Genomic DNA, 57,671 nt, shown 5'->3' on the forward strand with positions numbered 1-57,671 from the left:
AGTTCACTGATAAAATCTTTTTGACTGTATCATTGTCGAGTGCCCACACAGATTGCATGGTCAAATTGTTAAAGAACTTTTTCCAGATTCGCATTTCGCTCATCGTGGACAGGGCGGCCATTCTATCGAAATGAAAAACTGTGTCAAACACTTTTTTCAATCAATTTCGGAACAACTTTCCTGTGAACCTCTGGTTTTCAGCTTTCTTCGCCGTAATCCCGTTCAGTGAGGCGGCATTATAGGGACTTTCTTTCAGGGCGCAAGCGCATTTTTGAGAAATTTTCGTTTTTTTTGTTTTTCGGATAAAAGTTAATCAAAAGCAGCTAATTTTGCCCACTATAGTTGTTTAAAAGCTTGAGAAAAGGCGGATACACGCTTCCAGTCCGTATATTCTACTTCTTTTGTGGTGTCGGTTTCCCCGCCAGTCATACGCATGATGAACTGAATCATGGTGCGATCGAACCAGTTGTATCGCGGATACCGCAATGCCCCGGCAAAAACTTCCAGCAATTCAGGCTGCCAGGATGACTTTTTCAGAAACGTCTGCATATAGACGCTGGTTTCCGGTGTGTCTTTACCCGGTTTACGGGCTGTCAGGTTCACGCAATAAAAAGCAGCTTTTTGTGCGGCCAGCGATGCATGGTGACGTTCAATAAACTGATAGAGCTTTTTATTCAGATGTCCGTAACGTACGGAAGCACCAATCAGCACTTTATCGTATTCACTGAAGTTAATGTCTGGCAGCTGATGAATATCCTGCATCTCACATTGATATTCCGCGCCCAGGTCCTGGACGATATGTTTGAGGATCTTGATGGTCTGCCCTTCACAGCTTGAGTGCAGCATCAGTACCTTTTCCATAGTCTTCTCCTTAATTGCGCCAGAATGTCGGGGTGAACAGAACCAGCAAGGTAAATACTTCAAGTCGGCCAAACAGCATCGCGACAACCAGCGTCCACTTCGCGGCATCATTGACCTCACCAAAGTGTACGGCAACCTGTCCGAGACCCGGCCCGAGGTTATTCAGCGTTGCAGCCACCGCAGAGAATGCGGTCAGCTCATCCATTCCAGTCCCCACCAGAACCAGCATGCAAACGACGAACACCAGCGCGTACGCTGAGAAAAAACCCCAGACGGCATCCACGACGCGTTGTGGTAATGCCTTGTTCCCGACTTTGATGGTGTAGACCGCCCGCGGGTGCACCAGTCGTTTCAGTTCACGCACTCCTTGCAGGAACAGCAACAAGACGCGGATCACTTTGATGCCCCCCCCTGTCGACCCGGCGCATCCTCCAATAAAGGAAGAGAACAGCAAAAGCACAGGAAGAAAGAGTGGCCACTCTGAAAAACTGGTGGTGGTAAAACCTGCCGTTGTTGAAATCGACACGGTCTGAAAAAGCGCCTGGTCCAGGGTTGACCACCAGCTCTCATAAGTCTGGTGCTTCATCAGCAAGCTGTAACAAATCACCAGCAGGATCAGCTGCACCACCAGGAAGGCTTTAAACTCAGGATCTCTTAGATAGGTACGCAGATGCACTCCCCGATTAGAGAAGGCCGCAAAATGCAGTGAGAAGTTACAGGCTGAAATCAGCAGGAACAGCACCGTCACCATATTGATCGCGGTGCTGTTGTAGTGGCCGATACTGGCATCATGCGTCGAGAAACCGCCGATGGCGACCGTCGAGAAACTGTGGGCAATGGCATTGAACAGATCCATCCCTGCCATCCAGAAGGCAGCCGCACATGCAACCGTCAGCGCCAGATAGATAAACCACAGGGTTTTCGCCGTCTCAGCAATCCGTGGTGTCATTTTACTGTCTTTCACAGGCCCCGGGATCTCAGCCCGGTACAACTGCATCCCACCGATACCCAGAACCGGCAAAATCGCCACGGCCAGGACGATGATTCCCATCCCGCCGAACCATTGCAGCATCTGGCGATAAAACAGAATCGCTTTCGGCAACTGATCCAACCCGACAATCACGGTCGCCCCCGTTGTAGTCAGGGCAGAAAAAGACTCAAAAAAGGAATCGGTCAGCGACAGGTCCGGGGTTTTGGACAGAATAAAAGGCACTGCACCGGCGCTGCCAATCACCGTCCAGAACAGCACCACAATCAGGAAGCCATCACGCGCTTTCAGTTCGCGCCGATGGTGCCGGTTGGGCAGCCACAATGCAGCGCCCCCGGCGAGCAAGATAAAAAATGTTACGACAAAGGGAAAACCCGCACCATCACGATACAGTAACGCGATCAGAGCTGGCACCAGCATGGTAAAACTAAACAATGCCAGCAGCAGGCCAACAATACGGATAATCGAACGAATTTGCATAATATCTAGCGGGCGCTCTTCATTTTGTTCTTTTAAGAAGTTTCATCTGCGTCCTGAATGCGAATCTGGCCGCTACTGCGATTGATCAACATGACTTTGAAGTTATCGACCAGACGGCAGTCGAGTTCAAGCGTCATACGGACGTCAGCACCGTATTCAGCATGAACGACCTCGGCACCATGCTCGGCTATCACAGCCTCCAGCAATGGCACCTGATTATACGCACAGCTGATATAAAGTGGTGAAGTAATCACCTTTTCTTTGGTGGTGAGCACAGCAAGCGCCTGCTGTACCCCGCCGCCATAAGCTTTCACCAAACCGCCGGTGCCCAGTCGGATCCCGCCATAATACCGGGTGACGACCGCTGTGATTTCCCCGACACCCGAGCCACTCAGCTGGGCCAGGATGGGTTTGCCTGCCGTTCCCGAAGGCTCTCCGTCATCGCTGAATCCCCACAGCATGGAATCGTTGGGACGTCCCGCCACAAAAGCCCAGCAGTTATGACGGGCATCGGCGTGGCGCGTTTTGATTTCCTGAACAAAGGCTTTGGCGGCATCCAGACCCGGCGTATGTGCCAGATACGTGATAAACCGGCTCTTTTTGATTTCTTCTTCAGCAATCACCGGTGCTGCCGGGATGGGATATGGAGCCTGTGCCATGTCATTTGTCCGTTTACATCATCGAAAGGCGCAAGAATAACATAACCCTGCGTACAGATTCACAACACAAAAAAAGGAGCCGAAGCTCCTTATATTCTGAACGGCAGCACCTGGTTTATTGAGGCTGGTTCTGCTGACGGTTCAGCTCCAGCGTCACCTGCTCCACCTGATAACTGTGCTCCAGCGACTGTAAGACAGGCAGCAGGTTGCGGCCATCTTTTGCCTTCAGCAGGGCAATACCGCCACGGGCATAAACCAGTTCCAGCTGATGCTGCGCCGCAAAACCGGCCGCATCCTTGTCTTGCCCAAGGCGGATCAGAAAGCTGCCGGTCACCTCAACAGTGTCGCCGACACTGTCCAGTGCCCGCAGCTTATCTCCCTTATATAGTGCAGAGGTTTCTGCCGATGCCAGAGGCGCCGACAGTGAGCGTTTCTGGCGAGTTTGAGGTTGGTTATCCGTCAAACGCTGATAGGCCACACCGTTCAGGATCAACGTACCGGCGCTCGCTTCTGCTTCAGTTACTAGTTTAACTGCAGGCAAGGCGGCCAGTGCCGGGGTAACAAACAGCAATGACGCGAACATTCCAATGGTTTTCATGTTGACTTACCCCTCGTGTCCGAAGAATCGAATATCCCAGGATTTCAGTACGCCATCCTGAGTGTTATTGGCCTGCCGGACCGTGATCCGCTCTCCTTCAGCCGGTTGTGCAATCCAGCTGGATTCATCCCGATTGGTATCGCGCACCACCAACTGCCAGCGTCCCTGAGAAGACTCACCATAGAAATGATGCGACAGCAGCAATTGCTGTTCAAAACCGGCCACCTGATTGCTGATCGACTGGCCGACCATGCCTGTGCGAGGCGACATAATGACACTGCGGGTACCGGACGGAGCAATCAGCTCAATCGCCAGGTCATGGACACGCTGGTGATCGATGTCGACCTTCACCTGAACCGCTTCCACAACAAAGTCCTGCAGCTGGTTGAAATCACTGACAGCCCCCTGCAACGTCGCATCCGGGATCTGTGACTGTGCCGTCACACGCTGCCAGGTCGTCACCGACAAAGGCGGCAAAGGTGTCTCATAGTCCTGTGCCATCGCCACAGCACCATCAACATTCACCCGGCCAAAGCCATAGAAGTTATGGAATTCATACCCCGCAGCATTGGTCTGCCAGCCGGGAATTGCCTGATACGTGCTGGTTTCATTGGCGAGGTTACGAAATGTCAGGCTGACCCCGGTGTTGTTCGGATCGACTTTGGTCGCCGTGGACGCCAGAATATGCTTCACATCACGCCAGCTCAGGTCCGGATTGGCCGACATCACCATGGCTACAGTCCCCGATGCATTCGGAGCCGCTGATGATGTACCGTTCATGGTACCGTTATACTCACAGCGCGGGTCCAGCGCCGTGCCTCCGTGCAGCGCATTCGTCGTACGCGTCAGGGTGTTGTACCCGGCATCGCAGCCGCTCACATCTGTGGTGATCATTGCCGGAGAATCCGTGCCATACTCACCGCCCGGTGCAGCAACAAATACGTTCGCACCGACGGACGAATAAGAGGAACGTTGACCCTCAGCATTGACCGCCGACACCACCATATTCCAGTAGTTGGCATTGTCCGGGGTAATATTGCTGTCCTGCATAGGCAGGCCATTGTTCGGCGGGCCAACCCGATTCGGATCGTAATAGTCACCCGGCAGAATCCGCGTTCGACCCAAAGAGGTAAAATTCATCGTGAAGCGGTGATAGCTGTTACCTGCTGATTTCACGAACAGGCTGCCAAGTCCCTGGTGGGATTCACGTGTTACGTGTTCGTAGACCTGCTCTCTGAGGGCAACATCCAGATCATTAAGGTCATACTTGCGGGGAAATAAAGAGGACGAACCATAGCTCTGGTTAAACACTCGCACATCAGCCGTGTTTTCCGCTTCCCCATGTGACAGCAGCCAGGCTTCCATCGACTGATTGTTCAGCCAGTTGAACCCCTTCAGACCCGCTTCCGGTGCGACACCGCGGCCACCGATACCGTTCCAGCCCGCGGCAGCTGCGATTCCGGCGACCGCCGTTCCGTGTCCGTCGGTCGGATCATCCGGCGAGGGGTCATCATCGTGATTCACAACATCCCGCGAGCCCGGACGGATATTCGGTGCCAGATCCGGGTGACCTATCTCCAGACCATCATCCACAACCGCAATAGTAACGCCCTGACCACGCACGCCAGTCGTATGGCTCACGTACAGGTTCATGTCCTGCCCGGCAATGCCGGCTGAACGGGAAAATGCCGTCTGGCCATGATTTTGCAGATGCCACTGGTGCGGATAAAGCGGGTCTGAGGTGAAGTCATCCTGTACTCCGGCCCAACCGGTACCCGGCTCCGGAACCACAGCCGCTTGTGCCAGAGTCGCCGCATGGGCCATCCCCGGCACCAGAGCCGCCGTAACCAGTACAGGCAATAATTTCAGCGCTGTCTTCATGCATACATCCTTCATATGATTCATTCCATTAATATTCCAGTGATGGAATAGAGTCAGGATGTATACTGACAACAGTCATCATTGCTACACGAAGCGGTGAAAAAAGATAAGCAGAATGAAATGCCTCGCAAAAGCAAAAGATTGCACTCAATAAATCAGCCACGAATAACCCAACGAAGCTTCGGTGCATATCACCTTTTGCAACACACTCACATCAAGGTTTAAACAATTGTTTAAAATAGGTGTTGAAATCCATTTACAACAAGTCCAGACTAATCTTTAACCTGGTTGCAGGTCAAACCAGTCAAAATCAAGCCGGCAAGTGAACCGGTATTCACGGAGATAGAACATGATTTACCAAGGTGAAACCCTGTCCGTAAGCTATCTGGAGGATGGCATTGCGGAAATCAACTTCAATGCGCCAGGCAGCGTGAATAAGCTGGATCGCAAGACCCTGGAAAACCTCAGTGAAGCTATCAACGCGCTGTATCAACAAACCGAACTGAAAGGTGTACTCCTGACGTCCGGCAAACCTGCTTTTATTGTTGGTGCAGATGTGACCGAGTTCCCTGACATCATGACGCAGGAAGCTGAGACCCTGTCCAGCTGGCTGGCTGACGCCAACGCCATTTTTAACCGCCTAGAAGACATTTCTGTCCCGACCGTTTCAGCGATTAACGGTTTTGCGCTGGGCGGCGGCTGCGAATGTATTCTGGCAACAGACATTCGTGTTGCCGACACAACCGCACTGGTCGGCCTGCCAGAAACCAAACTGGGTATCATGCCTGGCTGGGGTGGCTCCGTACGCCTGCCACGCCTGATCGGTGCCGATCCGGCGATGGACATCATCGCCGCAGGTAAAGCAAAGAAAGCTCCGGAAGCCCTGAAGCTTGGCCTGGTTGATGCCGTTGTTGCACCTGAAGCCCTGCACGACGCGGCGCTGACCATGCTGAAAGATGCGATCGCCGGTAAACTGGACTGGCAATCTCGCCGTGCCCAAAAACAGGCTCCGCTGAAACTGAACAAAATTGAAGCCACCATGAGTTTCACCATGGCCAAAGGCATGGTGATGCAAGTTGCAGGTCCGCACTATCCTGCTCCGATCACGGCGGTCAAATGTATTGAAGAAGCCGCGCGCATGAGCCGCGACGAAGCACTGAAAGTTGAAAACAAAGGCTTTGTTGCGCTGGCGAAAAGCCAAGTGGCTCCGGCACTGGTTGGTATCTTCCTGAATGACCAGTACATCAAAGGCAAAGCGAAGCAAGCAGCCAAAGAAGGCAAAGACACCCAACGTGCAGCCGTACTGGGTGCCGGTATCATGGGTGGCGGTATTGCTTATCAGTCTGCACTGAAAGGCGTACCGGTGATGATGAAAGACATCGCTCAGCCATCGCTGGATCTGGGGATGACCGAAGCTTCCAAGCTGCTGAACAAGCAACTGGAGCGCGGCAAGCTCAATGGCCTGAAAATGGCAAAAATCCTGGCGTCTATCCAGCCGACCTTGCATTACGCCGGTATTGAAGATGCTAATGTGATTGTTGAGGCTGTGGTTGAAAACCCGAAGGTAAAAGCCGCGGTTCTGGCCGAAGTTGAAGAACGTGTGAGTGAAGACACTGTGATCACGTCAAATACCTCGACCATTCCAATCAACGTGCTGGCAAAATCACTCAAGCGCCCGGAAAAATTCTGTGGCATGCACTTCTTCAACCCGGTACACCGCATGCCGCTGGTTGAAATCATCCGGGGTGAGCACACTTCGGAAGAGACCATTTCCCGCGTGGTGGCATACGCTGCCAAGATGGGTAAATCCCCGATTGTGGTCAATGACTGCCCTGGATTCTTCGTCAACCGGGTTCTGTTCCCTTACTTTGCCGGTTTTAGCCTGCTGCTGCGTGACGGCGCCGATTTCACCAAGATCGATAAAGTAATGGAGAAAAAATTCGGCTGGCCGATGGGCCCTGCTTATCTGCTGGATGTGGTTGGTATTGATACCGCGCACCACGCGCAGGCCGTCATGGCTGAAGGTTTCCCTGAGCGCATGAGCAAAGACTACAAAGATGCTGTTGACGTGATGTTCGAGAACCAGCGTCTGGGCCAGAAGAACGGCAAAGGTTTTTATGCCTATTCCATCGACAAGAAAGGCAAGCCGAAGAAAGATCTGGCACCGGAAGTGGCTGAACTGCTGGCGCCTGTGGTCAGCCGTACCGCTGATTTCAGTGACGAAGACATCATTGCCCGCACCATGGTTCCGATGATCAACGAAGTCGTTCGCTGTCTGGAAGAAGGCATTGTTGCGACCCCGGCAGAAGCAGATATGGCACTGGTGTATGGTGTGGGCTTCCCTCCGTTCCGTGGTGGCGTTTTCCGTTACCTGGATACCATCGGCCTGGCGAACTATGTGGCAATGGCTGATCAATTCGCTCATCTTGGCGCGGTTTACGAAGTTCCTGCCGGTCTTCGTGAGAAGGCAGAGAAAGGCGAAAGCTATTACAACGCACCCGTAAACGCTTAAGGACGAGGATAAACACATGAATAACGTCGTAATTGTTGATTGCATCCGCACCCCGATGGGGCGTTCTAAAGGCGGTGCATTCCGGAATAAACGTGCTGAAGATCTGTCAGCACACCTGATGAAAGGTCTGCTGGAGCGTAATCCTCAGGTCGAACCAACAGCGATTGAAGACATCTACTGGGGCTGTGTGCAGCAAACCCTGGAACAAGGCTTTAACGTTGCCCGTAACGCCGCACTGCTGGCCGGTATTCCGCATACCGTAGGTGCAACCACAGTCAACCGTCTGTGCGGTTCATCCATGGATGCCCTGCACTGTGCCGCCCGCTCCATCATGGTCGGTGATGCAGAGATTTGTCTGGTTGGTGGTGTCGAGCACATGGGCCATGTGCCGATGAATCACGGTGTCGACTTCCACCCGGGCCTGTCCAAATCTGTGGCACAAGCCGCTGGCATGATGGGTCTGACCGCAGAAATGCTGGGCCGTATGCATGGCATCAGCCGTGAGCAGCAGGACGCCTTTGCCGCCCGCTCGCACCAGCGTGCCCATGCTGCAACGATTGAAGGCCGTTTCAAAAAAGAAATCCTGCCGACTGAAGGTCACGATGAAAACGGTATCCTGAAAGTATATGATTTCGACGAAGTCATCCGTCCTGAAACCACAGTGGAAACCCTGTCCGGCCTGCGTCCGGTCTTTGATCCGGCCAACGGTACTGTAACTGCAGGTACGTCATCAGCCCTGTCTGACGGTGCTTCTGCCATGCTGATCATGAGCGAAAGCAAAGCGAAGGAACTGGGTCTGAAGATCCGTGCCCGTATCAAGTCCATGGCGATTGCCGGCTGCGATCCGTCCATCATGGGATACGGCCCGGTACCGGCAACCCAGAAAGCACTGAAGCGTGCCGGTCTGACAATTGACGATATCGGCATGGTTGAGCTGAACGAGGCCTTCGCAGCGCAATCCCTGCCATGCGCCAAAGACCTGGGTCTGCTGGACTTGGTCGACGAGAAAGTGAACCTCAACGGCGGCGCCATTGCACTGGGTCACCCGCTGGGCTGCTCCGGTACCCGTATTTCGACCACGCTGATTAACCTGATGGAACATCACGACGTCAAATACGGCCTGGCGACCATGTGTATCGGCCTGGGTCAGGGGATTGCCACCATTTTTGAACGAGTGGATAGTTAATTCTTCCCTGACAAACACGAAGCCCGCACCGGTTGCGGGCTTTTTTTCGGTTAAATTTCAGGAAAATTTGTCTGAGATTCAGATTTCAGACAAGCTGACTCACTACACTCATGCTTTACCGCTTTTACTTCGCACGGAGAAAAACCATGTTTAAGGCACTGATCCTCAACCAGCAAGATAATAAAACACTGGCGCAAGTCGGCGATGTGGAAGACAGTCAATTACCGGACGGAGATGTGACAGTTGCAGTGGACTATTCCTCCCTCAACTACAAAGACGGCCTGGCGATCTCCGGTGCAGGAAAGATCATCCGCCAGTTTCCGATGGTACCGGGCATCGATTTTGCCGGGACGGTCAAGTCATCCAGCGACAGCCGCTACCAGCCAGGCAATCAGGTCGTCCTGACCGGCTGGGGCGTCGGTGAAAATCATTGGGGCGGCATGGCTGAACTGGCCCGGGTCAAAGCCGACTGGCTGGTTCCCTTACCGGCGAACCTAACCTGTGAGCAAACCATGGTGATCGGAACCGCTGGGCTGACCGCCATGCTTTGTGTGCAAGCCCTGGAAGATGCCGGCCTGACGCCGGAGTCCGGCGAGATACTGGTCACCGGTGCCAGCGGTGGTGTCGGCTCCGTCGCGGTCACTTTGCTGGCCAGACTGGGCTATCGCGTTACAGCCGTCACCGGCCGTGCTTCGCAAAATGGTGCGCTGCTCAAACAACTTGGTGCCACCACCATCCTTGAGCGCAGCGAACTGGAAGAACCAGCCAAACCGCTGGAAAAACAACGCTGGGCAGGTGCCATTGATACCGTCGGCAGCAAGGTTCTCGCGAAAGTGCTGAGCCAGCTCGACTACAATGGCGTCGTGGCAGCATGCGGACTGGCCGGCGGCTTTGATTTACCGACCACCGTCATGCCTTTTATTCTTAGGAATGTACGCCTGCAAGGGATCGACTCGGTTTACTGCCCTTATGACAAACGCGTAAAGGCTTGGCAACGGCTGAGTGAATTGCTGCCGGACAGCTTTTACCAGCAAGCTGGCCAGACCGTCAAACTGGAACAGGTGCCGGAACTAGCTCAGGCAATTATTCAGGGCCAGGTCACCGGCCGTACACTGGTGAAGCTGTCCTGAACCATCGCTTTTTCACAGACATTTACCAAAACTTCATCCGGTTTGACCGGGTGAGGTTTTTTTCCACGATCAACAGGTAAAAAAAATCCCGCCATAATAGCGGGGAAGCCCAAGAAAACTGGGGAGTGTAGTAGATGTGAAAGTTAGCTTTCCTCTTCCTCAAGCTCCGGAGAATGTGAGAGCTCGAGCCAGAGTCCAATCGCTGCGGCAACCAGGCCCGCCAGCGAGAAGACAGTTAATTCATCAACGTTGCGCAGTACAATCGAGCAGAAAGCGATAAAGCACAGCACACAGTAAATAGTCAGTCTATCCATCTGAGTAATCATCTCCGCCTCCCTGCGATGACAACTTAGTTAACAACTTGTTAACTAAGTTACACATAATTGTTACCTTTGCCAACCCCTGGTTGATTATTTATTATCCATGAGTATGATCTGGCTCTCATTTACGATATGGCACGACTATGACCACGAATTTTGATTCCGCCACTCACAGCCTGGAGGCACAAGGACTGCGTTGCCCGGAACCGGTAATGATGGTGCGTAAAACTGTCCGCAAGATGGCCGACGGCGAAACCCTGCTGGTGCTGGCCGATGATCCGTCGACCACCCGCGATATTCCCAGTTTCTGCCGTTTTATGGATCACACCCTGCTGGCTGCGGATACCGAATCCCTGCCTTATCGCTTTCTTATCCGGAAAGGCAAGGCATAAATGAGTCAGGCAGCCTAGCGCTGCCTGATGACATTTTGATTACACCGGCGCACTGAGCCCCAGTGCACCCATTCTGTCTGAATTACAGACCCACCGCCGCAGCCACAGCCAACATCGCAAATAACGCAGCGGTCACTTTGCGGATCAGTCCCAACGGCATTTTATCAGCCGATAACTTCCCGAGCAGCACCACAGGCACATTTGCCAGCAGCATACCAATGGTCGTTCCCAATACAACCAGCATCAGACCGTCATGATACTTTGCGCCCAACATCGTGGTCGCAACCTGCGTTTTATCACCGATTTCAGCAATGAAAAAAGCAATAAAACTGGCAATAAATGGCCCGCGGCTGGAAATCGACTCGTCGTCATCCAGTTTATCCGGGATCAGAATCCAGCCCGCCATCGCCACGAAACTCACCACAAGTACCCATTTCAGAACTTCCGGCGACAGATAATCCGCCACCACAACGCCCAACCAGGCTGCCAGGGCATGATTCAAAATCGTCGCTAAAAAGATCGCTAAAATAATCGGGACTGGTTTGCGGTATCGGCTGGCTAACAGCAATGACAACAGCTGGGTTTTATCCCCGATTTCGGCCAATGCGACGGTAGTAATAGAAACAGCTAAAATGCTCACGACATGCTCTTTGGGGCGAGGATAATTATTTTAAACCAAAGACAAACAGACATGCCCCACCCCGGTTCATATCGATTTGCCTATGGTCTCGCCAAACCGACCGGAGATATGGTCAGTCACAATCACCATGAAGATTTTGCTTCAATTATGTTGATGATTGTTCCGTCAGAACGGAAGGCTACTCCCCAAAGGAACCGGCATGATAGCCAGAACCCTGCCGGGATTCAAGTGATCAAAAAGGGAAGCCGAAGCTTCCCTTTGAAAAGTGTGACTAGCCGAAACGTCATTAAGATTCGAGCGGACTCAGCACAATCTCAACACGTCGGTTTTGTGCACGACCCTGCTGGTTGGCATTCGACGCAATCGGATGGGCTTCACCCATGCCTTTCGCCAGAACGCGCTGTGCCGCGACGCCATTGCGGACCAGATAGTTACTGACTTCGCTGGCACGAACCTGAGACAGACGCAGGTTGTACGAATCAGAACCTGAACTGTCAGTGAAACCGTAAACGTTCAGCTGAGTTTTATCGTATTCATTGACTACCATCGCGACACTTTGCAGTGCATCCATCGCCTGCTGGCTCAGATTCGACTGATCAACACCAAAGGTAATGGCATTCGGCATGTTCAGGACAATCTGATCACCGTTACGGGTGACACTGATACCGGTGGATTCCAGTTGCTGACGCAGCTTGGTTTCCTGCACATCCATGTAATAACCGATACCGCCGCCCAGTGCCGCGCCGGAAGCCGCGCCAATCAAAGCGCCTTTTCCACGGTCTTTTTTACTGGATGAAGCGACACCGATCGCCGCACCGGCCACAGCACCAATTAATGCGCCGCTGGTTGATTTCGCGGTCTGATCTTCACGAGTGTAAGGATTCACAGTCGTACAACCTGTCGCCACCATTGAAGTAACACCAGCGAAAAGGATAGCGCGTACCCACTTACGTGAAGCCGCAGAAGTGTGTTGTTGCATGCTTGTTCCCCATTTATTGTTCGTCAGCTCAGCGAGACGCCCGTTTCAACTGAGCACTATCTTGCTGCATTGTAGACAAGAGTGTCCATCGGATATCAAAAATCTGTCAATTTTTTACCCTGTTTCTGCTTATGGCGGAAGTCTGATGACAAAAATTTACACAAGCTGTCATTATGAGCAAAAAACGTGCGCGGCCCCTACTCCCGCAAAGCCAGCCAAGGTATACTGGATTGTTATCTTTTCTACTTATATCAACGGATCTCGTGAAGCTGACAATGCAAAAATACGACATTAAGACCTTTCAGGGCATGATCCTGACGCTTCAGGAATACTGGGGCAAGCAAGGTTGTACTATCGTGCAGCCGCTGGATATGGAAGTGGGCGCCGGAACCTCGCACCCAATGACCTGCCTGCGTGCTCTGGGACCAGAGCCAATCGCTGCTGCCTACGTGCAGCCATCACGCCGCCCGACTGACGGTCGTTACGGGGAAAACCCGAACCGTCTGCAGCACTACTACCAGTTCCAGGTCATCATCAAGCCATCACCGGACAACATTCAGGAACTGTATCTGGGCTCTCTGGAAGCCTTGGGCGTAGATACGCAGGTTCACGACATTCGCTTTGTAGAAGACAACTGGGAAAACCCAACGCTGGGTGCCTGGGGCCTGGGCTGGGAAGTGTGGCTGAACGGCATGGAAGTGACTCAGTTCACTTACTTCCAGCAAGTGGGCGGTCTGGAATGTAAACCGGTGACCGGTGAAATCACTTACGGTATCGAGCGTCTGGCCATGTACATCCAGGGCGTTGATTCTGTATATGATCTGGTCTGGACTGACGGCCCGCTGGGGAAAGTTACCTACGGCGACATCTTCCATCAGAACGAAGTAGAACAGTCGACCTACAACTTTGAATACGCCGATGTCGACTTCCTGTTTACTTTCTTTGATCAGTGCGAGAAAGAATGTAAATCACTGCTGGAACTGGAACAGCCCCTGCCGCTGCCAGCCTATGAGCGTATCCTGAAAGCCGGCCATGCCTTCAACCTGCTGGATGCCCGTAAAGCAATCTCTGTGACGGAGCGTCAGCGCTACATCCTGCGTATTCGCAACCTGACCAAGCAGGTCGCTGAAGCCTACTATGCCTCTCGTGAAGCGCTGGGCTTCCCGATGTGTAAAAAAGACAAGTAAGGATCCCGCATGGCTGACAAGAATTTTCTGATTGAACTGGGTACCGAAGAGCTGCCACCAAAAGCTCTGCGTACGCTGGCGGAAGCGTTCGCCGATAACTTTGCTGCCGAACTGAATGCAGCGGAACTGGCCTTCGGGAACATTGAATGGTTTGCGGCTCCCCGCCGTCTGGCTCTGAAAGTGACGGCGCTGGCTGAAGGTCAGGCCGACAAAGTCGTAGAGAAACGCGGACCGGCCGTGAGCGTTGCGTTCGATGCAGACGGAAACCCAACCAAAGCGGCTGAAGGCTGGGCACGCGGGAACGGCATTACCGTTGATCAGGCTGAACGTCTGAAAACCGACAAAGGTGAATGGCTGCTGTTCAAAGAAGCCGTCAAAGGCAAGCCGGCAACCGAACTGCTATGTGAGCTGGCTGCAGCTGCACTGGCAAAACTGCCGATTCCGAAACCAATGCGCTGGGGCGATAAAGAAACTCAGTTTATCCGTCCGGTGAAAACCCTGGTCATGCTGCTGAACGACGAGCTGATCCCGGGCACCATTCTGGGTGTGGAATCTGCGCGCACAGTTCGTGGTCACCGCTTCATGGGTGAGCCAGAATTCAGCATCGAGCATGCCGATCAGTACCCGGCTATTCTGGAAGAACGCGGCAAGGTCATTGCAGATTACGAAACCCGTAAAGCGCATATCATTGCCGGTGCCAAAGAAGCAGCCATTGCTGTTGGCGGTATCGCCGATCTGGAAGACGAGCTGGTTGAAGAAGTCACCTCGCTGGTTGAGTGGCCGGTAGTGCTGACTGCATCGTTCGAGGAAGAGTTCCTGAATGTTCCGGCCGAAGCGCTGGTTTACACCATGAAAGGTGACCAGAAATACTTCCCGGTTTATGACGCAAACGGCAAACTGCTGCCGAAGTTCATCTTCGTTTCCAACATCGAATCGAAAGAACCGCGTCATATTATCGAAGGGAACGAGAAGGTGGTCCGCCCTCGCCTGGCCGACGCCGAGTTCTTCTTCAACACCGACCGCAAGCGTCCGCTGGTTGACCGTCTGCACGAACTGGACAGCGTCCTGTTCCAGAAACAACTGGGCACACTGCGTGACAAAACCGACCGCATCACTTCCATGTCTGGCTACATTGCCCAGCAGATTGGTGCCAACGTTGAACACGCAGAGCGCGCTGGCCTGCTGTCGAAGTGTGACCTGATGACCTCAATGGTTTTCGAGTTTACCGATACACAGGGTGTCATGGGCATGCACTACGCACGTCTGGATGGCGAACATGAAGATGTTGCCGTTGCCCTGAACGAGCAGTACATGCCGCGCTTTGCCGGCGATGAGCTGCCAGGTTCAGACGTTGCGGCGGCAGTCGCACTGGCCGATAAAATGGATACCCTGGTTGGTATCTTCGGCATTGGTCAGCATCCGAAAGGTGCCAACGACCCGTTCGCACTTCGCCGTGCAGCACTGGGTGCCCTGCGCATCATGGTCGAGAAAGGATATCAGCTGGATCTGGTTGACCTGATCCGCAAAGCCAAAGAACTGTTTGGTCACAAGCTGACAAACCACGATGTTGAAGCTGACGTGATTGATTTCATGCTCGGCCGTTTCCGCGCCTGGTATCAGGACGAAGGCCACACAGTCGATGTGATTCAGGCCGTGCTGGCACGTCGCCCGACCTCACCTTCTGACTTCGACAAACGCGTGAAAGCCGTCAGCCATTTCCGTTCGCTGGATGCAGCTGAATCTCTGGCTGCAGCCAACAAACGTGTCGGTAACATTCTGGCGAAGTTTGATGGTCAGCTGTCTGCCTCCATTGACAGCAGCCTGCTGGTCGAAGACGCCGAAAAAGCACTAGCGAACGATGTTGAATCTGTAACCGCGAAGCTGGCACCTGTTTTTGCAGCCGGTGACTACCAGCAAGCCCTGTCTGAGCTGGCAACCCTGCGTGAAACTGTGGATGCTTTCTTTGATAACGTGATGGTCATGGCCGATGACGAAGCACTGAAAGTGAACCGTCTGACCATGCTGAACCAACTGCGTAATGAGTTCCTGAAAGTTGCAGATATCTCTCTGCTGCAAAACTAAACGCAGTTTGTTTTCAGAGAAACAAGCATGACATTAAAAGCCCGCACTCGCGGGCTTTTTTCGAACTGAAGTTCCGTCACATTCAGTGCAGCATCCGATGTTTCACGTGAAACATTCTTGCCCTTCTTATATTGCTCATCAATCCTGTCCTTCAGGCTCTTACCCTGCACTCTGCAGCGAATGACGACAACCAGACCGAATTTATCCAGCACGCTCAATTTCAACCGCAACAACAGATGAACATTCCGACAGTTTTGTTCCACGTGAAACACAAACCAATCTGTCCCCGCTTACTTTCTGCCATCGATAAAACGCAATGAATTCAGCGACTGATGATCCCAGCACCAGCATTGTTCAGGTCGAATCACCATTCCGCCGACCCAACTCACAGGTAACTCAGCTCTCACCTGCTGTGCCAGACAGCGACGGCCCTGATCTGTCATTACCAGCCTTTGATTGAACCAGCTTTCTGATTTTTCATCAGACTCAACAATCATCAACGGAGCGGTTCCCAAAGTCAGCGATTTGATCAGTACCCAGAACATCAGGTCACCCAAAAACGGCAGCGGTTCCGTTGCCTGATAAGCTGAAAACAAATCCGGAAAAGCCAGTGGCTTGTCAGCCTGCTGCAAGACCTTAAGCGCCAGTATTTGTGTCAGACTCAAACCCGAACCACAGTGCGGCAACTCCTGCAAATGTCTGATGATAACGTTCTTGAGATTCGGAAATCTGGCTAGCTGAGCAGCGTGCAACAAAGCCACGAGTGGCTGCGGCGTCGACGCACAGAACGCCTGCCAGATCTGACGCGCCTGATGCAACTTGGCCAGACTGAGATTCTGGCGTTGTTGCCAGAGTAACCGCAGCCCTTCCGCTGGAAGCTGTCCGAGACCAATAAACCGCTCTCGCCCCGGAAAGCGATCAACTTCTATCAGTTCAATCTGACGTCGTGTTGAAGACGGTAAATCGGCCAGAAATGCCAACAGCCGAACCAGCATGAGCTGATCATAATTGTCATGTTCAACCCAGAAGACCAAACGCTGATAATGCTCGTTGCGGATCTGATCCAGCTTCGACTGTGTATCGGCCATCAACAGCTCAACCGACCGGGTCTCACCCGTCTCACTCAATAACGTACGTTGAATAAAGTCAGCACGCCGCATCTCAAATTCAGCGCTTGAGGTTAATGGACCGATACAATACGGATCGATAAATGGCAGGAAATCCCCGGCAAAACCAGCGTCCCTGAGTTTGTGTTGAATGTCATGACCACACCGTACATGAAGGGTACACATTTCACGATCCAGCGGTTCACTCCCCCGCTCAATCAATTGTCTGTGCTCTCCGAGCGATTCCACATGCAGCTTCAGGCGGCTCCAACTGGAAAGGCCAAATTCCCTCGCCATCCCGAGTTGGACATCAGACAGACGAATTGTCTCGGAGCTGAGTAAATGCGGTTTGGGATGATGGCGCTGAATCGAAAGAAGCGCTTCGGCATTGCCTTGACGGATAGCTTTAAGTCGTTGCTTGGCCTGAGATTTGAGAACGCTCAGATTAAGCGAGAAAGAATTTTGTAGAGGCATCATTTCACCATTCTCAATGATTCCTGCGCCCGCCAGACAGAAGAGAAGGTAAAAAATCTTGTCCGCTGCAAAGGCAGCAATTTTGTTAACCCTGGATTGAATCCTTTCCGCGAGCAGGTGGCGCGGGCAACGCATCACAAGGTTACAACAGGATCCAGAGAACACAAGGGAAATTCAAGGTCCTGAACGCCCTGCCCGAAAGTTTGCGATGCAACCGAGAAACATCAAATGCCACTGCAATCAAGACAGTGTGCTTCATCTAAACTTAGAGGTAACAGGGATGGTTTCTTCGATGTTTCACGTGAAACCTAACTGAAAGACATCGTGAATTTTGGGTCGGTAAAGTCACTTTCACTGTTCGTATCATTGATGTATGTTGTTTGACTCACCCACAATAAATAATCACAAACAAGACACACGCTGAGGTCGAAGCAAGATGGAGTTTTCTACATTCGGTAACAAGTTTGCCCGCTACTCAGGCATTACCCAATTAATGGACGATTTGAATGATGGCCTGCGCAACCCGGACGCCATTATGTTAGGCGGTGGTAACCCGGCTCAAATTCCGGCGATGGTAGACTATTTTACCCAGCTCAACCATCACCTGAACGAAAGTGGCGAACTGGCGGCAGCCATGACAAACTACGATGGCCCGCAAGGCAAGAATACTTTTATCAATGCCCTTGCCGACCTGCTGCGTGAACGTTATGGCTGGGAAATCAGCAGCCGAAATATCAGTCTGACCAACGGGAGCCAGAGTGCTTTCTTCAGTCTGTTCAATCTGCTTGCCGGAGATTTCCCGGATGGCAGCCACAAAAAAATCCTGTTGCCGCTTGCCCCTGAGTACATCGGTTATGCCGATGCCGGCGTCAGCCCGGATATGTTTATCTCCTATAAACCGGAGATCACCCTGCTCGATAACGGACTGTTCAAATACAACGTCGACTTTAAAGCGCTGAAAGTCGATGACAACGTCGGTGCAATTTGCGCTTCCCGGCCAACTAACCCAACCGGGAATGTGCTGACAGACGAAGAAATCCGCCATCTGGATCAGCTGGCCCAGCAACATGGCATTCCACTGATCATCGACAATGCGTATGGTATGCCCTTCCCGGATATCATCTTTGAAGACGTGACTCCTTTCTGGAACCACAACACGATTCTGTGTATGAGCCTGTCGAAACTCGGTTTGCCGGGCGTGCGTTGCGGCATTGTCATCGCCAGTGAAGAAATTACCACAGCGCTTGCCAATATGAATGGTGTCCTTAGTCTGGCGCCAGGGAGTGTCGGCCCGGCGATTGCCAATAAGATGATTGAACGCGGAGACTTATTACGACTGAGTGAAGACGTCATCAAACCTTTCTATCAGGCCAAATCTCAGCAAGCAGTAAAATGGCTGCAGGAAGCGATCCCGGATCCACGCTTCCGGGTCCATAAACCTGAAGGAGCCATGTTCCTGTGGCTGTGGCTGAAAGATTTGCCGATAACCACCATGGAACTCTACTCACGCTTGAAAGCCCGCGGAGTCTTAATCGTCCCCGGAGAGTACTTCTTTATCGGACTGGAAGAAGACTGGAGCCATGGCCACGAATGTCTGCGCATGAACTATGTTCAGGAAGATGAAAAGATGCAACGAGGCATTCGCATCATTGCTGAAGAAGTTGCAAAGGCTTACCAAGAAGCTTAAACAGCATCAGCGCGGCTAAACGTTCAGACGAAAACAGGGCCAATCTCCGCCCTGTTTTTTATTTGGTTCTCACAGTGCCCTATTTCTGAAACCTCAGCCCATCATATTTTCAAAGGCTGCAAATCTTTCACTGGCGTACACAGGCGGACGAGTCATGGTGACAAACTGGCTGTCCTGAGCAAGCACCCTAAAACCAAAGCGATGGTACAGTGCCGCGACCGGATTCCCCTGCAAGTACTGAAGATGGCAGTCCAGCTTGAATCGATCGGCCAGCATTGTGATACCGGCCAGGACCGCACTGCCAATTCCACTTCCCTGCCATTCAGGCATCAAAAAGAAACGGCTCAAATGCAAAAAACGTTCGACGGTTTTACCATCCTCAGAAACGACTGCAATACTTTCCAGCAGCACACTGCCGATCACTTTGCCTTCGAACAGCATTAAATTGGGTTTACAGGCTTGCCACTCCGCCTGATGCAACCTGTACTGCAAGTCGTCATCCCAACCAAATACACGCGTCACAGCATTCCGCTCAGCAGCCTTCTTCAGAGCAAAGATGAATGCTTCATGTTGTTCATCCGCTTCACTGAAGACAATTCCCCTCTGGCGACATCTGCTGAAACACACGTGATCCGACGATAAGTCGATTCGTGTTCTGGCCGTCTTTTGCGCTGGCAGTGTCTTGCTATCCATGATGATGTTTTCCTATCCGTGAAATCCCCAATTGCCCCTGCAAGATTAGTCTTTATAGCCACAAACTCAGCCGCAGTGTTTCACGTGAAACCAACCAAGCGAACAACACAGCGTGATGTCCTGTTCCATCTTGATGTTTCACGTGAAACATTTCATTTGAATATCCCTGTTCAGCGCCAATAAAAAAGGCCAGCCCTAAGGCTGACCTTCCATACACACTGAAACAATCACTTAAATGTTGTCGCTGACCACAGTCTCATCACTGCCAATCAGGCGCTGTCCATTGATTGCAATCTTGCGCGGTTTCTCTTCTTCCGGAACTTCACGCTCCAGTTCAATATGCAGCAGTCCATTTTCCATGGCAGCACCAATCACTTTCACATGATCGGCCAGCTGGAACTTACGTTCGAAATCTCGCTCAGCAATGCCCTGATACAGGTAATGACGCTTTTCATCTGCACTGGCATCTGCACGCTTTCCTGTCACAATCAATCGATTCTGATGCTGACTGATTTCCATCTGCTCTTCGGCAAAACCAGCAACCGCCATTGTAATGCGGTAATGATTTTCATCTTGCTGTTCAATGTTGTACGGAGGATATCCGCCATTACTGTTATTCAGATTCTGTTCCATCTGATTGAACAGACGGTCAAAACCAATGGCAGAACGGTACAAGGGAGAAAAATCTAAGGTACGCATAATCATTATCCTTCTGTGAAGCAATACCATTACGGTGAAAAAAACTGAAGCGGGTTTTCCTCTTGGACAAACCATTGAAGGCCCATGCTTATGGCACCTCCTGCTTCACAGATAGATATAAGGCCGGAAAAATAACAATCAAGGGGACAACAAAAAAAATTTCAGCGTCTCCAAAACTTTCCATAAGGCTTGTGATTCCGAATACTCCGGATCATCACTCCTGCCCTTGCAGACTCCGTCGGTATTGTCCGGGGGACTTGCCGGTCCAGCGCTTGAATGCGCGATGGAAATTCGATTCGCTGGCAAAGCCAACCAGATAGCTGATCTCACCCAATGCCAGATCCTGACGCTGCACATAATGCAAAGCCAGACGCTTTCGGCTGTTTTCCAGGAGGGTTTTATAACAGGTACCCAGTTCGCTGAGTTTCCGCTGCAAATTACGCAGACTCATCCCCAGCGCTTCAGCCACATCACGCTGAGCCGGAGTACCCAACGACAAGCGCTCGAGAATTTTACATTTCACCTGATGAATCAGGTCATGGCGATCAATGCGCGCCAGGAACTCATTGAGAATTTTTTCGTGCCCCTGCCGGATAACGGCATTCCCGGTGAGCAGTTTCTGTCTGGCACTTCGCTTGTCGAAAGCAAGATGGTTCCGTGGCTGATCAAACAAAACCGGACAACGGAAGAATTCATTGAGATACCCTGCCCCTTGCGACGGCGACAAATTCTGAAACGCTACAGAAGCCGGTCTGTATTCAGCGGCCACAACATCCCGCGCAAAACTTACCACCATCGCGAGAAACGCCTCCAGCTCTTGCGGCCGTAATAACCATTGCGGATCTTCCCCCGCAGTCCGCAGACTGACATCAAGTATCAGCAAATCATCGGTTTCAACCAGGCGCAGGTCACTGATATCGCACACCACACTGTTATATTCCACCAGCTGTAACAGTGCATCTTCCAGCGTATCAGCCGACATCATGGCATACCCCAGAATATGAAATACGCCAGGATGGAAAAAACGGGCCATCTGAACGGTAAAATCCTGTGCCGGAAAGTGCTGATTACAGTAATCAATCAATGCAGATAACTTTCGGATTGGCACCCGGACGTCCTGATGTTGCAACTGTCGGAGATCGAGCTCGCACGCCGACAGTGCCTTTTCAATATCCAGTCCCTGATGCTGCATCGCCCGGGTCATGGGGATCATCCAGCTGCTGAGCGTTGAGTAATAGCCTTCCATTGATGCCCACTCCACCTAACTGTTGGGGCTCACGCCCGGTTCCGTTCTCTGGCAGCTGCTTTGCGCGATTGAACAACAAATTGGCATGGGCAGCGATAGAAAAATATCTTAAGCCAGTTAAAGTCTGTTGTTAATGCAATGTAACTGCCCGGCATCACAATTAACGGCCGCAATCATGACACAAGGGAGAAAACCATGACTGATAAGCCGACCGCACCATTCAATCTGGACACCCATGTTGTCTGCAACCAGCCTGCACCGCTGGAGAACTACAATGCCTTTGAAACTGATGCTGTGCTGAACTACTGGGTCACCCAGTTCTCCGGCCAGTGGGCCAATGACCTGCTGTCAGACTTTGGCCAGCATATTGGCCATGAACTTCTGGAAGCAGGTTTCCTCGCCAATCGACATCTGCCAGAGTTTCAGTCTCACAACCGCTTTGGTGAACGTATCGATCAAGTCGACTACCATCCGGCCTATCATCAGCTGATGGCGCATGCCGTCAAAGCCGGGCACACCAGTCTGCCATGGACCCGACCACAACCCGGCGCCCATGTTGCCCGTGCGGCGATGGCATTTCTTCACAATCAGGCCGATCCCGGCTCAGGTTGCCCGCTGACCATGACGTTTGCCGCTGTGCCTGCCCTCAGACACCAGCCCGATGTCGCCGACAAGTGGCTTCCGAAAATTTTCGCGGCCAAATACGATGGCAGCAACAAACCCTACTTCGAAAAAGACGGGGCCACCATCGGCATGGCCATGACAGAAAAACAAGGGGGCTCCGATGTCCGGGCCAACAGCACGATCGCCGTCCCCATCGAGGAACCCGGACCGGGCCAGCAATACAGCCTGCTTGGCCATAAATGGTTCTGCTCGGCACCGATGTGCGATGCGTTCCTGGTGCTGGCCAAAACCGGCGAGCAACTCTCTTGTTTTCTGGTTCCCCGCTGGCGGGAAGACGGCAGCAAAAATCCAATCCATATTCAGCGTCTGAAAAACAAACTGGGCAACCGCTCCAATGCCAGTTCTGAGATTGAATTTTATGGTGCCCACGGCTGGCTTCTGGGCGAAGAAGGCCGGGGGATCCGCACCATCATCGACATGGTCGCCCTGACCCGCTATGACTGCATGATTGGTTCCAGTGCCCTGATGGCCCAAGCGGTAAAAGAAGCCATCTGGCATACGTCGGGGCGCAGCGTTTTCGGCAAAAATCTCCATGACCAGCCGCTGATGATCAATGTGCTGGCCGATCTGGCGCTGGAAGCCGAAGCCGCACTGGCCATTACGATGCGAATCGCTCATGCACTGGATCATCACGAAGACCACCAGCAAGCGGCGCTGATCCGCAGTGCAACGGCCATCGGAAAATACTGGATCTGTAAACGCGCCATTCAGCAGACGGCTGAGGCAATGGAATGTATTGGCGGTGTGGGTTACGTCGAAGAGAATATTGCCAGCCGCCTGTACCGGGAAGCGCCAGTCAACTCGATCTGGGAGGGTTCAGGCAATGTGCAGTGTCTCGACCTGCTGCGCGTCCTGCGTCGTGAGCCGGAAACCTTCAATACATTATTTAGTGAATTCGAAAAAGCTAAAGGAAAGCACCCGCTTTATGATCAAAAACTGGCCGCACTGAAGGCTGAGTTCACCGACCCGCAGGATATTGAAGTGCGGGCAAGAAGACTGATGGAGCAACTCGCTGTGATCTGGCAGGCCGCCACCCTCTTCACCTATGGCGAACCACAGATTGCCGAAGCCTTTGCACTGGCACGTCTTTCCAATCAACCATCTCACCAGTTCGGGACGTTGCCCCCGGCTGTCGATGCAAAATTCATTGTCGAACGTGCATTGGTCAAACTCTGACACCTCGGCCAAACCAGAGTATGACGCAATCACTGCGCCAACTCCCTTAACAGAAGCGATAAAAAAACGCCGCTCATTGAGCGGCGTTTGGTGTTCCGTTACCGGGAAAAATTACACATCCAGATTTGCGTTCAGGGCATTTTCTTCAATGAACTGACGACGCGGTTCTACATGATCACCCATCAGGGTGGTAAACAGCTCATCCGCTGCCACCGCATCATTGATCGTAACCTGCATCATCCGGCGTGATTCCGGATCCATGGTGGTTTCCCACAGCTGATCCGGGTTCATCTCACCCAGTCCTTTATAACGCTGGCGGCTCAGACCACGGGTCGATTCTTTGATCAGCCAATCCAGTGCATCCTTGAAGCTGGATACCGGCTGCTTGCGCTCACCACGCTGGATATACGCAGATTCTTCCAGCAAATCACACAAGGCTTCCGACAGATCCGCCAGCTTCGCGTACTCTTTCGAGTGCAGCAGATCGTAGCTCAGCGGATACTGGTAATCGACACCATGGGTGCGCACAACAATCTTCGGCAACCAGGCATCATGCTCGCTGTCCTGGAACAGCTCGTAACCGTAATGACTCTCACCTGATTGCTTGGCATTCAGTGCATCGACCACACCTTTCGCCCAGGCTTCCACCTGTGCCTGATCAGACAGTTGCGCTTCGCCCAGACGCGGCTGGTAAGTCAGCTCGTTCAGCAGCAGCGTCGGATAACGACGGCTCATCCGCTCGATCAGTTTCACGACACCATTGTACTGCTTCACCAGGTTTTCTAGCGCCAGACCGGTAATCGCCGGAGTGCTGTCACTGGTAAACAGTGAGGCATTTTCCAGCGCCAGCGCAATCTGGAACTGGTTCATGTCCTCATCATCTTTGATGTACTGCTCCTGTTTGCCTTTCTTCACTTTGTACAGAGGCGGCTGAGCAATATAGATATGACCACGCTCAATCAGCTCCGGCATCTGACGGTAGAAGAACGTCAGCAGCAGCGTACGGATGTGCGAACCATCGACGTCGGCATCGGTCATGATGATGATGCTGTGATAGCGCAGTTTATCCGGGTTGTATTCATCACGGCCAATCCCGCAACCCATCGCAGTGATCAGCGTTGCGACTTCCTGAGACGACAGCATTTTGTCGAAACGGGCTTTCTCAACGTTCAGGATCTTACCTTTCAGCGGCAGGATAGCCTGATTCTTACGGTTTCGGCCTTGCTTGGCGGAACCACCGGCCGAGTCACCCTCCACAATGTAGAGTTCAGACAGTGCCGGGTCTTTTTCCTGACAGTCCGCCAGCTTGCCCGGCAGACCTGCCAGATCCAGCGCGCCTTTACGGCGAGTCATTTCACGGGCACGACGGGCCGCTTCACGGGCACGGGATGCATCAATGATTTTGGTACAGACAATCTTGGCGTCGCTCGGGTTTTCCAACAGGAACTCACTCAGCTTCTCGCCCATCGCCGACTCAACGGCAGGTTTCACTTCACTGGAAACCAGCTTGTCTTTGGTCTGGCTGGAGAATTTCGGATCCGGCACCTTCACGGAAACCACAGCCGTCAGACCTTCACGGGCATCATCGCCCGACGTCGCAACTTTAGCTTTCTTGGAATAGCCTTCCGCATCCATGAAGTTATTCAGGGTCCGGGTCAGTGCCGCACGGAAACCAGCCAGGTGCGTACCGCCATCGCGCTGCGGAATGTTGTTGGTAAAACAGTAAATGTTTTCCTGGAAGCTGTCGTTCCACTGCATCGCCACTTCAACGGAAATTCCGTCTTCGCGTTCAAACGCAAAGTGAAACGCTTTCGGATGGATCGGGGTCTTGTTCCGGTTCAGGTGCTCAACGAACGCGCGGATCCCGCCTTCATACATGAAGTGGTCCTGCTTGTTGTCGCGCTCATCAATCAGCTTAATTGACACACCTGAGTTCAGGAACGACAGTTCGCGCAGTCGCTTGGCCAGAATCTCATAATGGAAGGTGGTGTCAGTAAAAATGGTGTCACTCGGCCAGAAACGGATCCGGGTACCGGTCCGATCCGAATCACCAATCACACCCAGTGGTGCCTGAGGTTCACCCAGATGGTAAACCTGCTGGTGAACATGGCCGTGGCGATGAATTGTCAGCTCCAGTTTGTCAGACAGGGCGTTGACCACAGAAACACCCACGCCGTGCAGACCCCCGGAAACTTTGTAGGAGTTATCGTCAAACTTACCGCCGGCATGCAGGACGGTCATGATCACTTCCGCCGCAGACACCCCTTCTTCCGGGTGCATGTCTGTCGGGATCCCCCGACCGTCATCGCTGACTGAAACCGAACCATCTTCGTGGATCGTCACCACGATATCTTCACAGTGACCAGCAAGAGCTTCATCGATAGAGTTATCGACGACCTCAAAAACCATGTGGTGCAAACCTGTACCGTCATCCGTATCGCCGATGTACATCCCCGGACGCTTACGTACCGCATCAAGACCCTTTAATACCTTGATACTTGATGAATCGTAATTGTTGGACATTGAGTTACTCTCGCTTTATTTATCCTGCGGTTATTTTACCCTGTTCGACATGAAACATCTTGCCCTTTTCGTCCTTCATGTCGCCCAGCTGTTCCTCGCTGATGGCACTGATGACCACCTGAGCCTGCGTATCGCGTAATCCTTTGGCCAGCAAAGCCCGCTTGCCACTGTCGAGCTCGGAAGCAAAATCATCGATCAGGTAAAGACATTGTTTGCCTGTGGCCTGTCGTAACTGCTGACCCTGTGCCAGCCTGAGGGCACACATCAGCAGCTTCAGCTGCCCCCGGGACAGCACATCATCGACCGGCATTGCCGCCACCTTCAGCCGGAGATCGGCTTTGTGCGGTCCGCTGACGGTATACCCCAGCTGCACATCACGCTCAAAGCTGGCTGCCAGAAGTTCTCCGTAAGGAGTCGATTTTTCCCAGCCGCGGTAGTATCCGAGCTGAATCTCATATTCCGGCAGAAAGTCGGCACAAAAAGCCGAAGTCTGCGCCCGCAGTGCCGTCACATAGTCACTGCGCCAGCCGTCAATCATTTCGGCCAGCTGCGCCAGTTCCTGATCCCAGTAGCTGAGTTCGCGGTAGCTGCGTGCGGTTTTCAGCAGCGCATTCCGCTGTTTGGTCAGCCGTTTTACCCGGCTCCAGGCCTGATAAAAACGGGGTTCCACGTGGAACACGCCCCAGTCGATGAAGGCACGGCGGAATTTCGGCCCGCCAACCATCAGTTCGAACCCTTCCGGCGTGATCAATTGCAGTGGCAGAATCTGTGCCAGTTGTGCAACTTTCTGGCCTGTCTGGCCGGCTATTTTAACCTGTGTCGTCCCGTCGCGCTGCTTCTGGATGCCCAGCGGCCGCTCCAGATCACTTTCCGTCTGTACCCGGCCGTGTAATACCAGCTCATCCTGACCATGACGGATAATCCGGCTGGTCAGGTGGCTGCGAAAGGAACGGCCGTGGCCAAGGAAATAAATGGCTTCCAGCAAACTGGTTTTACCGCTGCCATTGGCACCGACCAGAAAGTTAAAGCCATCAGACAAGGTGAGATCACAGGCTTCCAGATTTCGGAAGTCTTTGACAATAAATCGCGTCAGCGCCATGGTTACAGCCGGATTGGCATCACCACGTACAGGGCGTCACTGTCCGCCACATCTTCAATCAGCGTACTGGCGGTGGCATCGGACATCGAAATCCGGACCTGATCGCACTTCAGGGTATTGAGTACATCCAGGATATAACTGACGTTGAAGCCAATCTCCAGCTCACCGCCCTGGTAATTCACATCCAGCACTTCTTCCGCTTCTTCCTGTTCCGGGTTGTTGGCGGTGATGCGCATTTCGTTGTCGGCCAGATTCACCCGTACACCGCGGAATTTCTCGTTCGACAAAATGGCCGCCCGCGAAAACGCCTGACGCAGTTCATCACAGCCCGCCTGCAGGATCTTGCTGCTGTTTTGCGGCAATACCCGGCGATAGTCCGGAAAACGGCCATCCACCAGCTTGGAAGTGAAAATGAAATTGTTGACCACGGCACGCAGGTTCGACTCACCGATCTGAAGCACGACTTCAGCATCCGGACTGTCGAGCAAACGCACGAGCTCCATCACCCCTTTACGCGGCAGGATGATCTGTTTACCTGGCAGCTCGCCTTCGGTATCGACGGTGCACACCGCCATCCGGTGACCGTCGGTCGCCACAGAGCGCAGCTGTTTCCCGTCGGTTTCCAGCAGCATGCCGTTCAGATAGTAACGGACATCCTGATGAGCCATTGAGAACTGGGTACTTTCGATCAGCTGACGGACCTGACCCTGAGCCAGATGCAGTTCCACTTCACTCTGCCAGTCTTCAATATTCGGGAAATCATTGGCCGGCAAGGTGGTCAGTGAGTAACGGCTCCGGCCGGAACGCAGCAGCAGCCGGTCGCCCTGCAGCTCAATCTTCAGCTGAGCGCTGTCAGGCAGGCCGCGGCAGATATCCAGAAACTTCCGGGCCGGCACGGTCACTGCACCGGGTTCCCACTCACCATCCAGCGCCAGTTTCGCCACCAGCTCCACTTCCAGATCGGTGGCCGTCAGGGACAGGCTGCCGGCTTCAACCTTCAGCAGCAGGTTACCGAGAATCGGCAGCGACGGACGGCCGCCCAGTGCCCCGTTGACCTGTTGCAGCGGTTTAATGAGATGTTCACGTTCAACGGTAAATTTCATATTACGACGACAGTGTCCTGATCAGGTTGGAGTAATCTTCTTTAATATCGTGGCTTTCTTCACGCAGCTGCTCAATTTTCCGGCAGGCGTGCAGCACTGTAGTATGGTCGCGGCCACCAAAAGCATCGCCGATTTCCGGCAGACTGTGGTTGGTCAGCTCCTTGGCCAGTGCCATCGCCATCTGGCGCGGACGGGCAACGGAACGTGACCGGCGCTTGGACAGCATATCCGCCATCTTGATTTTGTAGTACTCAGCCACGGTCTTCTGAATGTTATCAATCGTCACCAGCTTTTCCTGCAGCGCCAGCAGATCTCGCAGCGCTTCGCGGACAAAGTCGATGGTGATCGCCCGACCGGTAAAGTTCGCGTTGGCAATCACCCGGTTCAGCGCCCCTTCCAGCTCCCGCACATTCGAGCGCAGACGCTTGGCAATAAAGAAGGCCACTTCGTCAGCCAGACGAATATGGTGGTCCTCGGCTTTTTTCATCAGGATCGCCACCCGGGTTTCAAGTTCGGGCGGTTCAATCGCAACCGTCAGACCCCAGCCAAACCGGGATTTGAGGCGGTCTTCCACCCCGCTGATTTCCCTCGGGTAGCGGTCGGAGGTCAGAATAATTTGCTGGTTGCCTTCCAGCAGCGCATTAAAAGTATGGAAGAACTCTTCCTGTGAACGCTCTTTATTGGCAAAAAACTGAATATCATCGATCAGCAGCGCATCGACACTGCGGTAGTAGCGTTTGAACTCTTCAATCGCGTTGTTCTGGAGCGCTTTAACCATGTCCTGCACAAACCGCTCGGAGTGCATGTACACCACTTTGGCGTTCGGCTTACGGTCTGCAATCGCATTGCCCACCGCATGCAGCAAGTGCGTTTTACCCAGACCCGTTCCGCCGTATAAGAAGAGCGGGTTGTAAGCAGCGCCCGGGTTATCCGCAACCTGACGACAAGCCGCCAAACCCAGCTGGTTCGACTTACCTTCAACGAAGTTGTTGAAGTTGTGCTTCGGATTCACATTCGAGCGGTAGCCTTTGGCAGACTCCGGCTGCACCGGAGAAGGTGCCGGTTCCCAGGTCGGTGACGGCGGATCGATTCTGTCGTCTGCAGCCACCGCGGCCACGGCAGCGATGGGTTGGGGAGGCGGCACTGTCACCGGCTTACTCCCGACTTCAAATCGCAGCATCGGGGCATCCGCCCCGCAGAATTCATTCAGCAGACGATTGATACTGTTGAGGTACTTGTCCCGCACCCAGTCCAGAACAAAACGGTTAGGGGCGAACAAGGTCAAGGTGTTGTCGTTTAACTCGGCCTGTAGCGGACGAACCCACATGCTGAATTCCGTGGCAGGGAGTTCTTCCTGAAGGCGTTGAAGGCACTGCAGCCAAAGCGAAGATGACAAGTTCGACTCCACACTGAATAACCAAAAAACGAAAAGGGACGCAATTTTATACCTGCTGGCCGCGGATCTCCAGCAAAGAGATCCCAGATCCAGTGAATAAGATCTAAGTTATTCACACGGATCCCACAATGATGGCTCAGATCACCACAGTTTAGCCTACCCTTACCCACAGTTGTTTACACATTGTGCAGGATCCTGGGGATGAACGGCACAATCTTTTCTCAACGCCCCAAAAAACTGACTCTATAGTTATTAGAAATAACTTTTGGTTATTTAAGCATTGTTCTTATTGACAAGTAGGATGATAAAAACCGCCCTACAAAAACAACATCATCTTAGGAGTAGACAGATGAAAAACTGGGTAAAAGCTTCCTTTACCGCACTGGCACTGGGCCTGACCGTCAGCCAGACAGCATTTGCCGCTACCGACGTGAAAGTTGGCATGTCTGGCCGCTACTTCCCGTTCACTTTCGTGAAGCAGGACCAGCTGCAGGGTTTCGAGGTCGATGTCTGGAATGAAATCGGTAAACGTAATGATTATAAAGTGGAATTCGTGACGGCGAACTTCTCCGGGCTGTTCGGCCTGCTGGAAACCGGCCGCATCGATACCATCTCGAATCAGATCACCATCACCGACGAACGTAAAGCCAAATACCTGTTCAGCGACCCTTACGTGATTGACGGCGCGCAGCTGGTGGTCCGTAAAGGAAACGACAGCATTCAAGGCACGGACGATCTGAGCGGTAAAACCGTCGGCGTGAATCTGGGCTCCAACTACGAGCAGCTGCTGCGTGGCCTGGACAATGCAGAGCAGATCAACATCAAAACCTACGAAACCGGCATCGAGCACGACGTTGCGCTGGGCCGGACCGACGCCTTCGTGATGGATCGCCTGTCTTCTGTTGAGCTGATCAAAAAAGCCGGTCTGCCGCTGCAACTGGCCGGCTCGACCTTTGAGCGCATTGAGAATGCCTGGCCGTTCCTGAACAACGACAGAGGCCAGAAGCTGCGTGATGAGGTCAACAAAGCCCTGAACGCGATGCGCGAAGACGGCACACTGACCGAAATCTCACAAAAATGGTTCGATGCTGACATTACCCGCTAACGGGCCGGAATGAATCCTGTCATTTCAGGTCACCATCCTTATACTAATAAGTAATATCAAGACTCACCCTTGTGGTGGGTCTTGTCACTTTTATTCTTTAACTCCACGGAACACGCATCCATATGGGCTTCGATTTTGATTACATGCTGTCGCTCATGCCGATTCTGCTCAAATACCTGGGCACAACCATGGGCATGGCGGTCTGGGGACTGGTCTTTGCACTGGTAATCGCGGTAACGCTGGCTTTGGTGCGGGTTTACCGTTTACCGGTGCTGGATCAGATCAGCCAGGTTTACATCAGCTTCTTCCGCGGCACCCCGCTGCTGGTTCAGCTCTTTCTGCTGTACTACGGCCTGCCTCAGGTCTTTCCGGCTCTGGTCGGGCTGGACGCCTTCAGTGCCGCCGTCATCGGCCTGAGTCTGCACTTTGCCGCCTACATGGCCGAAAGTATCCGGGCTGCCATTATCGGCGTCGACAACAGCCAGCGTGAGGCCAGTCTGTCGATCGGGATGACGGAAATGCAGGCCATGCGCCGCATCATCCTGCCGCAGGCGACTCGCGTCGCGCTGCCGTCCCTGATGAACTACTTTATCGACATGATCAAATCCACCTCACTGGCGTTTACCCTGGGTGTGGCCGAAATCATGGCCAAAGCGCAGATGGAAGCGTCTTCCAGCTTCAAGTTCTTCGAAGCCTTCCTGGCCGTCGCCCTGATTTACTGGGGCATTGTGGTGGTACTGACCCGGATTCAGAACTGGGCGGAAGTGAAACTTAACAGGGCGTATGTACGATGATTCAGTTGCATAACTTCAGCAAACGCTTCGGTGACAATACCATTTTCTCCGGTATTGACCTTCAGATTGACCAGGGTGAGATTGTGGTGATCATCGGCCCGTCCGGCACCGGCAAGTCTACCCTGCTGCGCTGCATTAATTTCCTGGAAACCGCGAACAGCGGCCATCTGACCATTGACAAGATCCACGTGGATACACCGGTGGCCACTCCCAAAGAGATCCTGTCAATTCGGCGCAAAACCGGCTTCGTCTTTCAGAACTACGCCCTGTTTGCCCATATGACGGCCCGTCAGAACATTGCCGAAGGCCTGATCACCGTGAAAGGGTGGAAAAAGCAAGCCGCCTACGACAGAGCCCAGCAAATCCTCGACGATATCGGGCTGGGCGACAAAGGCGACAGCTACCCGACCGCCCTGTCCGGCGGTCAGCAACAGCGGGTCGGTATCGGCCGCGCGATGGCGCTGGAAGCCGAACTGCTGCTGTTTGATGAGCCGACGTCTGCACTGGATCCGGAATGGGTCGGTGAAGTACTGAACCTGATGAAAATGCTGGCAACCCGCAACCAGACCATGCTGGTGGTCACGCATGAAATGCAGTTTGCCCGCGAAGTGGCCGATCGGGTGATCTTTATGGCCGACGGCGAGTTCGTGGAACAGGGATCTCCGCAGGAGATCTTCAGCAACGCCAAAGATCCACGGTTGCAAAAATTCCTGCGTCAGGTGGGGATCCGCTAAGGATCCTTGCACTCAGCAAAACAAAACGTATAATTCAGCGCCCGGGTTTCTCGGACGAAAACGGCGCAAAAACCATCGCCGGAAAGAGGGGAATGATTGACTCGAAGCGGGTCAGTGATTACAATTCCGCCTCTTTGTGGACGTAATGGGTTTCTTTTTGAGCCCTGCCGGGTAACCGGAAACACAAAAACTTAAAACTGATCAGTAATTTTAAGGTAAAACCATGAAACGCACTTTTCAACCTTCAGTTCTAAAGCGCAAGCGTACTCACGGCTTCCGTGCTCGCATGGCAACTAAGAACGGTCGCGCTGTAATCAATGCACGTCGCGCCAAAGGCCGTAAGCGTCTGTCTAAGTAATCATTGCGATTATTTTGAGTAAGTTCGCTTTTTCTCGGGAGTTACGTCTGTTAACTCCCGAAGATTATAAACATGTCTTCCAGCAAGCTCACAGTGCTGGCTCCCCTCACTTAACCATTCTGGCCCGCAATAACGACCTGAACCAACCACGGCTCGGTCTGGCAGTCCCTAAAAAACAAATCAAAACCGCAGTCGGCCGCAATCGCTTTAAACGCCTGGTTCGGGAACGTTTCCGTCTCAAGCAACACGATCTGCCTGCGAAAGATTTTGTCGTGATCGCCAAAAAAAGTGCCAGTGAAATGAGCAACGCCGACCTGTGTAAACTGCTGGATAAGCTATGGCATCGCCTGTCTCGCCCATCGCGTGGCTAGTCGTCGGACTAGTCCGCTTTTACCAACTGGCAATCAGCCCGCTGATCGGGCCACGTTGTCGTTTCACCCCCACCTGCTCTCAATACGCGATCGAAGCGGTAAAAACCCATGGAGCAATAAAAGGTTGTTGGTTCGCGGCGAAACGTCTATTAAGATGTCACCCTTTGAACAACGGTGGCTATGACCCCGTTCCGCCAACCCAGGATAACGACAGAGAACATTAACGATGGATTCCCAACGCAATATTCTGTTAATTGCCCTGCTGTTTGTGTCTTTCCTGCTGTTCCAGCAGTGGAATGCAGACAACAGCCCGCAACCTCAGAACCAGACAGCTGCGCAAAGCGCGACGACCCAGGGCGATGTGCCGTCACATTCCGGTGACAGCGCGACGATTCCGGGGCCAAGCAGTTCCGACAAGCTGATCCACATCCGCACCGATGTGCTGGATCTGACTGTTGATACCCTGGGTGGTGATATTATTGAAGCCAAACTGCTGGCTTACGACAATGAGCTGGATTCCAGCGATCCGTTCGTGCTGCTGAAAAACGAGCCCGCACATCAGTTTATTGCTCAGTCCGGTCTGATTGGTGCCAACGGCATCGACTCAACTGCCGGCCGTGCCCAGCTGAACGCAGAAGCCAAAGATTACGTACTGGCCGATGGCCAGGATGAACTGCGCGTCCCGCTGACTTACAGCAAAGACGGCATTGAATATATCAAGACGTTCACGCTGCACCGTGACAGCTATGCGCTGGAAGTGTCTTATACCATCAACAACAAGTCTGAAAAGCCGGCCACTGTACAAATGTACGCCCAGCTGAAACAGACTCTGATGGATGACGGCGGCAGCCTGACCATGCCGACCTACCGTGGCGGCGCCTACTCTGCTGACGATGAGAAGTACAAAAAGTACAGCTTTGACGACATGGCAGACAAGAACCTGAACCTGTCCATGTATCAAGGCTGGGCTGCGATGATGCAGCACTACTTCGTCTCTGCCTGGATTCCAACACCGATTGCCGTCCCTGCAGATAAGAGTGTGCAAACCCCAAGCCATAACCTGTTCTCCCGTACCAGCCAGGGCCAGGGCTACATTGGCGTGCGTATGCCAACTGAAATCGTAGCACCAGACAGCGGCCTGACCACCTCAGCAAAACTGTGGGTTGGTCCGAAACTGCAGGACAAGATGGAAGCAACGGCCGACAACCTGAACCTGACCGCTGACTACGGCTGGCTGTGGTTCATCGCCAGCCCGCTGCATAAGTTCCTGTCCTGGATCCAAAGCTTTGTCGGGAACTGGGGTATCGCGATCATCATCCTGACGATCATTGTGCGTGGCGGCCTGTATCCGTTTACCAAAGCGCAGTATACCTCCATGGCGAAGATGCGCATGCTGCAGCCAAAACTGCAGGCAATGCGTGAGCGTTTCGGCGATGACCGTCAGCGCATGAGCCAGGAAATGATGGAGCTGTACAAGAAAGAGAAAGTGAACCCGCTGGGTGGCTGTCTGCCGCTGCTGCTGCAGATGCCGATTTTCATTGCTCTGTACTGGGCTCTGATGGAATCGGTCGAACTGCGTCACGCACCTTTCTTCGGCTGGATCCACGACCTGTCGGCACAAGACCCGTACTATGTACTGCCGATTCTGATGGGTGTGACCATGTTCCTGATCCAGAAGATGAGCCCAAGCACAGTGACCGACCCGATGCAGCAGAAGATCATGACTTTCATGCCTGTGCTGTTCACCGGTTTCTTCCTGTTCTTCCCATCCGGTCTGGTCCTGTACTGGCTGGTGTCGAACATCGTGACGCTGACTCAGCAGTCCATCATCTTCAAGCAACTGGAGAAGAAAGGCCTGCACAGCAAGTAAGCCTGATCTCACAAGAAGATGACAAGGCGGCCGGAAATGGCCGCCTTTTTGTTTCCAGCGCCATCGCCGGCTCCCGGAGTTGGCTATCCTGTAAACACTGATTACAATGGCGCCCACGCCAAATTACGAAGCAATCATGATGACACAGACTACGGACACTATTGTTGCTCAGGCCACACCTCCCGGTCGTGGCGGAGTCGGCATTATCCGCGTTTCCGGTCCGCTGGCCGGCCAGGTGGCCGAAGCCGTCACCGGACGCACGCTCAAACCACGCTACGCAGAATACCTGCCTTTCCGGGCAGAAGAAGGCACGGCACTCGATCAGGGGATTGCCCTGTTCTTCCCGAACCCGAACTCCTTCACCGGCGAAGACGTTCTTGAACTGCAGGGTCATGGCGGTCCGGTTCTGATGGACATGCTGATCAAACGCATCCTGCAAATCGAGGGCGTGCGCCCGGCTCGCCCGGGCGAATTCTCCGAGCGTGCCTTCATGAATGACAAACTGGATCTGGCCCAGGCCGAAGCCATTGCCGATCTGATTGATGCCAGCAGTGAGGAAGCGGCCAAGAGTGCCTTCCAGTCACTGCAGGGCGCCTTCTCCAACCGGGTCAACGCCCTGGTGGAAGCTCTGATTCACCTGCGTATCTACGTTGAGGCCGCGATTGATTTTCCGGAAGAAGAAATCGACTTTCTCAGTGACGGTAAGGTCAGCACCGATCTGGATACCGTGATTGCACAGCTCAATGCCGTACGCCGCGAGGCCAATCAGGGCGCCATCATGCGTGAAGGCATGAAAGTGGTGATTGCCGGTCGTCCGAACGCCGGTAAATCCAGCCTGCTCAATGCCCTGTCTGGCAAAGACAGTGCCATCGTGACCGACATTGCCGGGACCACCCGCGACGTGCTGCGTGAACATATCCATATTGATGGCATGCCGCTGCATATCATTGATACCGCCGGTCTGCGCGATGCCAGTGACGAAGTGGAACGGATTGGTATCGAGCGTGCCTGGGATGAAATCCGTCAGGCTGACCGCGTGCTCTTCATGGTTGATGCCACCACCACAGACGCCACCGATCCGGCAGACATCTGGCCGGACTTTATCGAACGCCTGCCGGACGGGATGGGACTGACCGTCATCCGGAACAAAGCGGAGCTGACCGGAGAAACGACCGGGATCTGCCATATCAGCCAGCCAACCCTGATCCGCCTGTCGGCGCGAACCGGTGACGGCGTCGATGCCCTGCGCGACCACCTCAAGTCCTGTATGGGCTTTTCCGGCACCACAGAAGGCGGGTTCATGGCCCGCCGCCGCCATCTGGATGCGCTGGAGCGTGCAGCCACACACCTCGACACAGGCAAGGCGCAGTTGGAAGGCTACATGGCCGGTGAAATCCTGGCCGAAGAGCTGCGTCTGGCCCAGCAGCACCTGAGCGAAATCACCGGGGAATTCACCTCGGACGATCTGCTGGGACGCATCTTTACGTCGTTCTGTATCGGGAAGTAACTCTGCACCGATACCGGCAACTGATCACAAAGCCCCGCCATTCCGGCGGGGCTTTGACTTTTCCGCTTTACAACACGGAAACCGAGACAGCAATGTCACCGTGATCGGTCCGGAAGACCTCGGCTTCACTGCACATACCATCCATCTCAGGGGCAACGACCAGCTCCCGGGCCAGCGTTTCCTGCATCAGATATTCCTGATGCTGTGTGACCCAGCCCGCCAGCGCCGCCGGCGCCTGCAGCTCAATCCGGATCCGGTCGCTGACCCGGAAGCCGCTGTCTTTGCGCAGCTTCTGGATCCGGCTGATCACCTCCCGGACCGCCCCTTCCCCGATCAGTGCATCAGACAATTGAGGATCCACATCCAGTGAGATAAACCGGTTCGACACGGCATGGGTCCCTTCTTTCGCCTGACGGTAGAGGACAATCTCTTCATCACTGAAGACCTGTCCGTCCAGCTCCAGCTCTCCCGACTCCTGCAATGTCGTCAATTGCGCCTCGGTCAGGGTATGAATCAACCTGGTGTAGTGCTTCATCTGCGTGCCCAGCTTACGGCCCAGCAGGGCAAAGTTCGGTTTGGTATAAAAATCGATGTAATCCGCCTCTTGCTCGCTGAAGTGAACCGTTTTCACATTCAGCTCAGCCCGGATATAGTCTGACAACCGGGCCACATCCGCCAGCACGGCCGGATCGCGATGAAGCACGGTGATGCGGCTGAGCGGCGTCTTGATTTTGATTTTCAGATCGTTCCGCTTCTGCCGCCCCATCGTCACCAGATGCTGGAAGCGCTCGACCGAAGCTTCCAGCGCCGGTTGCTGCATCGCAGGCTGTGCTTCAGGGTACGGACACAGATGTACCGATTCCGGCACGCTCCCAGGCTGACGGAATGCCAGCAGTCCCTGATAGAGATGTTCTGACAGGAAAGGCGCAAACGGCGCCATCAGGGTGCCGAAAGTCTCCAGGCAATGGAACAGGGTCTGGAAAGCCCGGGATTTATCCCCGCTCATCCCATCCAGCCAGAAGCGGGCCCGGTTCAGACGGATATACCAGTTGGTCAGCTGCTCAATAAAATCAAACAGCGCCGGAACCACCTGATAAAGCCGGTACTGCTGCATCTCATCGTTCACCCGCCGGGTCAGGGTCTGAAGGCGGGACAGGATCCACTGATCCAGGATATTATCGCTTGGCGTCTGCGCCGGTGAAAACTGCCACTGATCCAGTGCCGCATAGGTCGCAAAGAACTTGTAGCCGTTGTACCAGGGCAGCAGGACCCGGCGGACCATTTCCTGCACTCCGCTGTCGGCAAAGCGCTGTTCTTCCGCCTTGACCAGTCCGGAATTGATCAGATACAGCCGCAGGGCGTCAGCGCCGTACTGCTCCATCAGCACATCCGGCGCGGTATAGTTCTTCAGACGCTTGGACATTTTCTTCCCGTCTTCAGCCATCACGATGCCGTTGACGATGACATTCCGAAACGCCGCCTGGCCGAACAGGCACTGACTCAGAACCTGCAGGGTATAGAACCAGCCCCGGGTCTGATCCACCCCTTCGGCAATAAACGCCGCAGGAAAATTCTTTTCAAACTGATCTTTGTTCTCAAACGGATAATGCACCTGGGCATAAGGCATGGCGCCGGACTCAAACCAGCAGTCGAACACTTCCGCGATGCGGCGGTAGACTCCGGCTTCGCCCGGCAGGATAAAGGTCAGGTCGTCCACATGGTCACGGTGCAGATCCTCGACCGTCACCCCGGTATAACGGGCCAGCTCCTCACGCGAGCCGAGGCACAGCTGGCTGCCGGTGGTGTCGTTGACCCAGATCGGCAGCGGGGTACCCCAGTAGCGGTTGCGGGACACAGCCCAGTCTTTGGCGCCTGCCAGCCATTTGCCCATCCGCCCTTCCTGCAGATGATCCGGCACCCAGTTCACCTGCCGGTTATTCGCCACCAGTGCGTCACGCATCGATTCGACCCGGATATACCAGGACGGTACAGTGCGGTAGATGATCGGGGTATCCGAGCGCGGACAGAAGGGGTAGCTGTGCAAAAGGGTCTCCTGCCGGTACAGCAGCCCCTGCGCTTTGAGAGCCTGAATGATCGCCTTATCAGCGTCTTTGACGTACATCCCCTGATAGTCCGGTACTTCAGCGGTAAAGCGTCCGCGGCCGTCCAGCGGACAGGGCGCCCCCTGAATGCCATGGGCTCTGGCAACCCGCTGATCATCTTCCCCGAAGGCCGGCGCCATATGCACAATCCCGGTCCCGTTGTCCGTCGAGACAAAGTCATCCGCCAGCACCCGGAACGCGCCGTCAGCCGCATGTCCGGCAAAACAGTCAAAGACCGGCCGGTAACGCTTCCCTGCCAGTTCAGCCCCGGACCGGGTTTCCAGTACCGCCACATCCCGTCCTTTACAGACGGCCGCCAACCGGGATTCTGCCAGCCACACATCGCCCCCGAGCACGTCATCATGCACTTTGACATAGGAGATATCCGGGCCGACACACAAGGCCAGATTCGCCGGCAGCGTCCAGGGGGTCGTGGTCCACGCAGCCAGATACCCGTCCTCATCCGCTAATTTGAAAAGCACGGTGATGGCCGGATCCTGAACGTCTTTGTAGTTGGAGGTTGCCTCAAAGTTCGACAGGACGGTCTCCAGCTCAGTTGAGTAAGCAACCACTTTCTCACCCTGATAAACCAGTCCCTTGTCCCACAACTGCCGGAACACCCACCACACCGACTCCATATACCAGGGCTCCATGGTGCGGTAGTCGTTGTCAAAATCAACCCAGCGCCCCAAGCGTGAAATGGTCTTCTCCCATTCCCGGGTATAACGCTGCACAATACCGCGGCACTCATCGTTGTAACGGGCAATCCCCAGCTGCTCAACCGCTTCCTTGGCTGACATTCCCAGCGTTTTATCGATCTCATGCTCGATCGGCAAGCCATGGCAGTCCCAGCCGAAACGGCGCTGCACAAAATGACCTTTCATCGTGAAATAACGCGGAATGACATCTTTGATCGTCGAAGCCACCAGATGGCCGTGGTGCGGCAGGCCGGTTGCAAACGGAGGGCCGTCGTAAAACACGTATTCCGGCTGGTGGGCCGACTGTGCCAGCGACTGCCGGAAGATCTGCCGGTCCTGCCAGAATCCGAGCACGGCATGTTCGGCCTCGACAAAGGAAAAAACGGATGATGCAGACGCGTCAGATAGCTGATCGGTCTGGGACGGGGTTTCTTTTGAACTCATGGCTGCCTCTCTGCGACTGGGGCCCGGGAAGCAGTGATCAAAAAACCCGCCTCCAGGGCGGGTTTGACGTTATTCAAGCACAAGCGAACCCACCACTCCTAAGGAATGATGATAATAATTCGCTGTGGGTTCAATAAGGTCTTCATGCATTCAACTTAAGCCGCAGACCGGCACCTGTCAACACGATATGCAATTCAGGCCTCATATAACACTCCGGATCACCGTCTGCGGGATCAGACAGTCCATTCCCCGCAAACACGGACATCACGTCGATCGGACACGCGAGCATGATCTGCCGGAAACTGTAAAAGCAGGGAAGATCCTTGGGACCCCCTGTGAGCAAATCAAATAATCCATTGAATTAAAAAGATTTTATTTTATCCAGATCATATTGGACTGTACGCTGTCCAAGGTCATGCCCGGATCGCCCCCGACCCCATCCCTCTGACAGCACGCCCCATCCCTGCCAGGAGATCTCCCGCACAGCCGGAGCAAGCGCATTACAGGGGTTTCCTTCCCGGGTGTTCCGGGTACAATCCGGACATTTCAGATAACATTTACACAAAGAGGACACGATGGCTGCAATTACCCTGATCACCGGCAGCACCTTAGGAGGTGCGGAATACGTCGCCGATCACCTGGCAGATCTGCTTTCCGAAGCCGGCCATACCACGACGATTATCAATCAGGCCGATCTGTCAGCGCTGGATCCGGACCAGATCTGGCTGCTGATCTGTTCCACCCACGGCGCCGGTGAATTTCCGGACAACATCCAGCCTTTTGTCAGCCAGCTCCAGACCCAGAAACCGGACTTAACCCCGCTGCGTTATGGTCTTGTCGCGATCGGAGACAGCAGCTATGACACTTTCTGTCAGGCTGGTAAAGATCTTGACCACCTACTGGCCGGACAGGGAGCCAAACGCCTGGGCGAACGGCTGGAAATCGATGTTTCACAGGATCCGGTGCCGGAAGACCCGGCTGAAATCTGGCTAAACAGCTGGCAAAATCTCCTGTAATCCCCATCAGACTGGCGGAAATTATTCCCATAACCGCCAGTTTTTCACGATTCGGTTGTGGATAAGTATAGATCTAAACGGTGATCAACCCTTTGTTATCCAATGAACAAGATCATCACGCCGATACCCTTGTTGATAAGTGGCGATTTAGATCCCAGGGTTTCCCAACGAAGATCCCACTTCCCTCACAAGTAATGATCCTTCCTAACTCCATGATCATCAGGATCAAAAATCACTTATCCACACGATCCGGTGATCCTAATAGTAGATCCAATAAAAGATCTCTTTAAAAGATCTTATATATATTTAGGATCAAATCCCCTGATCATTTGATCGTCAAGAGTGATTCTTTCTTGCCTTGAAACGCGGTAGAATATCCCCCCTTTGCTCCAAGCAAATTGACTGGCTAATTGATCACCTGAGGTAGTTTCATGTTTTACCAGGAAAATTTTGATGTCATCGTGGTAGGTGGCGGTCATGCCGGAACGGAAGCCGCGCTGGCAGCAGCACGTATGGGTCAGAAAACCCTGCTGTTGACCCATAATATCGATACGCTGGGACAAATGTCTTGTAACCCGGCGATTGGCGGGATCGGAAAAGGTCACCTGGTAAAAGAAGTGGACGCCCTGGGTGGCATCATGGCCCGCGCGATAGATAAGGGCGGCATTCAGTTCCGGACCCTGAACTCATCGAAAGGCCCGGCAGTCCGAGCCACCCGTGCCCAGGCTGACCGTGCGCTTTATAAAGCCGCTGTGCGTGAAGCGCTGGAAAACCAGCCGAACCTGATGCTGTTCCAGCAGGCGGTCAATGATCTGATTGTTGAGAACGACCGGGCTGTCGGCGTTGTGACTGAAATGGGACTCAAGTTCCGCGCACGTGCCGTGGTCCTGACCGTGGGGACTTTCCTGGGGGGTAAGATCCATATCGGTCTGGAAAATTACAGCGGCGGCCGCGCCGGGGATCCACCGTCGATCGCACTGGCGGAGCGTCTGCGTGCCCTGCCTTTCCGAGTTGATCGTCTGAAAACCGGTACACCACCGCGCATTGACGCCCGTACAGTGGATTTCAGCCAGTTACAGGCACAGCATGGTGACAATCCGACGCCGGTGTTTTCCTTCATGGGGAAACAGACGGATCATCCGCATCAGATCCCGTGTTTCATCACGCACACCAATGAGCAGACCCATGATGTGATCCGCAATAACCTGGATCGCAGCCCGATGTATTCCGGGGTGATCGAGGGGATCGGTCCGCGTTACTGTCCGTCGATCGAAGACAAAGTCATGCGCTTTGCCGATAAAAACAGCCATCAGATCTTCATTGAACCGGAAGGCCTGACGACCCATGAGCTGTATCCGAACGGGATTTCCACCAGCCTGCCGTTTGACGTGCAGATGCAAATCGTTCGTTCGATGAAAGGCTTTGAAAATGCCAGCATCATCCGTCCAGGTTACGCCATTGAGTACGATTTCTTTGATCCGCGTGATCTGAAACCGACGCTGGAAACCAAATTTATTGACGGTCTGTTCTTTGCCGGTCAGATCAACGGGACAACCGGCTACGAAGAAGCGGCCGCACAGGGGCTGCTGGCCGGGATGAACGCCGCACTGCAGTCACAGGACAAAGACGGCTGGAGCCCGCGTCGTGATCAGGCCTATCTGGGCGTACTGATCGACGACCTGTCAACCATGGGCACCAAAGAACCGTACCGCATGTTTACCTCCCGTGCCGAGTACCGCCTGCTGCTGCGCGAAGACAATGCCGATATCCGTCTGACCGAACTCGGTCGTCAGTTGGGTCTGGTCGATGACGCACGCTGGGCACGCTTCAATGAAAAAATGAATCATATGGAGCAGGAACGTCAGCGTCTGAAAGAGATCTGGATCCATCCGGCTTCTGAGCATGCGGCGTCCGTCAATGCATTTCTGAAAACCCCGCTGGTTCGCGAAGCTAGTGGTGAAGATCTGCTGCGCCGTCCGGAAGTGACCTATGAGCAGCTGACGGCCCAGGCGCCGTTTGGCCCGGCGCATGAGGATGCCCAGGCCAGTGAGCAGGTTGAAATTCAGGTTAAATACCAGGGCTATATCGACCGCCAGAAAGAAGAGGTGGAGAAATCGCTGCGTCATGAGCAGAGCAAGCTGCCGGCTGATCTGGATTACAGTCTGGTGAAAGGCCTGTCCAATGAGGTCATTGCTAAGCTGAATGAAGCCAAACCCGCGACTATCGGCATGGCATCCCGGATTTCCGGCGTTACGCCAGCCGCGATTTCGCTGCTGCTGGTCTACCTGAAAAAACATGGGTTGCTGAAGAAAGGTGACGCGGAGGCAGCAGCGTGAAAGAACGTCTGACACAACTGATTTCAAAAACTGAACTCAAGGTCACAGAACAGCAACTTGAGCAGTTGGTGGGTTATGTTAGCCTGCTGCACAAGTGGAACAAAGCGTATAATCTGACGTCGGTCAGAGATCCGAACGAGATGCTGGTCAAACATATTTTGGACAGTATCGTCGTCAGCCCTTATCTGGTGCAGGGATCCCGGTTTATCGATGTCGGAACCGGCCCGGGTTTACCCGGGATTCCGCTGGCCATTATGCACCCGGACAAGCAGTTTACCCTGCTTGACAGTCTGGGGAAGCGGATCCGGTTTATCCGTCAGGTTGTGCATGAGCTGGGACTCGGCAATGTCACGCCGGTCCAGAGCCGTGTTGAAGAATTTATCCCGGAACAGGGCTTCGATGCTGTCCTGAGCCGGGCTTTTGCGTCGATGTCTGACATGGTTCACTGGTGCCGTCATCTGCCTTCGGCTGAAGGCCGGTTTATGGCACTGAAGGGCCAGGTTACGGAAGAGGAGCTGGCAGAACTGCCGTCATGGTGTTCTGTGAGTGAGGTCAAATCTTTGCATGTCCCCGACTTGGAGGGGGCGCGTCATTTAGTACTCTTGACGGCAAAGGAATGAATGAACGAGGGTGATTCGTGGGAAAAGTCATAGCTGTTGCCAACCAAAAGGGCGGCGTGGGTAAAACCACGACCTGTGTCAACCTGGCTGCGTCCCTGGCCGCAACCCAGCGCAAGGTGCTGGTGATTGATTTGGACCCGCAGGGTAATGCCACCATGGCCAGCGGTGTCGACAAATATCAGGTTGACGCGACCGCATATGAACTTCTGGTCGAAGAAACCCCGTTCTCTGATGTGGTGATCACTGAAAATGCCGGTGGTTACCACCTGGTGGCGGCCAACGGCGACGTGACCGCTGCCGAAATCAAACTCATGGAAGTCTTTGCCCGTGAAGTCCGGCTGCGCACGGCCCTTGAACCGGTTCGTGAACACTATGATTTTATCTTCATCGACTGTCCGCCTTCCCTCAACCTGCTGACCATCAACGCAATGACAGCAGCAGACTCGGTTCTGGTACCAATGCAGTGCGAATATTTTGCACTGGAAGGCCTGACAGCCCTGATGGACACCATCAGTAAGCTGGCTGCCGTGGTCAATGCCGATCTTAAGATAGAAGGCTTGCTTCGCACCATGTATGATCCGCGCAACCGGCTGGCGAACGAAGTGTCCCAGCAGTTGAAGAAGCATTTTGGTGATAAGGTGTACCGCACCGTGATCCCACGTAACGTACGTCTGGCCGAAGCCCCGAGTCATGGTTGCCCGGCCATGTACTACGATAAAACCTCCAGCGGTGCCAAGGCTTACCTGGCGCTGGCCGGAGAGATGATTCGTCGTGAGGAAACCCAGCGGGAACCGGCTCAGGTAGAGGCGTAAGCAAGCATGTCCATGAATAAACGAGGCCTGGGAAAGGGTCTTGACGCACTGCTGGCCACCAGTTCGGTGGCCCGTGAACGACAACAGGCCGCAGAGGCCGTCAGCAAGGAAGAAACGGTACCGGCCGAAGGCGCACTGCGCGAACTGCCGGTCAGTCAGCTGCAACCGGGTCAGTATCAGCCTCGTCAGGATATGTCGGCGGAAGCGCTGGCGGAACTGACTGACTCCATCCGTGCTCAGGGGGTGATCCAGCCGATCGTGGTTCGCCAGCTGGCACCTCAACAGTATGAAATCATTGCCGGCGAACGCCGCTGGCGGGCATCACGTCAGGCCGGACTGCAAGTCGTTCCCTGTCTGGTGAAAAACGTGGACGACCGTGCCACCGTTGCGATTGCTCTGATTGAAAACATCCAGCGTGAAGACCTCAATGCCATTGAGGAAGCCCAGGCGCTGGAACGATTGCAGAATGAATTCTCCCTCACCCATCAGCAAATTGCCGAAGCACTCGGCAAGTCCCGTGCTGCGGTCTCCAACCTGCTGCGTCTGAACCAGCTGGAGCCTCAGGTCAAGCGGTTGCTGGCCCAGCGTCAGCTGGAAATGGGTCACGCCCGTGCATTGTTGTCTCTGGTTGCTGAGCAGCAACTGGAAGCAGCCCACACCGTCGTGGCGAAGTCTCTGACTGTCCGGGATACCGAGCGTCTGGTCAAGAAAATGCTCGCACCGGCCCCAGAGGTCGCCCCTGCCCCTGTTGATCCCCAAGTCGAAGCGATAGAAAACCGTCTGAGTGAACAATTCGGCACTCAAGTTGCGATTAATCAAAGCAAAAGCGGGAAAGGTAAAATTATAATAAATTTTGACGAGCCTCAGAAGTTAGAGCAACTGCTGGCAATGTTAAGTTCGGAAGTGTGACGAGTTTCGTACTATTTTTGCCGTAAAAGTAACCACCGCGTGATCGGGATAATGTGTTATAAAATCTAACTGTTTTTTTGCTGTGATTAGATTGCATTCAATTTATTGAACCGTATAATTTTCGCAGTTTTCCCAGCACGACGTATGTGTAGTGGAACGGACTCGAGGAATGAATACATGGTTTCGGCGCTGGTCAGACCGGGACGCCAATTGGCGAAGCGGTTGTTGTTATTACAATCTGGCGTCGTTTTGACAACGGCAATCATGGCAGTGTTTGCTGTCAATGTTGACTGGGGAATCTCTGCACTGATCGGTGGCGGCATCTTTGTGATAGCTAACGCCGTTTTTTCTGTGTGCGCTTTTCTCTTTGGCGGAGCCAGTAAGGCCCGTCTGGTGATGGCGTCTTTCTACAGCGGAGAAGTGCTGAAAATCCTCACTACAGTCATCTTGTTTTCCCTTGTCTACCTGTATGTCGAGGTGGAACTTGTTCCCCTCAAACTGACCTATTTGCTGGCTCTGGGTATTAATATCTGTGCGCCGGTTTTATTCATTAACAACAACAAATAGGATGAGTTATGGCTGCGCCAGGTGAAGCGCTTACACCATCCAGTTACATCACTCACCACCTGACTAACTTATCAACCGATAAGCTGGGCCTGGTGAGCGAGGGAAGTTTCTGGGCGGTACACATCGACAGCCTTTTCTTCTCTGTGTTGACGGGTGCGATCTTTTTAGGATTGTTCCGTCTGGCAGCGAGAAAGGCGACCTCAGGGGTGCCGGGTAAGCTGCAGTGTTTTGTGGAAATCATGGTGGAATTCGTTGACAACAGCGTCAAAGAAACCTTTCATGGCCGCAACGCGCTGATAGCTCCGCTAGCTCTGACGATCTTCTGTTGGATTTTCCTGATGAATGTCATGGACTTGGTTCCAATCGACTTTCTTCCTTATCCGGCAGAGCATTGGTTGGGTATTCCTTATCTGAAGGTAGTACCGTCGGCCGATGTTAACATCACCATGGCAATGGCGCTGGGTGTCTTTGCATTGATGATTTATTACAGCATCAAGATCAAAGGCCTGGGCGGTTTTGCCAAAGAACTGGCATTACACCCGTTCAATCACCCGGTTATGATTCCGTTCAACCTGCTACTGGAAGTAGTTTCGCTGCTGGCGAAGCCTATTTCTCTGGGTATGCGTCTGTTCGGTAACATGTTCGCCGGTGAGGTGGTGTTTATCCTTATCGCGGCACTGATGCCGTGGTGGGCACAATGGCTGGGCTCGGTTCCGTGGGCAATATTCCACATCCTGGTCATTACGATTCAATCTTTCGTCTTTATGATGCTGACTATCGTGTACCTGTCTCAGGCTCACGAAGACAATCATTAATACGTAAATACATTTTTTAAGTTTTTCTTTACAGGCATTTAGGCCGACAACAATAAACTGGAGATAGTGATGGAAACTTTACTAAGCTTTTCTGCAATTGCCGTGGGCATCATTGTAGGTCTTGCTGCCCTGGGTACTGCGATCGGTTTCGCCCTGCTGGGTGGTAAGTTCCTGGAAGGCGCTGCTCGTCAACCAGAAATGGCTCCAATGCTGCAAGTTAAGATGTTCATCATTGCAGGTCTGCTGGATGCGGTTCCAATGATCGGTATCGTAATCGCTCTGCTATTCACATTCGCAAACCCATTCGTTGGACAGCTGGCTGGTTAATCCACGAACGTAACGGACCCATAGCAACCCTTTTTAGGAGATGCCGTTGTGAATATGAATGCAACCTTGCTGGGTCAGGCTATCGCGTTTTTCCTGTTTGTGGTCTTCTGCATGAAATATGTATGGCCACCAATTATGGAAGCGATTGAGGAACGTCAGAAGAAAATTGCTGACGGTTTGGCAGCTGCGGATCGCGCTGCCAAAGATCTCAACCTGGCGCAGGCAAATGCTTCTGAGCAACTGAAAGAAGCAAAACGCACTGCAACTGAACTGATTGAGCAAGCGAATAAGCGCAAAGCTCAAATCATCGAAGAGGCCAAAGCGGAAGCGACGGCTGAGCGTGAAAAAATTCTGACTCAAGGTCGTGCCGAAATTGATGCAGAACGTAATCGCGCGCGCGATGAACTACGCAAACAAGTTGCAACTCTGGCTGTGATTGGTGCTGAGAAAATCATTGAGCGTTCTATTGATAAAGACGCTCATGCTGATCTTCTTAACAAAGTCACTGCAGAACTGTAATAGAAGGGGCAAGCAACATGTCGGAAATGACTACAATCGCACGCCCCTACGCTAAAGCAGCCTTTGATTATGCGGTTGAGAAAGGTGAGCTGGCCCAATGGTCAGAAATGCTCACCTTTGCTGCAGAAGTCGCAAAAAACGAAACGATTCAGGATGTCCTGGATGGTGGTTATGCGGCGGATAAGCTGGTGGAAATCTTTATTTCCGTCTGCGGCGAGCAACTCAACGAAGCCGGCCAGAACCTGATCAAGGTAATGGCTGAAAACGGACGTCTGAAAGCACTTTCTGATGTCAGTGCTCAGTTCCTGTTCCTGAAAGACGAACTGGAAAAAACCATCGACGCCACTGTGACCTCTGCGGTTGCACTGGACGAAGGTCAACTGAGTGCGATCAGTCAAAAGCTGGAAAAGCGTCTGGCGCGTAAGGTTAAGCTGAACTGCAGTGTAGACGAGACCCTGATTGCCGGGGTTGTAATTAGAGCCGGAGACTTAGTCATCGATCAATCAGTACGCGGCAAACTGGCCCGACTGAACGATACGTTGCAGTCTTGATTTGGGGAATTGGAGCATGCAACTTAATTCCACGGAAATTAGCGAACTGATCAAGCAGCGGATTGAAAAATTCAACGTTGCAAGTGAAGCGCGTAACGAAGGTACGATCGTTTCTGTCAGCGATGGTATCATTCGTATCCACGGCCTTGCAGACGTCATGCAAGGTGAAATGATTGAACTACCAGGCGGCCGTTACGCGCTGGCACTGAACCTTGAGCGTGACTCGGTTGGTGCAGTTGTAATGGGTCCTTATGCTGACCTGCAGGAAGGCATGAAAGTGACCGCGACCGGTCGTATCCTGGAAGTTCCAGTCGGCCCTGCCCTGCTGGGTCGTGTTGTGAACACCCTGGGTGAGCCAATCGATGGTAAAGGCCCAATCGAGAGTGACTTCACCTCGCCTGTCGAAGTGATTGCACCGGGTGTTATCGACCGTAAATCTGTTGACCAGCCTGTACAGACTGGCTACAAGGCGGTTGACTCGATGATTCCAATCGGCCGTGGCCAGCGTGAGCTGATCATCGGTGACCGTCAGATCGGTAAAACCGCACTGGCGATCGATGCCATCATCAACCAGAAGAACTCTGGTATCTACTCTATCTATGTTGCTATCGGTCAGAAAGCTTCAACCATCGCTAACGTGGTTCGTAAGCTGGAAGAGCACGGCGCATTGAAGAACACCATCGTTGTTGTTGCCTCTGCTTCTGAAGCAGCTGCACTGCAATACCTGGCGCCATATGCTGGTTGTGCTATGGGTGAATACTTCCGTGACCGCGGTGAAGATGCACTGATCGTATACGATGACCTGTCTAAGCAGGCTGTTGCTTACCGTCAGATCTCTCTGCTGCTGCGTCGTCCACCAGGCCGTGAAGCATTCCCTGGTGACGTTTTCTACCTCCACTCCCGTCTGCTGGAGCGTGCTGCTCGCGTGAGCGAAGAGTACGTAGAAAAGTTCACCAACGGTGAAGTGAAAGGCAAAACCGGTTCTCTGACTGCACTGCCAATCATCGAAACTCAGGCGGGCGACGTTTCTGCGTTCGTACCGACCAACGTGATTTCGATCACCGATGGCCAGATCTTCCTGCAAACTGAGCTGTTCAACGCCGGTATCCGTCCTGCGGTTGATCCAGGTATCTCGGTATCCCGTGTTGGTGGTGCTGCGCAGACCAAGATCATCAAGAAGCTGTCTGGTGGTATCCGTACCGCACTGGCTCAGTACCGTGAACTGGCAGCATTCGCACAGTTCTCTTCTGACCTGGATGACGCGACCAAGCGTCAGCTGGATCACGGCCAGAAAGTAACCGAGCTGATGAAGCAGAAGCAGTACTCTCCAATGTCTGTATTTGAGCAGGCGCTGGTGATTTTCTCTGCTGAGAAAGGTTACCTGAAAGATGTTGAGCTGACGAAGCTGGCAGATTTCGAAGCTGCGTTACTGTCTTACGCCAAGAGTCAATTCGCTGAGCTGGTTGCTCAGATTGATGAAACGGGTGCGTGGAACAACGAAGTTGAAACCCAGTTCGTGAAACTGGTTGAAGATTTCAAAGCGACCCAGACTTGGTAATTGGTTGGTGATCGCAAGCGATCACCAGCTCAAGGAGAGTAACGATGGCCGGCGCAAAAGAGATACGTAACAAGATCGGCAGTGTGAAAAACACTCAGAAGATCACCAAAGCGATGGAGATGGTTGCTGCGTCTAAAATGCGTAAATCGCAAGACGCGATGGAATCATCACGCCCATACGCACAAACAATGCGCAAAGTGATCGGTCATATCGCCCTTGGTAGCCTCGAGTATAAGCATCCTTATCTTGAGGAGCGTGAGGCCAAGCGCGTAGGTTACATCATTGTTTCGACTGACCGCGGTCTGTGTGGTGGCTTGAACGTGAACATGTTCAAACAAGCTATTCACGGCATGAAGGCCTGGTCAGATAAAGGCGCTGAGGTTGAGCTGGCCCTGATTGGTGCCAAAGCTACAGCTTTCTTTAACAACTACGGTGGCCGTGTTGCGGCTCAGGTAACAGGTCTGGGTGACAAGCCTTCTGTTGATGAGCTGATCGGTACCGTGGGTGTCATGCTGAAGAAATATGATGAAGGCCAACTGGATCGTCTGTATCTGGTGTACAACAAATTTGTGAACACCATGGTGCAAGCGCCAGTGATCGATCAATTGCTGCCTTTGCCTAAGTCAGAAGACGAAGAAATGAAACGCAACCACGCTTGGGACTATATTTATGAGCCTGAGCCAAAACCTCTGCTGGATACCCTGCTGGTTCGCTATGTCGAATCTCAGGTCTATCAGGGTGTGGTCGAAAACCTTGCCTGTGAGCAAGCGGCCCGAATGGTTGCGATGAAAGCAGCAACTGATAATGCAGGTAACTTGATTGACGAACTGCAACTTGTGTACAACAAAGCCCGTCAGGCTGCGATCACACAAGAGCTGTCGGAAATCGTTTCTGGTGCCTCCGCTGTTTAAGGCAAAGAATTAATAAGTTTAGAGGATTAACGATGGCTACAGGTAAGATCGTACAGATCATCGGTGCGGTAGTCGACGTAGAGTTTCCACAGGATTCTGTACCCCAGGTATATGATGCCCTGCACGTTGATGCCAAAGAAAAAGGTACCTTGGTACTGGAAGTTCAGCAGCAGCTGGGCGGTGGCGTAGTTCGTGGTATCGCCATGGGTAGTTCTGATGGCCTGCGTCGTGGTCTGTCTGTTGAAAACACAGGTCGACCAATTGAAGTACCAGTCGGTACAGCGACTCTGGGACGTATCATGAACGTTCTGGGTCAGCCAATTGACGAGTGCGGTGAGATCGGTGAAGAAGAGCGTTACTCAATTCACCGTGCAGCACCAAGCTACGAAGAGCAGTCGAACGCAGTTGAACTGCTGGAAACCGGCGTAAAAGTTATTGACCTGGTTTGCCCATTCGCGAAGGGTGGTAAAATCGGTCTGTTCGGTGGTGCGGGTGTTGGTAAGACCGTCAACATGATGGAACTGATCAACAACATCGCCCTGAAACACTCAGGTCTGTCTGTATTCGCCGGTGTTGGTGAGCGGACGCGTGAGGGTAACGACTTCTACCACGAGATGCAGGAAGCCGGGGTTGTAAACCTGGAGAAACCTGAAGAATCTAAAGTAGCAATGGTTTACGGTCAGATGAACGAGCCACCGGGTAACCGTCTGCGTGTTGCTCTGACTGGCCTGACCATGGCTGAGAAGTTCCGTGATGAAGGCCGTGACGTACTGCTGTTCATCGATAACATCTATCGTTACACCCTGGCCGGTACAGAGGTATCTGCACTGCTGGGTCGTATGCCTTCTGCAGTAGGTTACCAGCCTACACTGGCAGAAGAGATGGGTGTGCTTCAGGAGCGTATCACCTCGACCAAGACTGGTTCTATCACATCTGTACAGGCCGTTTACGTTCCTGCGGATGACTTGACGGACCCGTCTCCGGCAACCACGTTCGCCCACCTGGATGCGACTGTTGTACTGTCTCGTCAGATTGCTTCTCTGGGTCTGTACCCAGCGATCGACCCACTGGATTCTACATCTCGTATGCTGGATCCGCTGGTGGTTGGTCAGGAGCACTATGATATCGCGCGTGGTGTTCAAAGCACCCTGCAGCGTTACAAAGAGCTGAAAGACATCATTGCCATTCTGGGTATGGACGAGCTGTCTGAAGAAGATAAGCAAGCTGTTGCCCGTGCACGTAAGATTGAGCGTTTCCTGACTCAGCCTTACCACGTTGCACAGGTCTTCACTGGCGACCCGGGTATCTACGTTCCACTGAAAGATACCCTGCGCAGCTTCAAAGGCCTGCTGGCTGGCGAATACGACGACATTCCAGAGCAGGCATTCATGTACTGCGGCGCGATCGAAGACGCACTGGAAAACGCGAAGAAGCTGTAAGCTGAACAGGAGGCGACATGGCAGCGATAACTTTCCATCTGGATGTAGTAAGCGCAGAGAAGAGTCTCTTTTCTGGTCGTGCTGAAAATATCCAGGTGACCGGTAGCGAAGGTGAACTGGGTATTCACGCAGGCCACACCCCGCTGCTGACCGCTATCACGCCCGGAATGGTTCGGATCGTAAAACAACACGGTGAGGAAGAAGTGATCTACCTCTCCGGTGGTATGCTGGAAGTTCAGCCGGGGACAGTGACTGTTCTGGCTGATACAGCTATCCGTGGTGTTGATCTGGACGCAGCCAAGGCTGAAGAAGCGAAACGTCAGGCTGAGGAGCGTATCCACAATCAGCACGGCGATATCGACTTCGCGCAAGCGGCCAGTGACCTGGCGAAAGCAATCGCTCAGCTTCGAGTTATCGAGCTGACCAAGCGTAAGCGTTAATCAGGCACCTGAGCAAAAAAGCGACCCCTTGGGTCGCTTTTTTTATATCTGTAGATTTCTTTCCGGCGGAAACTGCAGGAACAGTTCACAAAGCAGGCACTCGCCTGTATGCATTGTGTCAATAATATGCGGCAAAGGCTTATATCGGGCGCTCTGTGCCGATACAATGCATCAAGATAATTTTCACCATCATTAGAAGGGACACTGATTCATGAGCTTCAGCGCTGTGATCCTGGCTGCGGGTAAAGGTACCCGCATGTATTCTGCCCTGCCGAAAGTACTGCATACGCTGGCGGGCAAACCTATGGTTAAACACGTGATCGATACCTGCACCGATGCAGGGGCTGCCCATCTTCACCTGGTTTATGGTCATGGCGGCGATTTGATGAAAGAACGCCTGGCTGGAGAACCGGTGAACTGGGTTCTGCAGGCTGAGCAACTGGGAACCGGTCATGCGGTGAATCAGGCGGCTGAGTCTTTCGCGGATGATGAGCAGGTGCTGGTGCTGTACGGTGATGTCCCGCTGATCAGCAGCGAAACGCTGGAAAACCTGCTGGATGCACAGCCGGAAGGCGGGATTGGTCTGCTGACTGTGGTGCTGGATGATCCGACTGGTTATGGCCGGATTGTACGTGAAAATGAGGCCGTGGTTGCGATTGTCGAACAGAAAGATGCGACCGAGGCACAAAAAGCCATCTGTGAAATCAATACCGGTGTGCTGGTGGCGAATGGTGGTGATCTGAAGCGCTGGCTGGGTCAGCTGAAGAATGACAACGCTCAGGCTGAGTACTACCTGACCGATATCATCGCAATGGCGCATGCAGAAGGCCGTCAGATCCAGGCGGTTCATCCGGCCATGGCGGTGGAAGTTGAAGGCGTGAACAACCGTGTTCAGCTGGCGCGTCTGGAGCGGGCTTATCAGTTGATGCAGGCTGAGCGGTTGCTGGAGCAGGGAGTCATGCTGCGTGATCCGGCCCGTTTTGATCTGCGAGGGACACTACAGTGTGGTCAGGATGTGGAAATTGATGTCAATGTTGTGATCGAAGGCAACGTGACATTGGGGAATAACGTCGTGATTGGCGCTGGTTCTGTTCTGATTGACTGTGAAATTGACGATAACACCCTGATTCGTCCTTACAGCATCGTGGAAGGTGCGACGGTCGGTGAAGACTGTACGGTCGGTCCGTTTACCCGCCTGCGTCCGGGTGCTGAGCTGGTCGGTGATTCTCATGTCGGTAACTTTGTCGAGATGAAGAAGGCCCGTCTGGGTCAAGGGTCGAAAGCCAACCATCTGACTTATCTGGGGGATGCCGAGATCGGTGACCGCGTGAACATTGGTGCCGGAACCATTACCTGTAACTATGATGGTGCCAATAAGTTCCGGACTGAAATTGAAGACGATGTATTTGTGGGCTCGGATACGCAGCTGATCGCTCCGGTGAAAATCGGCAAAGGTGCCACCATTGGTGCCGGTGCAACGATCAACCGGGATGTGGGTGAAGGTGAGTTAGTGATTACCCGCGCCCCGGCCCGGACAATCAAAGGCTGGAAGCGGCCTGAGAAGAAAAAATAATCCGAATCCCGGAACAGAGAAGGCAGCGCATCGGCGCTGCTTTTTTGGATCTGCAGTCACACCTCCTCGCAACAACGTTTCAGCGCTTTTGGTAATTTCTTGATCTCTGTTGTTTTGTTTTGCTATATTTGGTTTCAGTTCGAAATTTAAATCATAAGAAAAACTTTTATGTCGAAACGAAACACTCAGCAACGGCGTCATGCCATTGTGGCGATGGTGAATGAACAGGGCGAAGTCAGTGTGGATGCACTGGCCCAGCAGTTTGCGACGTCTGAAGTCACCATCCGCAAAGATCTCGCGGCGTTAGAAACCACAGGTCTGCTGTTGCGCCGTTACGGCGGTGCGATTGCCATGCCGTCTGAAATCGTCGCCGCCGGGCACGAACCTGAAGTTTCGATTCGAAAGCAAGCTATCGCTCAGGCCGCAGCTGCCCGTATTCGTGACCATAACCGGATGATTATCGATAGCGGCAGCACCACGGCGGCGCTGATTGGATTGCTGGGTGACAAGCAGGGACTGATCGTGATGACCAACTCGCTCAATGTTGCCAATGCCCTCAATGAACTGGAAAACGAACCCACGCTGCTGATGACCGGTGGCACCTGGGACCCTCATTCTGAAGCCTTTCAGGGGCAGGTCGCGGAGTCTGTCCTGCGTTCCTATGATTTTGACCAGCTGTTTATCGGTGCAGACGGTATCGACATCAGTCGCGGCACCACCACTTTCAATGAGCTGATTGGCCTGAGCCGGGTCATGGCTGAAGTTTCCCGCGAAGTGGTGGTGATGGTCGAATCCAGCAAGGTCGGCCGTCGTATCCCCAATCTGGAACTGCCGTGGAGCAGTATCAACACCCTGATCACCGATGAAGGGCTGGATCCGGCCGCCAGGGCGGAAATTGAACAACAAGGGGTGCAGGTGATCTGTGCCGCCATCAATCAATAACGATATTTTTGCAGGAGAATCCTATGTGTGGAATCGTTGGGGCTGTTGCCCAGCGTGATGTGGCTGGCATTCTGATTGAAGGCCTGCGTCGTCTGGAATACCGGGGTTATGACTCGGCTGGTGTGGCGGTCGTCGATGGCAGCAACGCGCTGAATCGTGTTCGTCGTCTGGGTAAAGTTCAGGAACTGGCGGATGCGGTTGCGGCCAGTCCGATTTCCGGCGGCACCGGCATCGCACATACCCGCTGGGCGACCCATGGTGAGCCATCGGAAACCAATGCTCACCCGCACATGTCCGGTGATGAGATTGCCATTGTGCACAACGGCATTATTGAAAATCATGAATCCCTGCGCGCAGTGCTGACTGAACGTGGTTATACTTTCCTTTCTCAGACAGATACCGAAGTGATTGCTCACCTGGTTGACTGGGAATTGCGCACAGCAGCCACCCTGCTGGAAGCCGTGCAGAAGACTGTAACTCAGCTGGAAGGTGCATACGGCACTGTGGTCATGGACCGTCGCGATCCGAGCCGGATTGTGGTTGCCCGTTCCGGCAGCCCGCTGGTGATCGGCTATGGTGTGGATGAGCATTTTGTGGCTTCTGATCAGCTGGCCCTGCTGCCGGTCACCCGCCGTTTTGCATTCCTGGAAGAAGGGGATGTGGCCGAAGTGACCCGTTTTGACGTGAAGATTTTTGACAAGCACGGCGAGCCGGTTGCACGCGAAATTAAAGAATCTGAAGTTTCCCATGACGCCGGCGACAAGGGCCAGTACCGCCATTACATGCTGAAAGAAATCTACGAGCAGCCGATTGCCCTGCAGCGCACGATGGAAGGCCGTCTGGCGAATGGTCAGGTTCTGGCTTCTGCGTTTGGTGAGCATGCTGCCGAGCTGCTGCAGAAAGTGAAGCATGTGCAGATCATTGCCTGTGGTACCAGCTACCATGCGGGTCTGGTTGCCCGTTACTGGCTGGAGCAATGGGCCGGTGTGTCCTGTAATGTGGAGATTGCCTCCGAATTCCGTTACCGCAAATCGCATGTGTTTGAGAACAGCCTGCTGGTGACGCTGTCTCAGTCCGGTGAAACCGCCGATACCCTGGCGGCGTTGCGTCTGGCGAAAGAGATGGGTTACATGGCCAGCCTGACGATTTGTAACGTGCCGGGTTCATCCCTGGTGCGCGAATCCGATCTGGCTTACATGATGAAAGCCGGGGCAGAAATCGGTGTGGCTTCAACCAAAGCCTTTACTGTTCAGCTGGCGGGCCTGCTGATGCTGGTGGCGGCAATTGGCCGGGGCAATCAGACCATGGATGCTGCGCAGGAAACTCAGCTGGTGTCGGCCCTGCAGAGTCTGCCGTCCAAAATCGAGCAGACGCTGGCGATGGCGGGTGACATTGAAGCACTGGCGGAAGATTTCGCAGATAAGCATCATGCCCTGTTCCTGGGCCGTGGTGAGCAGTCTCCGATTGCCATGGAAGGTGCGCTGAAGCTGAAAGAGATCTCTTACATTCATGCGGAAGCCTATGCAGCGGGTGAGCTGAAACACGGTCCGCTGGCCCTGATCGATGCCGACATGCCGGTGATTGTGGTGGCGCCGAACAATGAATTGCTGGAGAAACTGAAGTCGAATGTGGAAGAAGTCCGTGCCCGTGGCGGCCTGATGTATGTGTTTGCGGATGTGAATGCCCACTTCGCCAGCGATGACACCATGACCGTGCTGAACGTACCGCACTGTGATGAGTTTATCGCGCCGATCCTCTATACCCTGCCATTGCAGCTGCTGTCTTATTACGTCGCGCTGATCAAAGGGACGGATGTCGATCAGCCCCGGAACCTGGCGAAGTCTGTAACGGTTGAGTAAGTCCGGCTGATCTTCACCTCGGTGAGATTGCCATTCAGGATGTTCTGCTGCGTCAGAATTCAGTCCTGAACATAGCATGTGATGTCTATTTCAAGCCTCCTGTCGGGTCATACCCGGCAGGAGGTTTTTCATTGTGGGATTCATCTTGTTAATGGATATTTAACTTGTATCATATGTCGCCGGGATGTAGCGGACGAAAGAGCGAATGACGTGAAAGGAGTCTCGTAGATGCGCAGGATGTCGTGGTCAATCTGTGGGTTGCTGACCCTCAATGGGATAACGATTTTAGGGAATGCCCTCACAGAGGTGGCTATCCCCTGGCTCATTCTGGAAATCTCAGACAGCCCGGCTCTGGTTGCTGCTGTGATGGCTGCGAAAATCACCCCTGTGATTTTGTCGACTTTCTTTAGCGCGCCATTTGTCGATCGGTTAGGGGCATTCAGGGCGTCGGTCCTTTCTGATCTGGTGAACTTTTTCAGTGTCTTGCTGATCCCTGTTTTCTATCATGCGGATCTGCTGACCCTCAGTCTTCTGGCGGCATTGCTGGTGCTCAGCACGTTATTGGATACCCCAAGCCGTTTAGCCAAGGATGTGATTTTAAGACATGAAATCAAACGGCATCAGTTGGATCATCACCTGATTAATGGGGTGAATACCACCCTGGAAAACATCTGTGATCTTTTGGGCCCGGTGGTTGCGGCTCTGATTGTGGC

Annotated in this window: 51 protein-coding genes and 1 riboswitch (1 of these 52 running past the window's edge); of the genes, 34 read left to right on the top strand and 17 right to left on the bottom strand. The window is 53.3% G+C overall.

The annotated features are described in order from the left end of the window. Positions 1–336: 336 nt before the first annotated feature. From hemG to ACYP03_RS21145, 5 genes are all read right to left on the bottom strand, one after another. The gene (gene hemG / locus ACYP03_RS21125) at positions 337–861 is read right to left on the bottom strand and encodes a menaquinone-dependent protoporphyrinogen IX dehydrogenase (RefSeq protein WP_330961709.1); all 525 of its coding nucleotides are present in this window, start codon (positions 859–861) and stop codon (positions 337–339) included. A 10-nt stretch (positions 862–871) separates the two neighbouring features. Beyond that, a complete protein-coding gene (locus ACYP03_RS21130) occupies positions 872–2,329 on the bottom strand; it encodes a TrkH family potassium uptake protein (RefSeq protein ID WP_248144704.1) in 1,458 nt (485 codons plus the stop codon). A 32-nt stretch (positions 2,330–2,361) separates the two neighbouring features. After that, positions 2,362–2,988 (bottom strand): YigZ family protein, encoded by a 627-nt coding sequence (locus ACYP03_RS21135; RefSeq protein WP_459782021.1) that lies wholly within the window; start codon positions 2,986–2,988, stop codon positions 2,362–2,364. A 115-nt stretch (positions 2,989–3,103) separates the two neighbouring features. After that, positions 3,104–3,586 (bottom strand): hypothetical protein, encoded by a 483-nt coding sequence (locus ACYP03_RS21140; RefSeq protein ID WP_459782022.1) that lies wholly within the window; start codon positions 3,584–3,586, stop codon positions 3,104–3,106. Positions 3,587–3,592: 6 nt separating this feature from the next. Next, positions 3,593–5,467: a S8 family serine peptidase gene (locus ACYP03_RS21145; RefSeq protein WP_459782023.1), complete on the bottom strand. Its 1,875-nt coding sequence runs from the start codon at positions 5,465–5,467 to the stop codon at positions 3,593–3,595. 349 nt (positions 5,468–5,816) lie between these two features. Between ACYP03_RS21145 and fadB the strand changes: the two genes are divergently transcribed. The 3 genes from fadB (at position 5,817) to acuI (ending at position 10,295) form a co-directional block, all read left to right on the top strand. Beyond that, positions 5,817–7,979 (top strand): fatty acid oxidation complex subunit alpha FadB, encoded by a 2,163-nt coding sequence (gene fadB / locus ACYP03_RS21150; protein ID WP_459782024.1) that lies wholly within the window; start codon positions 5,817–5,819, stop codon positions 7,977–7,979. Between the two features lie 16 nt (positions 7,980–7,995). Then, on the top strand, positions 7,996–9,165 hold the full coding sequence (gene fadA / locus ACYP03_RS21155) for an acetyl-CoA C-acyltransferase FadA (protein WP_459782025.1): 1,170 nt from the start codon (positions 7,996–7,998) through the stop codon (positions 9,163–9,165). Positions 9,166–9,311: 146 nt separating this feature from the next. Further along, positions 9,312–10,295 carry an acrylyl-CoA reductase (NADPH) gene (acuI, locus tag ACYP03_RS21160; protein WP_459782026.1) on the top strand — a complete coding sequence of 328 codons (984 nt, stop codon included), beginning with the start codon at positions 9,312–9,314 and terminating at the stop codon, positions 10,293–10,295. Between the two features lie 143 nt (positions 10,296–10,438). On the opposite strand, the gene ACYP03_RS21165 is transcribed toward acuI, so the two are convergent. Beyond that, complete coding sequence (locus ACYP03_RS21165) at positions 10,439–10,621, bottom strand: hypothetical protein (protein WP_036751247.1); 183 nt, start codon at positions 10,619–10,621, stop codon at positions 10,439–10,441. Positions 10,622–10,758: 137 nt separating this feature from the next. Here ACYP03_RS21165 and tusA point away from each other — a divergent pair, with 137 nt between their 5' ends. Continuing rightward, a complete protein-coding gene (gene tusA / locus ACYP03_RS21170; RefSeq protein ID WP_248144710.1) occupies positions 10,759–11,007 on the top strand; it encodes a sulfurtransferase TusA in 249 nt (82 codons plus the stop codon). A gap of 82 nt (positions 11,008–11,089) precedes the next feature. Here the strand turns inward: tusA and ACYP03_RS21175 are convergent, their stop codons facing one another. Together ACYP03_RS21175 and ACYP03_RS21180 are read right to left on the bottom strand one after the other, a co-directional pair. Then, positions 11,090–11,647 (bottom strand): TMEM165/GDT1 family protein, encoded by a 558-nt coding sequence (locus ACYP03_RS21175; protein ID WP_248144711.1) that lies wholly within the window; start codon positions 11,645–11,647, stop codon positions 11,090–11,092. Between the two features lie 93 nt (positions 11,648–11,740). Next, positions 11,741–11,839, bottom strand: a riboswitch (yybP-ykoY riboswitch). A 94-nt stretch (positions 11,840–11,933) separates the two neighbouring features. Continuing rightward, entirely contained in the window at positions 11,934–12,626 is a 693-nt protein-coding gene (locus tag ACYP03_RS21180; RefSeq protein WP_248144712.1) for an OmpA family protein, read from the bottom strand. Between the two features lie 275 nt (positions 12,627–12,901). Between ACYP03_RS21180 and glyQ the strand changes: the two genes are divergently transcribed. Beyond that, a complete protein-coding gene (glyQ, locus tag ACYP03_RS21185) occupies positions 12,902–13,813 on the top strand; it encodes a glycine--tRNA ligase subunit alpha (protein ID WP_459782027.1) in 912 nt (303 codons plus the stop codon). 9 nt (positions 13,814–13,822) lie between these two features. Further along, the gene (glyS, locus tag ACYP03_RS21190) at positions 13,823–15,895 is read left to right on the top strand and encodes a glycine--tRNA ligase subunit beta (RefSeq protein ID WP_459782028.1); all 2,073 of its coding nucleotides are present in this window, start codon (positions 13,823–13,825) and stop codon (positions 15,893–15,895) included. Between the two features lie 290 nt (positions 15,896–16,185). Here glyS and ACYP03_RS21195 read toward each other — a convergent pair whose 3' ends face one another. Continuing rightward, positions 16,186–17,475 (bottom strand): DUF1835 domain-containing protein, encoded by a 1,290-nt coding sequence (locus ACYP03_RS21195; protein ID WP_459782029.1) that lies wholly within the window; start codon positions 17,473–17,475, stop codon positions 16,186–16,188. 436 nt (positions 17,476–17,911) lie between these two features. Here ACYP03_RS21195 and ACYP03_RS21200 point away from each other — a divergent pair, with 436 nt between their 5' ends. Next, on the top strand, positions 17,912–19,162 hold the full coding sequence (locus ACYP03_RS21200) for a valine--pyruvate transaminase (RefSeq protein ID WP_330961698.1): 1,251 nt from the start codon (positions 17,912–17,914) through the stop codon (positions 19,160–19,162). 93 nt (positions 19,163–19,255) lie between these two features. Here the strand turns inward: ACYP03_RS21200 and ACYP03_RS21205 are convergent, their stop codons facing one another. The 3 genes from ACYP03_RS21205 to ACYP03_RS21215 all read right to left on the bottom strand — a co-directional run bounded on the left by ACYP03_RS21205 (position 19,256) and on the right by ACYP03_RS21215 (position 21,800). Next, positions 19,256–19,855: a GNAT family N-acetyltransferase gene (locus ACYP03_RS21205; protein ID WP_459782030.1), complete on the bottom strand. Its 600-nt coding sequence runs from the start codon at positions 19,853–19,855 to the stop codon at positions 19,256–19,258. 231 nt (positions 19,856–20,086) lie between these two features. Beyond that, positions 20,087–20,554, bottom strand: coding sequence for a small heat shock chaperone IbpA (gene ibpA, locus ACYP03_RS21210; RefSeq protein WP_330961696.1), 468 nt, complete (start codon positions 20,552–20,554; stop codon positions 20,087–20,089). 214 nt (positions 20,555–20,768) lie between these two features. Further along, positions 20,769–21,800 (bottom strand): AraC family transcriptional regulator, encoded by a 1,032-nt coding sequence (locus ACYP03_RS21215; RefSeq protein ID WP_459782031.1) that lies wholly within the window; start codon positions 21,798–21,800, stop codon positions 20,769–20,771. Between the two features lie 195 nt (positions 21,801–21,995). Here ACYP03_RS21215 and ACYP03_RS21220 point away from each other — a divergent pair, with 195 nt between their 5' ends. Further along, entirely contained in the window at positions 21,996–23,660 is a 1,665-nt protein-coding gene (locus tag ACYP03_RS21220) for an acyl-CoA dehydrogenase family protein (protein WP_459782032.1), read from the top strand. 111 nt (positions 23,661–23,771) lie between these two features. On the opposite strand, the gene gyrB is transcribed toward ACYP03_RS21220, so the two are convergent. The 4 genes from gyrB to dnaA are packed head-to-tail and all read right to left on the bottom strand — an operon-like array spanning position 23,772 to position 29,781. Beyond that, positions 23,772–26,183, bottom strand: a complete 2,412-nt coding sequence (gene gyrB / locus ACYP03_RS21225) for a DNA topoisomerase (ATP-hydrolyzing) subunit B (RefSeq protein WP_248144721.1) — start codon at positions 26,181–26,183, stop codon at positions 23,772–23,774. Positions 26,184–26,202: 19 nt separating this feature from the next. Continuing rightward, the gene (recF, locus tag ACYP03_RS21230) at positions 26,203–27,282 is read right to left on the bottom strand and encodes a DNA replication/repair protein RecF (RefSeq protein ID WP_330961692.1); all 1,080 of its coding nucleotides are present in this window, start codon (positions 27,280–27,282) and stop codon (positions 26,203–26,205) included. A 2-nt stretch (positions 27,283–27,284) separates the two neighbouring features. Continuing rightward, positions 27,285–28,385, bottom strand: coding sequence for a DNA polymerase III subunit beta (gene dnaN / locus ACYP03_RS21235; RefSeq protein ID WP_330961691.1), 1,101 nt, complete (start codon positions 28,383–28,385; stop codon positions 27,285–27,287). A gap of 1 nt (position 28,386) precedes the next feature. After that, on the bottom strand, positions 28,387–29,781 hold the full coding sequence (gene dnaA / locus ACYP03_RS21240) for a chromosomal replication initiator protein DnaA (RefSeq protein ID WP_459782033.1): 1,395 nt from the start codon (positions 29,779–29,781) through the stop codon (positions 28,387–28,389). 349 nt (positions 29,782–30,130) lie between these two features. On the opposite strand from dnaA, the gene ACYP03_RS21245 reads away from it, so the two are divergent. The 8 genes from ACYP03_RS21245 to mnmE all read left to right on the top strand — a co-directional run bounded on the left by ACYP03_RS21245 (position 30,131) and on the right by mnmE (position 36,520). Then, positions 30,131–30,886 carry an amino acid ABC transporter substrate-binding protein gene (locus ACYP03_RS21245; protein ID WP_248144725.1) on the top strand — a complete coding sequence of 252 codons (756 nt, stop codon included), beginning with the start codon at positions 30,131–30,133 and terminating at the stop codon, positions 30,884–30,886. Positions 30,887–31,008: 122 nt separating this feature from the next. Next, positions 31,009–31,680 carry an amino acid ABC transporter permease gene (locus ACYP03_RS21250; protein WP_330961690.1) on the top strand — a complete coding sequence of 224 codons (672 nt, stop codon included), beginning with the start codon at positions 31,009–31,011 and terminating at the stop codon, positions 31,678–31,680. Next, a complete protein-coding gene (locus ACYP03_RS21255; RefSeq protein WP_459782034.1) occupies positions 31,677–32,414 on the top strand; it encodes an amino acid ABC transporter ATP-binding protein in 738 nt (245 codons plus the stop codon). The genes ACYP03_RS21250 and ACYP03_RS21255 overlap by 4 nt, the downstream gene beginning before the upstream one ends. Before the next feature lie 223 nt (positions 32,415–32,637). Beyond that, entirely contained in the window at positions 32,638–32,772 is a 135-nt protein-coding gene (gene rpmH / locus ACYP03_RS21260) for a 50S ribosomal protein L34 (RefSeq protein WP_081669218.1), read from the top strand. Positions 32,773–32,786: 14 nt separating this feature from the next. Further along, positions 32,787–33,143: a ribonuclease P protein component gene (gene rnpA, locus ACYP03_RS21265; protein ID WP_459782035.1), complete on the top strand. Its 357-nt coding sequence runs from the start codon at positions 32,787–32,789 to the stop codon at positions 33,141–33,143. Then, positions 33,110–33,367: a membrane protein insertion efficiency factor YidD gene (gene yidD, locus ACYP03_RS21270; RefSeq protein WP_248144729.1), complete on the top strand. Its 258-nt coding sequence runs from the start codon at positions 33,110–33,112 to the stop codon at positions 33,365–33,367. Before rnpA ends, yidD begins: the two co-directional genes overlap by 34 nt. Before the next feature lie 2 nt (positions 33,368–33,369). Next, the gene (gene yidC / locus ACYP03_RS21275; RefSeq protein WP_459782036.1) at positions 33,370–35,013 is read left to right on the top strand and encodes a membrane protein insertase YidC; all 1,644 of its coding nucleotides are present in this window, start codon (positions 33,370–33,372) and stop codon (positions 35,011–35,013) included. Between the two features lie 139 nt (positions 35,014–35,152). Continuing rightward, positions 35,153–36,520, top strand: coding sequence for a tRNA uridine-5-carboxymethylaminomethyl(34) synthesis GTPase MnmE (gene mnmE / locus ACYP03_RS21280; RefSeq protein WP_459782037.1), 1,368 nt, complete (start codon positions 35,153–35,155; stop codon positions 36,518–36,520). Between the two features lie 67 nt (positions 36,521–36,587). Here mnmE and ileS read toward each other — a convergent pair whose 3' ends face one another. Next, complete coding sequence (gene ileS, locus ACYP03_RS21285) at positions 36,588–39,764, bottom strand: isoleucine--tRNA ligase (RefSeq protein WP_459782038.1); 3,177 nt, start codon at positions 39,762–39,764, stop codon at positions 36,588–36,590. Between the two features lie 575 nt (positions 39,765–40,339). On the opposite strand from ileS, the gene mioC reads away from it, so the two are divergent. The 18 genes from mioC to ACYP03_RS21375 form a co-directional block, all read left to right on the top strand. Further along, entirely contained in the window at positions 40,340–40,780 is a 441-nt protein-coding gene (mioC, locus tag ACYP03_RS21290; protein ID WP_459782039.1) for an FMN-binding protein MioC, read from the top strand. Positions 40,781–41,211: 431 nt separating this feature from the next. Continuing rightward, positions 41,212–43,116, top strand: a complete 1,905-nt coding sequence (gene mnmG / locus ACYP03_RS21295; RefSeq protein WP_459782040.1) for a tRNA uridine-5-carboxymethylaminomethyl(34) synthesis enzyme MnmG — start codon at positions 41,212–41,214, stop codon at positions 43,114–43,116. Beyond that, a complete protein-coding gene (gene rsmG / locus ACYP03_RS21300) occupies positions 43,113–43,736 on the top strand; it encodes a 16S rRNA (guanine(527)-N(7))-methyltransferase RsmG (RefSeq protein ID WP_459782041.1) in 624 nt (207 codons plus the stop codon). Before mnmG ends, rsmG begins: the two co-directional genes overlap by 4 nt. Positions 43,737–43,753: 17 nt before the next feature. Next, positions 43,754–44,548 carry a ParA family protein gene (locus ACYP03_RS21305; RefSeq protein WP_248144735.1) on the top strand — a complete coding sequence of 265 codons (795 nt, stop codon included), beginning with the start codon at positions 43,754–43,756 and terminating at the stop codon, positions 44,546–44,548. Between the two features lie 12 nt (positions 44,549–44,560). Continuing rightward, positions 44,561–45,457, top strand: a complete 897-nt coding sequence (locus ACYP03_RS21310; RefSeq protein WP_248144736.1) for a ParB/RepB/Spo0J family partition protein — start codon at positions 44,561–44,563, stop codon at positions 45,455–45,457. Positions 45,458–45,634: 177 nt separating this feature from the next. Further along, positions 45,635–46,024 carry a F0F1 ATP synthase subunit I gene (locus tag ACYP03_RS21315; RefSeq protein WP_248144737.1) on the top strand — a complete coding sequence of 130 codons (390 nt, stop codon included), beginning with the start codon at positions 45,635–45,637 and terminating at the stop codon, positions 46,022–46,024. Positions 46,025–46,032: 8 nt separating this feature from the next. Further along, positions 46,033–46,839, top strand: a complete 807-nt coding sequence (atpB, locus tag ACYP03_RS21320) for a F0F1 ATP synthase subunit A (protein WP_036751196.1) — start codon at positions 46,033–46,035, stop codon at positions 46,837–46,839. Positions 46,840–46,908: 69 nt separating this feature from the next. Then, the gene (gene atpE, locus ACYP03_RS21325; protein WP_005302247.1) at positions 46,909–47,166 is read left to right on the top strand and encodes a F0F1 ATP synthase subunit C; all 258 of its coding nucleotides are present in this window, start codon (positions 46,909–46,911) and stop codon (positions 47,164–47,166) included. 48 nt (positions 47,167–47,214) lie between these two features. Next, entirely contained in the window at positions 47,215–47,685 is a 471-nt protein-coding gene (gene atpF / locus ACYP03_RS21330; RefSeq protein WP_248144738.1) for a F0F1 ATP synthase subunit B, read from the top strand. 17 nt (positions 47,686–47,702) lie between these two features. Continuing rightward, positions 47,703–48,236 carry a F0F1 ATP synthase subunit delta gene (gene atpH / locus ACYP03_RS21335; protein ID WP_459782042.1) on the top strand — a complete coding sequence of 178 codons (534 nt, stop codon included), beginning with the start codon at positions 47,703–47,705 and terminating at the stop codon, positions 48,234–48,236. Between the two features lie 16 nt (positions 48,237–48,252). Beyond that, complete coding sequence (atpA, locus tag ACYP03_RS21340) at positions 48,253–49,794, top strand: F0F1 ATP synthase subunit alpha (RefSeq protein ID WP_459782043.1); 1,542 nt, start codon at positions 48,253–48,255, stop codon at positions 49,792–49,794. Between the two features lie 44 nt (positions 49,795–49,838). Further along, entirely contained in the window at positions 49,839–50,705 is an 867-nt protein-coding gene (gene atpG, locus ACYP03_RS21345) for a F0F1 ATP synthase subunit gamma (protein WP_248144741.1), read from the top strand. A gap of 32 nt (positions 50,706–50,737) precedes the next feature. Then, positions 50,738–52,144, top strand: a complete 1,407-nt coding sequence (gene atpD, locus ACYP03_RS21350; RefSeq protein WP_248144742.1) for a F0F1 ATP synthase subunit beta — start codon at positions 50,738–50,740, stop codon at positions 52,142–52,144. A 17-nt stretch (positions 52,145–52,161) separates the two neighbouring features. Next, positions 52,162–52,584, top strand: a complete 423-nt coding sequence (locus ACYP03_RS21355; RefSeq protein ID WP_248144743.1) for a F0F1 ATP synthase subunit epsilon — start codon at positions 52,162–52,164, stop codon at positions 52,582–52,584. Between the two features lie 211 nt (positions 52,585–52,795). Continuing rightward, positions 52,796–54,157: a bifunctional UDP-N-acetylglucosamine diphosphorylase/glucosamine-1-phosphate N-acetyltransferase GlmU gene (gene glmU, locus ACYP03_RS21360; protein ID WP_459782044.1), complete on the top strand. Its 1,362-nt coding sequence runs from the start codon at positions 52,796–52,798 to the stop codon at positions 54,155–54,157. Positions 54,158–54,325: 168 nt separating this feature from the next. Further along, positions 54,326–55,099: a DeoR/GlpR family DNA-binding transcription regulator gene (locus tag ACYP03_RS21365; RefSeq protein WP_248144745.1), complete on the top strand. Its 774-nt coding sequence runs from the start codon at positions 54,326–54,328 to the stop codon at positions 55,097–55,099. 23 nt (positions 55,100–55,122) lie between these two features. Beyond that, positions 55,123–56,958 (top strand): glutamine--fructose-6-phosphate transaminase (isomerizing), encoded by a 1,836-nt coding sequence (gene glmS, locus ACYP03_RS21370; RefSeq protein WP_459782045.1) that lies wholly within the window; start codon positions 55,123–55,125, stop codon positions 56,956–56,958. Positions 56,959–57,186: 228 nt separating this feature from the next. Continuing rightward, positions 57,187–57,671: the 5' end (the start) of an MFS transporter gene (locus ACYP03_RS21375; protein WP_459782046.1), read on the top strand. Its footprint extends 754 nt past the window's final position; the window shows 485 of its 1,239 coding nt (coding positions 1–485); its start codon is at positions 57,187–57,189; the stop codon falls past the right edge of the window.

The organism is Photobacterium sp. R1 (assembly GCF_054600795.1).

Excerpts from the sequence above, each read along its gene's own strand:
- yidD (WP_248144729.1), top strand. The coding sequence starts at position 33,110 with ATGGCATCGCCTGTCTCGCCCATCGCGTGGCTAGTCGTCGGACTAGTC.
- ACYP03_RS21205 (WP_459782030.1), bottom strand. The coding sequence starts at position 19,855 with ATGGATAGCAAGACACTGCCAGCGCAAAAGACGGCCAGAACACGAATC.
- gyrB (WP_248144721.1), bottom strand. The coding sequence starts at position 26,183 with ATGTCCAACAATTACGATTCATCAAGTATCAAGGTATTAAAGGGTCTT.
- ACYP03_RS21180 (WP_248144712.1), bottom strand. The coding sequence starts at position 12,626 with ATGCAACAACACACTTCTGCGGCTTCACGTAAGTGGGTACGCGCTATC.
- ACYP03_RS21165 (WP_036751247.1), bottom strand. The coding sequence starts at position 10,621 with ATGATTACTCAGATGGATAGACTGACTATTTACTGTGTGCTGTGCTTT.
- ibpA (WP_330961696.1), bottom strand. The coding sequence starts at position 20,554 with ATGCGTACCTTAGATTTTTCTCCCTTGTACCGTTCTGCCATTGGTTTT.
- atpH (WP_459782042.1), top strand. The coding sequence starts at position 47,703 with ATGTCGGAAATGACTACAATCGCACGCCCCTACGCTAAAGCAGCCTTT.
- ACYP03_RS21245 (WP_248144725.1), top strand. The coding sequence starts at position 30,131 with ATGAAAAACTGGGTAAAAGCTTCCTTTACCGCACTGGCACTGGGCCTG.
- ACYP03_RS21135 (WP_459782021.1), bottom strand. The coding sequence starts at position 2,988 with ATGGCACAGGCTCCATATCCCATCCCGGCAGCACCGGTGATTGCTGAA.
- fadB (WP_459782024.1), top strand. The coding sequence starts at position 5,817 with ATGATTTACCAAGGTGAAACCCTGTCCGTAAGCTATCTGGAGGATGGC.
- ACYP03_RS21255 (WP_459782034.1), top strand. The coding sequence starts at position 31,677 with ATGATTCAGTTGCATAACTTCAGCAAACGCTTCGGTGACAATACCATT.
- acuI (WP_459782026.1), top strand. The coding sequence starts at position 9,312 with ATGTTTAAGGCACTGATCCTCAACCAGCAAGATAATAAAACACTGGCG.
- atpB (WP_036751196.1), top strand. The coding sequence starts at position 46,033 with ATGGCTGCGCCAGGTGAAGCGCTTACACCATCCAGTTACATCACTCAC.
- ACYP03_RS21140 (WP_459782022.1), bottom strand. The coding sequence starts at position 3,586 with ATGAAAACCATTGGAATGTTCGCGTCATTGCTGTTTGTTACCCCGGCA.
- fadA (WP_459782025.1), top strand. The coding sequence starts at position 7,996 with ATGAATAACGTCGTAATTGTTGATTGCATCCGCACCCCGATGGGGCGT.
- mnmE (WP_459782037.1), top strand. The coding sequence starts at position 35,153 with ATGACACAGACTACGGACACTATTGTTGCTCAGGCCACACCTCCCGGT.
- recF (WP_330961692.1), bottom strand. The coding sequence starts at position 27,282 with ATGGCGCTGACGCGATTTATTGTCAAAGACTTCCGAAATCTGGAAGCC.
- tusA (WP_248144710.1), top strand. The coding sequence starts at position 10,759 with ATGACCACGAATTTTGATTCCGCCACTCACAGCCTGGAGGCACAAGGA.
- ACYP03_RS21195 (WP_459782029.1), bottom strand. The coding sequence starts at position 17,475 with ATGCCTCTACAAAATTCTTTCTCGCTTAATCTGAGCGTTCTCAAATCT.
- ACYP03_RS21130 (WP_248144704.1), bottom strand. The coding sequence starts at position 2,329 with ATGCAAATTCGTTCGATTATCCGTATTGTTGGCCTGCTGCTGGCATTG.
- atpE (WP_005302247.1), top strand. The coding sequence starts at position 46,909 with ATGGAAACTTTACTAAGCTTTTCTGCAATTGCCGTGGGCATCATTGTA.
- ACYP03_RS21220 (WP_459782032.1), top strand. The coding sequence starts at position 21,996 with ATGACTGATAAGCCGACCGCACCATTCAATCTGGACACCCATGTTGTC.
- hemG (WP_330961709.1), bottom strand. The coding sequence starts at position 861 with ATGGAAAAGGTACTGATGCTGCACTCAAGCTGTGAAGGGCAGACCATC.
- yidC (WP_459782036.1), top strand. The coding sequence starts at position 33,370 with ATGGATTCCCAACGCAATATTCTGTTAATTGCCCTGCTGTTTGTGTCT.
- ACYP03_RS21365 (WP_248144745.1), top strand. The coding sequence starts at position 54,326 with ATGTCGAAACGAAACACTCAGCAACGGCGTCATGCCATTGTGGCGATG.
- ACYP03_RS21355 (WP_248144743.1), top strand. The coding sequence starts at position 52,162 with ATGGCAGCGATAACTTTCCATCTGGATGTAGTAAGCGCAGAGAAGAGT.
- glmS (WP_459782045.1), top strand. The coding sequence starts at position 55,123 with ATGTGTGGAATCGTTGGGGCTGTTGCCCAGCGTGATGTGGCTGGCATT.
- ACYP03_RS21145 (WP_459782023.1), bottom strand. The coding sequence starts at position 5,467 with ATGAAGACAGCGCTGAAATTATTGCCTGTACTGGTTACGGCGGCTCTG.
- glmU (WP_459782044.1), top strand. The coding sequence starts at position 52,796 with ATGAGCTTCAGCGCTGTGATCCTGGCTGCGGGTAAAGGTACCCGCATG.
- ACYP03_RS21315 (WP_248144737.1), top strand. The coding sequence starts at position 45,635 with ATGGTTTCGGCGCTGGTCAGACCGGGACGCCAATTGGCGAAGCGGTTG.
- glyQ (WP_459782027.1), top strand. The coding sequence starts at position 12,902 with ATGCAAAAATACGACATTAAGACCTTTCAGGGCATGATCCTGACGCTT.
- ACYP03_RS21310 (WP_248144736.1), top strand. The coding sequence starts at position 44,561 with ATGAATAAACGAGGCCTGGGAAAGGGTCTTGACGCACTGCTGGCCACC.
- dnaN (WP_330961691.1), bottom strand. The coding sequence starts at position 28,385 with ATGAAATTTACCGTTGAACGTGAACATCTCATTAAACCGCTGCAACAG.
- mioC (WP_459782039.1), top strand. The coding sequence starts at position 40,340 with ATGGCTGCAATTACCCTGATCACCGGCAGCACCTTAGGAGGTGCGGAA.
- ACYP03_RS21200 (WP_330961698.1), top strand. The coding sequence starts at position 17,912 with ATGGAGTTTTCTACATTCGGTAACAAGTTTGCCCGCTACTCAGGCATT.
- atpG (WP_248144741.1), top strand. The coding sequence starts at position 49,839 with ATGGCCGGCGCAAAAGAGATACGTAACAAGATCGGCAGTGTGAAAAAC.
- ACYP03_RS21250 (WP_330961690.1), top strand. The coding sequence starts at position 31,009 with ATGGGCTTCGATTTTGATTACATGCTGTCGCTCATGCCGATTCTGCTC.
- atpA (WP_459782043.1), top strand. The coding sequence starts at position 48,253 with ATGCAACTTAATTCCACGGAAATTAGCGAACTGATCAAGCAGCGGATT.
- ileS (WP_459782038.1), bottom strand. The coding sequence starts at position 39,764 with ATGAGTTCAAAAGAAACCCCGTCCCAGACCGATCAGCTATCTGACGCG.
- ACYP03_RS21215 (WP_459782031.1), bottom strand. The coding sequence starts at position 21,800 with ATGGAAGGCTATTACTCAACGCTCAGCAGCTGGATGATCCCCATGACC.
- glyS (WP_459782028.1), top strand. The coding sequence starts at position 13,823 with ATGGCTGACAAGAATTTTCTGATTGAACTGGGTACCGAAGAGCTGCCA.
- atpD (WP_248144742.1), top strand. The coding sequence starts at position 50,738 with ATGGCTACAGGTAAGATCGTACAGATCATCGGTGCGGTAGTCGACGTA.
- mnmG (WP_459782040.1), top strand. The coding sequence starts at position 41,212 with ATGTTTTACCAGGAAAATTTTGATGTCATCGTGGTAGGTGGCGGTCAT.
- rpmH (WP_081669218.1), top strand. The coding sequence starts at position 32,638 with ATGAAACGCACTTTTCAACCTTCAGTTCTAAAGCGCAAGCGTACTCAC.